The 57,671-nt window shown below is 68.3% G+C and carries 48 protein-coding genes and 1 tRNA gene (2 of these 49 only partly in view); 15 read left to right on the top strand and 34 right to left on the bottom strand.

The window, feature by feature from the left end; translation table 11 throughout:
* Positions 1–263: the 5' portion of a response regulator gene (locus ASD77_RS09830; protein WP_055940451.1), read on the bottom strand. 139 nt of this gene lie to the left of the window's left edge; only the first 263 of its 402 coding nucleotides appear in the window; the start codon lies at positions 261–263; the stop codon falls past the left edge of the window.
* 243 nt (positions 264–506) lie between these two features.
* Between ASD77_RS09830 and gshB the strand changes: the two genes are divergently transcribed.
* The gene (gene gshB, locus ASD77_RS09825; protein ID WP_055940448.1) at positions 507–1,454 is read left to right on the top strand and encodes a glutathione synthase; all 948 of its coding nucleotides are present in this window, start codon (positions 507–509) and stop codon (positions 1,452–1,454) included.
* Position 1,455: 1 nt separating this feature from the next.
* A complete protein-coding gene (locus tag ASD77_RS09820) occupies positions 1,456–2,331 on the top strand; it encodes an energy transducer TonB (protein ID WP_055940445.1) in 876 nt (291 codons plus the stop codon).
* A 12-nt stretch (positions 2,332–2,343) separates the two neighbouring features.
* On the opposite strand, the gene tsaB is transcribed toward ASD77_RS09820, so the two are convergent.
* The 4 genes from tsaB to mrcB form a co-directional block, all read right to left on the bottom strand.
* On the bottom strand, positions 2,344–3,087 hold the full coding sequence (tsaB, locus tag ASD77_RS09815) for a tRNA (adenosine(37)-N6)-threonylcarbamoyltransferase complex dimerization subunit type 1 TsaB (RefSeq protein ID WP_055940442.1): 744 nt from the start codon (positions 3,085–3,087) through the stop codon (positions 2,344–2,346).
* A gap of 54 nt (positions 3,088–3,141) precedes the next feature.
* Positions 3,142–5,244 carry an ATP-dependent DNA helicase gene (locus tag ASD77_RS09810; RefSeq protein WP_082563200.1) on the bottom strand — a complete coding sequence of 701 codons (2,103 nt, stop codon included), beginning with the start codon at positions 5,242–5,244 and terminating at the stop codon, positions 3,142–3,144.
* Between the two features lie 64 nt (positions 5,245–5,308).
* On the bottom strand, positions 5,309–5,890 hold the full coding sequence (locus ASD77_RS09805; RefSeq protein WP_055940438.1) for a hypothetical protein: 582 nt from the start codon (positions 5,888–5,890) through the stop codon (positions 5,309–5,311).
* Positions 5,891–5,892: 2 nt separating this feature from the next.
* On the bottom strand, positions 5,893–8,304 hold the full coding sequence (mrcB, locus tag ASD77_RS09800) for a penicillin-binding protein 1B (protein WP_055940435.1): 2,412 nt from the start codon (positions 8,302–8,304) through the stop codon (positions 5,893–5,895).
* Positions 8,305–8,399: 95 nt separating this feature from the next.
* On the opposite strand from mrcB, the gene ASD77_RS09795 reads away from it, so the two are divergent.
* The gene (locus tag ASD77_RS09795; RefSeq protein WP_055940432.1) at positions 8,400–10,511 is read left to right on the top strand and encodes a glycosyltransferase; all 2,112 of its coding nucleotides are present in this window, start codon (positions 8,400–8,402) and stop codon (positions 10,509–10,511) included.
* 136 nt (positions 10,512–10,647) lie between these two features.
* Here the strand turns inward: ASD77_RS09795 and ASD77_RS09790 are convergent, their stop codons facing one another.
* On the bottom strand, positions 10,648–12,246 hold the full coding sequence (locus ASD77_RS09790; protein ID WP_235578500.1) for a hypothetical protein: 1,599 nt from the start codon (positions 12,244–12,246) through the stop codon (positions 10,648–10,650).
* Positions 12,247–12,263: 17 nt separating this feature from the next.
* The gene (locus tag ASD77_RS09785) at positions 12,264–14,420 is read right to left on the bottom strand and encodes a bifunctional (p)ppGpp synthetase/guanosine-3',5'-bis(diphosphate) 3'-pyrophosphohydrolase (RefSeq protein ID WP_055940429.1); all 2,157 of its coding nucleotides are present in this window, start codon (positions 14,418–14,420) and stop codon (positions 12,264–12,266) included.
* A 71-nt stretch (positions 14,421–14,491) separates the two neighbouring features.
* Between ASD77_RS09785 and ASD77_RS09780 the strand changes: the two genes are divergently transcribed.
* Entirely contained in the window at positions 14,492–14,998 is a 507-nt protein-coding gene (locus ASD77_RS09780) for a hypothetical protein (protein ID WP_055940426.1), read from the top strand.
* Between the two features lie 20 nt (positions 14,999–15,018).
* Positions 15,019–15,504, top strand: coding sequence for a hypothetical protein (locus ASD77_RS09775; protein WP_156383543.1), 486 nt, complete (start codon positions 15,019–15,021; stop codon positions 15,502–15,504).
* Positions 15,505–15,519: 15 nt separating this feature from the next.
* Here the strand turns inward: ASD77_RS09775 and hrpA are convergent, their stop codons facing one another.
* The gene (gene hrpA, locus ASD77_RS09770) at positions 15,520–19,632 is read right to left on the bottom strand and encodes an ATP-dependent RNA helicase HrpA (protein WP_055940419.1); all 4,113 of its coding nucleotides are present in this window, start codon (positions 19,630–19,632) and stop codon (positions 15,520–15,522) included.
* Between the two features lie 88 nt (positions 19,633–19,720).
* On the opposite strand from hrpA, the gene ASD77_RS09765 reads away from it, so the two are divergent.
* From ASD77_RS09765 to ASD77_RS09755, 3 genes are all read left to right on the top strand, one after another.
* Positions 19,721–20,278, top strand: coding sequence for a Dps family protein (locus tag ASD77_RS09765; protein WP_055940417.1), 558 nt, complete (start codon positions 19,721–19,723; stop codon positions 20,276–20,278).
* Positions 20,279–21,591: 1,313 nt separating this feature from the next.
* Positions 21,592–23,385 (top strand): DNA helicase RecQ, encoded by a 1,794-nt coding sequence (gene recQ, locus ASD77_RS09760; protein ID WP_055940412.1) that lies wholly within the window; start codon positions 21,592–21,594, stop codon positions 23,383–23,385.
* A 103-nt stretch (positions 23,386–23,488) separates the two neighbouring features.
* A complete protein-coding gene (locus ASD77_RS09755; protein ID WP_055940410.1) occupies positions 23,489–23,941 on the top strand; it encodes a hypothetical protein in 453 nt (150 codons plus the stop codon).
* On the opposite strand, the gene ASD77_RS09750 is transcribed toward ASD77_RS09755, so the two are convergent.
* On the bottom strand, positions 23,938–26,124 hold the full coding sequence (locus tag ASD77_RS09750; RefSeq protein WP_055940406.1) for a glycoside hydrolase family 3 N-terminal domain-containing protein: 2,187 nt from the start codon (positions 26,122–26,124) through the stop codon (positions 23,938–23,940). The two genes, ASD77_RS09755 and ASD77_RS09750, sit on opposite strands and share 4 nt — an antisense overlap.
* A gap of 119 nt (positions 26,125–26,243) precedes the next feature.
* The gene (locus ASD77_RS09745; protein WP_055940402.1) at positions 26,244–28,286 is read right to left on the bottom strand and encodes a M3 family metallopeptidase; all 2,043 of its coding nucleotides are present in this window, start codon (positions 28,284–28,286) and stop codon (positions 26,244–26,246) included.
* 199 nt (positions 28,287–28,485) lie between these two features.
* Here ASD77_RS09745 and ASD77_RS09740 point away from each other — a divergent pair, with 199 nt between their 5' ends.
* Positions 28,486–28,851 carry a hypothetical protein gene (locus tag ASD77_RS09740; protein WP_055940398.1) on the top strand — a complete coding sequence of 122 codons (366 nt, stop codon included), beginning with the start codon at positions 28,486–28,488 and terminating at the stop codon, positions 28,849–28,851.
* A 350-nt stretch (positions 28,852–29,201) separates the two neighbouring features.
* On the top strand, positions 29,202–29,624 hold the full coding sequence (locus ASD77_RS09735) for a hypothetical protein (protein ID WP_156383542.1): 423 nt from the start codon (positions 29,202–29,204) through the stop codon (positions 29,622–29,624).
* Positions 29,625–29,809: 185 nt separating this feature from the next.
* On the opposite strand, the gene ASD77_RS09730 is transcribed toward ASD77_RS09735, so the two are convergent.
* The 17 genes from ASD77_RS09730 to ASD77_RS09650 form a co-directional block, all read right to left on the bottom strand.
* Positions 29,810–29,885: transfer RNA gene (locus tag ASD77_RS09730), tRNA-Lys, on the bottom strand.
* A gap of 74 nt (positions 29,886–29,959) precedes the next feature.
* Positions 29,960–30,625, bottom strand: coding sequence for a 7-cyano-7-deazaguanine synthase QueC (gene queC / locus ASD77_RS09725; protein ID WP_055940392.1), 666 nt, complete (start codon positions 30,623–30,625; stop codon positions 29,960–29,962).
* Positions 30,626–30,796: 171 nt separating this feature from the next.
* A complete protein-coding gene (queE, locus tag ASD77_RS09720) occupies positions 30,797–31,480 on the bottom strand; it encodes a 7-carboxy-7-deazaguanine synthase QueE (protein ID WP_055940389.1) in 684 nt (227 codons plus the stop codon).
* 64 nt (positions 31,481–31,544) lie between these two features.
* Entirely contained in the window at positions 31,545–32,357 is an 813-nt protein-coding gene (ybgF, locus tag ASD77_RS09715; RefSeq protein WP_055941242.1) for a tol-pal system protein YbgF, read from the bottom strand.
* Positions 32,358–32,393: 36 nt separating this feature from the next.
* The gene (gene pal, locus ASD77_RS09710) at positions 32,394–32,909 is read right to left on the bottom strand and encodes a peptidoglycan-associated lipoprotein Pal (protein WP_055941241.1); all 516 of its coding nucleotides are present in this window, start codon (positions 32,907–32,909) and stop codon (positions 32,394–32,396) included.
* 66 nt (positions 32,910–32,975) lie between these two features.
* Complete coding sequence (gene tolB, locus ASD77_RS09705) at positions 32,976–34,295, bottom strand: Tol-Pal system beta propeller repeat protein TolB (protein WP_055940386.1); 1,320 nt, start codon at positions 34,293–34,295, stop codon at positions 32,976–32,978.
* A 101-nt stretch (positions 34,296–34,396) separates the two neighbouring features.
* On the bottom strand, positions 34,397–35,437 hold the full coding sequence (tolA, locus tag ASD77_RS09700) for a cell envelope integrity protein TolA (protein ID WP_055940384.1): 1,041 nt from the start codon (positions 35,435–35,437) through the stop codon (positions 34,397–34,399).
* A complete protein-coding gene (locus ASD77_RS09695) occupies positions 35,427–35,870 on the bottom strand; it encodes an ExbD/TolR family protein (protein ID WP_055940381.1) in 444 nt (147 codons plus the stop codon). The genes tolA and ASD77_RS09695 overlap by 11 nt, the downstream gene beginning before the upstream one ends.
* Before the next feature lie 12 nt (positions 35,871–35,882).
* Positions 35,883–36,656, bottom strand: a complete 774-nt coding sequence (gene tolQ / locus ASD77_RS09690) for a protein TolQ (RefSeq protein ID WP_055940379.1) — start codon at positions 36,654–36,656, stop codon at positions 35,883–35,885.
* Between the two features lie 39 nt (positions 36,657–36,695).
* Positions 36,696–37,148, bottom strand: coding sequence for a tol-pal system-associated acyl-CoA thioesterase (gene ybgC, locus ASD77_RS09685; protein ID WP_055940376.1), 453 nt, complete (start codon positions 37,146–37,148; stop codon positions 36,696–36,698).
* 51 nt (positions 37,149–37,199) lie between these two features.
* A complete protein-coding gene (gene ruvB / locus ASD77_RS09680; protein ID WP_055940374.1) occupies positions 37,200–38,240 on the bottom strand; it encodes a Holliday junction branch migration DNA helicase RuvB in 1,041 nt (346 codons plus the stop codon).
* Positions 38,241–38,327: 87 nt separating this feature from the next.
* Positions 38,328–40,187, bottom strand: a complete 1,860-nt coding sequence (locus ASD77_RS09675; RefSeq protein ID WP_235578523.1) for a potassium transporter Kup — start codon at positions 40,185–40,187, stop codon at positions 38,328–38,330.
* A gap of 121 nt (positions 40,188–40,308) precedes the next feature.
* Positions 40,309–40,896 (bottom strand): Holliday junction branch migration protein RuvA, encoded by a 588-nt coding sequence (ruvA, locus tag ASD77_RS09670; RefSeq protein ID WP_055940369.1) that lies wholly within the window; start codon positions 40,894–40,896, stop codon positions 40,309–40,311.
* A 196-nt stretch (positions 40,897–41,092) separates the two neighbouring features.
* Positions 41,093–41,614 (bottom strand): crossover junction endodeoxyribonuclease RuvC, encoded by a 522-nt coding sequence (gene ruvC / locus ASD77_RS09665; protein ID WP_055940368.1) that lies wholly within the window; start codon positions 41,612–41,614, stop codon positions 41,093–41,095.
* A 120-nt stretch (positions 41,615–41,734) separates the two neighbouring features.
* Positions 41,735–42,481: a YebC/PmpR family DNA-binding transcriptional regulator gene (locus tag ASD77_RS09660; RefSeq protein WP_055940366.1), complete on the bottom strand. Its 747-nt coding sequence runs from the start codon at positions 42,479–42,481 to the stop codon at positions 41,735–41,737.
* 57 nt (positions 42,482–42,538) lie between these two features.
* The gene (locus ASD77_RS09655; RefSeq protein WP_055940364.1) at positions 42,539–43,177 is read right to left on the bottom strand and encodes an alpha/beta fold hydrolase; all 639 of its coding nucleotides are present in this window, start codon (positions 43,175–43,177) and stop codon (positions 42,539–42,541) included.
* A 43-nt stretch (positions 43,178–43,220) separates the two neighbouring features.
* Positions 43,221–44,048, bottom strand: a complete 828-nt coding sequence (locus ASD77_RS09650; RefSeq protein ID WP_055940362.1) for an AraC family transcriptional regulator — start codon at positions 44,046–44,048, stop codon at positions 43,221–43,223.
* A 123-nt stretch (positions 44,049–44,171) separates the two neighbouring features.
* Here ASD77_RS09650 and ASD77_RS09645 point away from each other — a divergent pair, with 123 nt between their 5' ends.
* Together ASD77_RS09645 and ASD77_RS09640 are read left to right on the top strand one after the other, a co-directional pair.
* The gene (locus tag ASD77_RS09645) at positions 44,172–44,600 is read left to right on the top strand and encodes an organic hydroperoxide resistance protein (protein WP_055940360.1); all 429 of its coding nucleotides are present in this window, start codon (positions 44,172–44,174) and stop codon (positions 44,598–44,600) included.
* Positions 44,601–44,641: 41 nt separating this feature from the next.
* Entirely contained in the window at positions 44,642–45,583 is a 942-nt protein-coding gene (locus ASD77_RS09640; protein WP_055940359.1) for an alpha/beta hydrolase, read from the top strand.
* 505 nt (positions 45,584–46,088) lie between these two features.
* Here ASD77_RS09640 and ASD77_RS09635 read toward each other — a convergent pair.
* Genes ASD77_RS09635 through aspS form a run of 3 tightly spaced genes read right to left on the bottom strand, consistent with a single transcriptional unit; the run spans position 46,089 to position 48,678 of the window.
* A complete protein-coding gene (locus tag ASD77_RS09635) occupies positions 46,089–46,616 on the bottom strand; it encodes a GNAT family N-acetyltransferase (protein ID WP_055940358.1) in 528 nt (175 codons plus the stop codon).
* Positions 46,613–46,912 carry a hypothetical protein gene (locus ASD77_RS09630; protein WP_055940357.1) on the bottom strand — a complete coding sequence of 100 codons (300 nt, stop codon included), beginning with the start codon at positions 46,910–46,912 and terminating at the stop codon, positions 46,613–46,615. Before ASD77_RS09630 ends, ASD77_RS09635 begins: the two co-directional genes overlap by 4 nt.
* 14 nt (positions 46,913–46,926) lie before the next feature.
* Entirely contained in the window at positions 46,927–48,678 is a 1,752-nt protein-coding gene (gene aspS, locus ASD77_RS09625) for an aspartate--tRNA ligase (RefSeq protein ID WP_055940356.1), read from the bottom strand.
* Positions 48,679–48,828: 150 nt separating this feature from the next.
* On the opposite strand from aspS, the gene ASD77_RS09620 reads away from it, so the two are divergent.
* The gene (locus tag ASD77_RS09620; protein ID WP_055941239.1) at positions 48,829–49,761 is read left to right on the top strand and encodes a DUF3011 domain-containing protein; all 933 of its coding nucleotides are present in this window, start codon (positions 48,829–48,831) and stop codon (positions 49,759–49,761) included.
* Positions 49,762–50,028: 267 nt separating this feature from the next.
* On the opposite strand, the gene ASD77_RS09615 is transcribed toward ASD77_RS09620, so the two are convergent.
* Genes ASD77_RS09615 through ASD77_RS09605 form a run of 3 tightly spaced genes read right to left on the bottom strand, consistent with a single transcriptional unit; the run spans position 50,029 to position 52,934 of the window.
* Complete coding sequence (locus ASD77_RS09615; RefSeq protein ID WP_055940353.1) at positions 50,029–50,646, bottom strand: hypothetical protein; 618 nt, start codon at positions 50,644–50,646, stop codon at positions 50,029–50,031.
* A gap of 45 nt (positions 50,647–50,691) precedes the next feature.
* Positions 50,692–51,027, bottom strand: a complete 336-nt coding sequence (locus ASD77_RS09610; protein WP_055940351.1) for a zinc ribbon domain-containing protein — start codon at positions 51,025–51,027, stop codon at positions 50,692–50,694.
* A gap of 56 nt (positions 51,028–51,083) precedes the next feature.
* Positions 51,084–52,934: an ABC-F family ATP-binding cassette domain-containing protein gene (locus ASD77_RS09605; RefSeq protein WP_055940349.1), complete on the bottom strand. Its 1,851-nt coding sequence runs from the start codon at positions 52,932–52,934 to the stop codon at positions 51,084–51,086.
* A gap of 203 nt (positions 52,935–53,137) precedes the next feature.
* Here ASD77_RS09605 and ASD77_RS09600 point away from each other — a divergent pair, with 203 nt between their 5' ends.
* Both ASD77_RS09600 and ybaL read left to right on the top strand, forming a co-directional pair.
* Entirely contained in the window at positions 53,138–55,537 is a 2,400-nt protein-coding gene (locus ASD77_RS09600) for a TonB-dependent receptor (RefSeq protein WP_055940347.1), read from the top strand.
* Positions 55,538–55,707: 170 nt separating this feature from the next.
* On the top strand, positions 55,708–57,396 hold the full coding sequence (gene ybaL / locus ASD77_RS09595) for a YbaL family putative K(+) efflux transporter (protein WP_055940346.1): 1,689 nt from the start codon (positions 55,708–55,710) through the stop codon (positions 57,394–57,396).
* Positions 57,397–57,405: 9 nt separating this feature from the next.
* Here ybaL and ASD77_RS09590 read toward each other — a convergent pair whose 3' ends face one another.
* Positions 57,406–57,671, bottom strand: partial view of a bifunctional diguanylate cyclase/phosphodiesterase gene (locus tag ASD77_RS09590; RefSeq protein ID WP_156383541.1) — the final stretch only. The gene runs 2,017 nt beyond the window's last position; 266 of the gene's 2,283 nt are visible here — the last part of the coding sequence; its start codon lies beyond the right edge, outside the window — the gene reads right to left on this strand; it ends in the stop codon at positions 57,406–57,408.

Here is a 57,671-nt window from a genome sequence, read left to right as displayed (position 1 = left end):
GTGGACTTGAACACCTGGTTGTTCTTGATCAGCGCACAGGTCTGATACCCGTCCAGGCGCGGCATCATGATGTCCACGAAGATGATCTGCGGCTGCTGGTCGGCGATCTTGGCCAAGGCCTCGAACCCGTCCGTCGCGGTCACGACTTCGCAACCCTCGCGTTTGAGCAGGGTTTCCGCGGTGCGGCGGATGGTTTTCGAGTCATCGATCACCATGACCCGTAGGCCGTGGAGTCCACCGGCCTGGCCTTCGTTCTGCGTCATTACCTGATTTCCCCGTGCGCGCGTGGCTTCATTGACGAACCGGCCACGCTGCGTTGCTGCTTATATCCCCTATCCCGGCGCGCACTGTCAAGCGACAGCGTCGACGGCCGTCCCGATGAACGGGATGATGCGAACTGCGTCGCAGTTTGTCGTGACGGGAGGCAAGATGCGTTCCACAAACGACCGGGGCGGCGATATCGCGCGCCCTGATACCATCGCGGCGTCTCCCGCCGAACCTCCCCCATGCCGCTGGACGTCATCGTCATCATGGACCCCATCGGGTCCATCAAGATCGCCAAGGACACCACCTTCGCCATGCTGCTGGAAGCCCAGCGGCGCGGCCACCGCCTGCACTACGTCACCCCCGGCCGGCTGTCGCTGCGCGACGGCGTGGCCCACGCCCAGGTGGCGCCGCTGACGGTCCGCGACGACAAGCGCGACTGGTTCACCCTCGGCGAGCCGCAGGACCTGGCCTTCGGTCCCGGCCAGGTCGTGCTGATGCGCAAGGACCCGCCGGTCGATGACCAGTATCTTTATGACACCCACGTGCTGGGCATCGCCCAGCAGGCCGGCGCGCTGATCGTCAACGACCCGCAGGGCCTGCGCGACTTCAACGAGAAGCTGGCCGCCCTGCTCTTCCCGCAGTGCTGCCCGCCCACCCTGGTGAGCCGCGACCCGTCCGCGCTGAAGGCCTTCGTCGCCGAGCACGGCGAGGCCGTGCTGAAGCCGCTGGACGGCATGGGCGGCCGCTCGATCTTCCGCGTCAAGGCCGGCGACCCCAACACCAACGTCATTTTGGAAACCCTGATCGGCGACGGCAGCCTGACCCTGGCGCAGCGCTTCATCCCCGGCATCAAGGACGGCGACAAGCGCGTGCTGCTGGTCGATGGCGAGCCGGTGGACTACGCACTGGCGCGCATTCCGCAGGGCGACGAGTTCCGCGGCAACCTGGCCGCCGGCGGCCGCGGCGAAGGCCGCCCGCTCAGCGAGCGCGACCGCTGGATCGCCGCCCAGGTCGGCCCGGAGATGAAGCGGCGCGGCATGCTGTTCGTCGGTCTGGACGTGATCGGCGACTACCTGACCGAGGTCAATGTCACCAGCCCCACCTGCGTGCGCGAGCTGGACGCGCAGTTCGGCCTGAACATCGCGGGGCAGCTGTTCGACGTGATCGAGAAGAAGCTGGCGCGCTGAGATGTCGGCGGTTCCCGTACCACCGCCGAAGATCGGCGCCAACGAACGCCTCGGTGCAACGCTCGCGCTGTCGCTGATCGTGCACGGCCTGCTGGTGCTGGGCGTGGGCTTCGCCCTGGACGACGCCGCGCCGGTGATGCCGACGCTGGACGTGATCCTGAGCCAGACCAGCACCCCGCTGACCCCGAAGGAAGCCGATTTCCTGGCGGCGGCCAACCAGGAAGGCGGCGGCGAGAGCGAGCAGGCCAAGCGCCCGCGCGACAGCCAGGCCGGTTGGATTCCGCAGCCCGACACCGGCCTGGCGCCGCAACCGCTGCGCGCGCAGACCACCGCACCGGTGCCGCCGCCGGAGAGCCGGGTGGTGACCACGCGCGACAGCGAGATGCGCACGCCCACCCCGGAAGCCCGCCCGCAGCCTGACCAGCCCGACCTGCCGCTGGGACAGCAGAAAGTGCAGCGCGACGCGGAAATGGCGCGTTTGGCGGCCGAATACCACCTGCGCTCCGAGCTGTACGCCAAGCGGCCGAAGCGCAAGTTCGTCTCAGCCAGCACCAAGGAGTACGTCTACGCCAACTACCTGCGTGCGTGGGTGGACCGCGCCGAGCGGGTGGGCAACCTCAACTACCCCGACGAGGCGCGTCGCCGACGCCTCGCCGGCACGCTGGTGATCAGCGTGGCGGTGCGCCGCGACGGCAGCGTCGAGCAGACCCGCATCATCCAGTCCAGCGGCATCCCGCTGCTGGATTCCACCGCGCAGCGCATCGTGCAGCTGTCCTCGCCGTTCCCGCCATTGCCGGAAACCGCGGAGAACGTCGACGTCCTGCATGTCACCCGCACCTGGCGCTTCCTGCCGGGCGGCGAAGTGCGCGACGAGTAACCGGCGGCACGCTCAGGCGCGCGAGGCGCGCAGGGCTTTCTGTTCTTCCAGCGTCAGGGCGACGTTGTTGCGCAGGTAGGCCGGCTCGACCTGCTCGGGCGCGACCGCCTCGCCGCGCGCGAAGGCATCCGCCGCCAGCCGCGCGAGATCGGCCGCATGCGGCAGCGCCTGCGCGTCGATGCGGGCGAAGCGGGCCTGCAGGCGCGTGGCGAGCACACCGTCTGCGGCGGCGAGGCCCGTACCCACGCCGATCCAGCCAGCGTCATCGCCGGGCAGGTCGTAGCCGGCCGGCGCCAGCACGGCTTCCGCGGACGTCGCGGTCAGCACGTGGTCGCGCCAGGCGAACGTGCCCGTGTAGACCTCCCCCATGCGCGCGTCGATCGCGGCCAGGATCGGCGGCGCCGAAACGACCGCACAGCCGGCCTCGCCGGCGACCACGCACGGCGGCGGCACGCGTGCGGCCAGCACCGCCAGCGTGGACACCGGCAGCAGCGGCCGGTCCAGCGCCAGCGCAATGCCCTGCGCCAGCGCGATCGCCAGGCGTACACCGGTGAACGCGCCGGGGCCACGACTCAGGGCGATGGCGTCGAGTTGCGCCCGCGCGATCCCCGCTTCGGCGAGCAATTGCTCCGCCCACGGCAAGGCCAGCTCGGCATGCCGCCGCGGCGCGACCTCGAAACGCTCGCGCACCTCGCCATCGACATACACGGCGATGGAACAGGCTTCGGTGGCGGTTTCGAAGGCGAGCAGCTTCATGGGGCGGACGCGCGGAAAGAGGGGACTAGCTTAAACGCTGCGACGGAAGGACGATCAGAAGCGCGCGTCGGCGAACCAGTCGTCGGCATCGGCGGCGCGCACCGGTGCCGCGACCGCCTCCTCCATTTCGGCACCGAAGAAGCGCTGCACGTCCTGCACGCGCTGGGTGCGCCGGAACGGCGGCAGCGAGTCGAGGAACACGCGCCCATACGGCTTGCCGGTCAGGCGCGGGTCGCAAAGCACCAGCACGCCGCGATCGGTCTCGCTGCGGATCAGCCGGCCGACCGCCTGCTTCAGCGCAATCACCGCCTGCGGCAGCTGCTCGTCGCGGAACGGGTTGCCGCCGGCGCGCCGCACCGCTTCCAGCCGGGCCTCGAACACCGGATCGTCAGGCGCGGCGAACGGCAGCTTGTCCACCACCACCACGCTCAGCGCATCGCCGACCACGTCGACGCCCTCGCGGAAGCTCGCCGCGCCGAGCAGCACGCCATTGCCCGATGCGCGGAACCGCTCCAGCAAGGTGCCGCGCGGCGCCTCGCCCTGCACGAACAGCGGCCATGGCCCGCCGCGCAAGGCGTCGGCCGCTTCACGCAAGGCGCGATGCGACGCGAACAGCAGGAAGGCGCGACCCTGCGACGCGTCCAGCACCGGCCGCAGCGTGGCGATCAGCGACGCACCGTAGCCGGGCGCATTCGGATCGGGCAGTCCGGTGGGCAGGTAGCACAGCGCCTGCCGTGGCCAGTCGAACGGACTGGGCTGCAGCAGTGTCGGCGGATCGTCCAGGCCCAGGCGCTGGGCGAGGTGGTCGAAGCGGCCGCCGACGGCGAGCGTGGCCGAGGTGAACACCCACGCCGCACGCGACTGCTCGCGATGCTGGCGCAAGGGACCGGACACATCGAGCGGCGTACGCTGGCAGCGGAAGCCGCGTGGCGTGAGCTCGTACCAGAGGACGTCGCTGGATTCGGGAGTGGGGATTCGGGATTCGGGATTGGAAAAAGCAGGCGCGGACGCCGCCCCACTCCTCGCGTCTTCGAATCCCGAATCCCCACTCCCCAATCCCGGCGCCTCATACCACCGCGACAGCCGGGTGCCGAATTCCTTCGCCCGCGCCGCGCAGGCTTCCAGTCCGAGCGATGCGGGCGCCAGCGGCGCGAGGGCGGCGGACAGGTCGCCGAGCGCGTCGACCAGCACGTCGAAACCCGCCGCCACCTCCGGCTTCGCCAGCAAGCGCTCGCGCGTGCCGCGCGACGGTAGGCCTTCCATCGCCGCGCGGGCCTCGCGCAGCGCCTGCTCCAGCGCACGCACCGGTGGCTGCAGGGCGGACAGCGCGCCGGCGGCGTCCTTCGACTCGGCCAGGCAGTCGCGCGCCAGTTCCTGCAACGGGCGCAGGCCGAAGCCTTCACCGAAGAAGTTGGCGGCGAGTTCGGGCAACTGGTGCGCCTCGTCGATGACGAAGGCCTGCGCACCCGGCAGTATTTCGCCGAAGCCTTCCTGCTTCAGCGCCAGATCGGCCAGCAGCAGGTGGTGGTTGACCACCACGATGTCGGCCGCCTGCGCACGCTGGCGCGCCTGCACCACGAAGCAGTCCTCCCAGAACGGGCATTCGCTGCCCAGGCAGTTGTCGATGGTGGAGGTGACCAGCGGCAGCAGCGGCGAGTCGTCCGGCAGCGCGGCGAGTTCGGCCATGTCGCCGAACTTGGTGCGTCCGCCCCACGCGACGATGCGCTGGAACTGGTCGACCTGCTCGCGGCTGGTGAACGTGGTGCGCAGTGCCTGCGGATCGCCCTTGGCCTGGTTCAGGCGGTAGCGGCACAGGTAGTTGCTGCGGCCCTTCAGCAGCGCCGACTTCAGCCCCGCCACGCCGAGCGCGTCGCGCACGCGCGGCAGGTCGCGGTGGTACAGCTGGTCCTGCAGCGCACGCGTGCCGGTGGAGACGATGGTCTTCAGTCCGGACAGCAGTGCGGGCACCAGATAGGCGAAGGTCTTGCCGGTGCCGGTGCCGGCCTCGGCGAGCAGCACGTCGCGTCCATCGAAGGCATCGGCGATCGCCGCCGTCAGGCGCTGTTGGGCGTCGCGGGGCGCGAAGGCATCGAGTCGTTCCGCCAGCGCACCACCCTCGCTGAGGGCGTCGCGGCTGGCCTGGGCTAGCTGGGACATCGGGGAAACGGAGAGCGGCGTGCAGCGGCAAGGGTACCGCGTCGCGCCGGACGCGGCATGCGCCTCACATCCGCTCGATCACCGGCACGGTGCAGGCATCGCGCCTGCTTTCCGCGTCCGCGATAGCGGCCTGTGCGGTCGCCGCCCGCGCGGTGTGCTGTGCGGCGTCTTCCGGCGAGTGCCGTGCGGGCAGCGGTGGCTGCACGGCGAGTTCGTGTTGGCGCACCTGGCGCACGGTCTCCCAATGCTGGCGGCACAGCGGACCGACCTGCGAGCCCAACTGGAACGCGCGCTGCGCCAGCGTGTCGGCGCGTGCGTAGTCGCCCTGCAGCAGCGCCACTTCGGCACGCTCCTGCAGCACAGCGGGATCTTCCGGCACCAGCAGCAGTGCCTGGGTCAGCGCATCGGCGGCGGCGGCGAAGTTGCGCGCCGCGCGTGCCTGCTGCGCCGTCTCGCGCAGGTCTTCGACCTGCGGATCGCGCAGCGGCTGAACGGCGAGTTCGCGATCATCGGCGCCGGCGGCGGCGTGGATGGCGGCCACGCGCTGGTCGGGCGTCAGCGGATCGCGCGCGACCGGCACCTCGGGTGCCGGCGCGGAGACGCAACCGGCCAGCACAAGCAGGAACAGGGAAAAGGCGGACTTCATCTTCACGGCTGTTGCGGGGGCGTGTCCGGGGGCGACGGTGCGGGTTCTTCCTTGCGGTCCAGGCCGAACCAGCTGCGCCAGCCACCGCCTTCCTGCTCTTCGCCTTCGACCGGCGGTTGCTCGACCACGCAGGCGGCATAGGCAGGTGCAAAGCCGGACACGAACGGCAACTGGCGCGCTTCGGGACAGCCGGCATCGGTGGTGTTGGAGCCGACCACCCACTGCCAGTCGAGGCCCTTGCCCGACACCTTCAGCGGCGCGCTTGGCAGGCGGGCGAACAGACCCGACCACACGCGCATCGCACCGGTGCCACCGTACAGGCCGGTCTGTTCGTTCTGGTCGTTGCCCATCCAGACCACCGCCAGGTGATCGCCGGTGTAGCCGGCGTACCAGCTGTCGCGGCCGTCGTTGCTGGTGCCGGTCTTGCCGGCCGACTGCAGGCGGCCCAGGCCATCACCGATCAACTGGCGACCGGTGCCGTTGGACACCACCTGTTGCAGCGCCACGGTGATGAGATTGGCGGCGATCGAGTCGCCTTCCTGCGCCGGCGCCGGCGTCTTGTCGTAGCGCTTGAGCAGCTTGCCGTCGGGGTCGAGCACGCCACGCACCGCGTGCAGCGGCTGGATCTCCCCGCCTGAGGCAAGGAACTGGTAAAGCTGCGCCATCGCGTACGGGCTCTGGTCGGTCGCGCCCAGGATCAACGCCGGATTCGGTTCGGCCTGGATCCCGGCCAGCACGCGGAGCAGCTGCGCCAGCCGGTCCGGTTCGACCTTCATGCCCACCCGGACGGTGGCCTGGTTGTAGGAGCGTGCCAGTGCGTCGACCAGGCGCACGGTGCCATGGCTGCGGCGGTCGGAATTGGCCGGCGTCCATCGCCGCCCCTTGCCGAGCTGCACGGTCACCGGCGAATCGTCGACCCACGACGCCAGCGAATACTGGTCCGGCTGGGCCAGCGCCAGCAGATAGACAAACGGCTTGAGCAGCGAACCGACCGGCCGCTGCGCTTCCACGGCGCGATTGAAGCCGACTTCGGACACGTTGCGGCTGCCGACCACGGCCAGCACATCGCCGTCGTGCACGTCGGTCACCACCATGCCGGCCTGCAGCGTCGGCCTGCGCTTGTTCTCCAGCGCCTTGATCGTGCGCGTCACCGACGCTTCCGCGTAGGCCTGCGCCGACGGCGACATGCCGGTGAGCACGCTCAGGCCCGCGCCCTGCAGCGCGCTTTCGGGGTAGTCGCGCGCCAGCTGGCGGCGGACCAGGTCCACATAGGCGGGGAAGCGGTTGGCGGCGGCCATGCCCGGCGTCTTGGTCACGCCCAGCGGCGCGGCGAGCGCGCGCTTGTATTCGGCATCGTCGAGCAGGCCGGTCTCGTGCAGTTTCAGCAGCGCGTAATCGCGGCGCTCCTTCGCCCGCTCCGGATTGCGGCGCGGGTCGTAGTACGACGGTCCCTTGACCATGCCGATCAGCAGCGCGATCTGCTCGGTGGTCAGGCTGTCGAGATCGCGCCCGAACCAGAACTCCGACCCGGCGGCGACACCGTGGATGGCCTGGCTGCCGCGCTGGCCCAGGTACACCTGGTTGAAGTACGCCTCCAGGATGGTGCGCTTGTCGTAGCGCGCCTCTAGGATCAGCGCGTAGAGGATCTCGTTGAACTTGCGCGTCGGCGTCTGTTCCTTGCCGATGCCGAGCAGGCCGCTGCGCGCGAGCTGCTGGGTCAGCGTGCTGGCGCCCTGGCGCGTATCGCCGCCGGAACGCACCAGCAGCCACGCCGCGCGGACCATGCCCGACAGATCGACACCGTGGTGGTCCTTGAAATCGCGGTCCTCGACCGCCTGCAGGCCGGTCACCAGCAGTTCCGGCACTTCCTCCAGCCGCACCAGCCGGCGCTCTTCCTGCTTCTGTCCGTACAGCGTGGCAATGCGCGCCGGATCCAGCCGCGCCGCCTTCAGGTTCTGCTTGCGCGCCACGTCGCGCACGGCGGCGATCCGGCCACCGGACAGGCTGACCTGCAACCGGCGCGGCGCCACCCGGCCATCCACGTCGATGAAGCCCCGACTGGATATGGTGAAGCGACCGCCGTCGCGCATGTACGTGCCCGGCCGCTCGCCCGCGCCATCGTCGCGGTACGACGCGGCATCGAGTTCGGTCTTCAGGGTCTGCGCATCCATCGCCAGTCCCGGCGCGACCTGCAGCGGCCGCGCGTACACGCGCGTGGGGATCTGCCAGCGCAGTTCGCCGAAGCGCTCGGTGACCTGGTGGTTCAGATACAGCGTGTACGGGATCAGGAATCCCAGGCCCAGGCCCACCGCCGCCAGGCCCCAGGTGAGCAGGCGCTGCCGCCAGCCGGGCCCATCGCCGTCATCGATGTCGTCTTCGTCCAGCGCTTCGTCGTCGTAGTCGTTGCGGGCCACAGGGGATGCGACAATGGGAATTCGGGCGAGTCTAGCGCAGCCGCCACGGGTGCGCCCGGCCCATTTCCCCTTCGCTCAGCTGGAGTTGCAACGGAATGTCGATGTCGTGGGCCGACGTGCGCTTCATGCTGGAACGCGCGCGCGGCCTGATCCGTCGGGGCCTGGCCAGCCTGCGAACGCGCGGCCTCGGGCCCACCTGGGCGCGGGTCCGACGGCAGTTCGCGCGCCGCGCGCCGCCGATCGCCGAGCCGCTCTGGTTTCCCGCCGCCGGACCCTTCGCTCCATTCACCGTGCCCGCCACTGAGGCGCCGCGCGCCAGCATCGTGATCCCGGTCTACAACCAGGCGACGCATACGCTCACCTGCTTGCGTTCACTGGCGGCGCATCGGGCTGCCGCGACGTGCGAAATCATCGTGGTCGATGATGGCTCCACAGACGAAACCGGCGCGTGGATGCCGCAGATCGACGGATTGCGCTATCACCGACGCCCTACCAACGGCGGCTTCATCGCGGCATGCAACGATGGTGCGGCGCTGGCCCAGGGTGACTACCTGGTCTTCCTCAACAACGACACCGTGCCGCAACCGGGCTGGCTCGATGCCCTGCTCGCGACCTTCGATGCGCATGCGGGCGTGGGCCTGGTCGGTGCGCAGCTGGTGTATCCCGACGGCCGCCTGCAGGAAGCGGGCGGCGTGGTGTTCGACGACGGCTCGGCCTGGAACTATGGCCGCTTCGATTCGCCCGACGATCCCCGCTACGCCAGCCTGCGCGACGCGGATTACTGCTCCGGTGCGGCGATCGCCGTCCCCGCGGAGGTGTTCCGGGAAGCAGGCGGTTTCGATGCGCGGTACGCGCCGGCGTACTACGAAGATACCGACCTCGCCTTCAGCCTCCGCGCACGCGGCCTTCGCGTGCTCTACCAGCCTGCATCGCGCGTCGTGCACCTGGAAGGGATCACCTCCGGCACCGACACCGGCAGCGGAGCCAAGGCCTATCAGGTACGCAACCGCGACGTGTTCGCGGGGAAGTGGAAGGACGCGCTCGCCCGCCAACCGCAGGCGGGCAGCCTGCCGACGGCCGGCTCGGTCGTGCGTCCCCGGCGGCAGATCCTGGTCGTCGATGCGGAGACACCGCGCCCGGACCACGATTCCGCGTCCCTGCGCCTGGTCAACCTGATGCGGCTGCTGATCGACGACGACGCGCATGTGGTCTTCCTGCCCGCAGACCTGCGCTACGCCGAAGGCGATACCGACCGCCTGCGCCGTCTCGGCATCGAATCGTGGCATGCGCCCTTCGCGACGCGCCCCGCCGCCTGGCTCCGCGAACATGGTCCCCGCTTCGACGTGGTGATGCTCTCCCGCCACTATGTTGCCGCGGAGTTCCTGCCGCTGGTCCGTCGCTTCGCGCCCCAGGCGCGGGTGGTGTTCGACACGGTCGACCTGCACTTCCTGCGGGAGCTGCGCGGCGCCGAACTGGCCAACAACGCCAGCCTCCGCCGCACGGCCGAGCGCACGCGCGATCGCGAGTTCGCGCTGATGCAGCAGGCCGACATCACGTTGGTGGTGAGTCCCGTGGAGCGCGAGATGCTGTCGACGTTGCTGCCGGAGGTTCGCGCGGACGTGGTGGCGAACCTCCACGAGATGGCCACGACCGGCCTTCCGTTCGAGCAGCGGCGCGATCTGGTGTTCGTGGGCGGTTTCCGCCATCCGCCGAACGTGGATGCCGTTCAATGGTTCGGCCGACACATCTTCCCGCTGATCCATGCGCGACAACCCGACATCCGCTTCCACTGCATCGGCATGGGCCCGCCCGCCGACGTGCTGGCCCTGCAGTCGCAACCGGGGATCGTCGTGCACGGGCATGTGGCGGACCTGGGCCCGTACATGGATGGTGCGCGCATCGCGATCGCACCGCTGCGTTTCGGTGCCGGCGTCAAGGGCAAGATCAACCTGAGCATGGCGCACGGTCAGCCGGTGGTGGCCACGTCGTGCGCAGTCGAAGGCATGCACCTGACCGACGGACACGATGTGCTGGTCGCCGATGAGGCGAATGCCTTCGCCGAGGCCGTGTTGCGACTGTATGGCGATGCCGACTTGTGGCAGCGGCTTGCCGGCAATGGCCGCGAGAACATCGCGCGCCATTTCTCCATGGAGGCCGCGCGCGACACGGTGCAACGCGTTTTCCGGCGCCACGGAAGGTCTGAGTAACGGCAGTCGTCCCCGCGGCTTTCAACAACGCGTCTGGTCAGGCGCGGATCCAGCGACTTCAGGCCGTTGAAAGCAAAGACACTGGCTTCCCGCATTCGCGGGAACGACGAAAACCGTTGAGTTGTTCGGAAGATCCCTAGGGCACCGTGGCCGCCTGGGCGACGCGTACGCGGGCCTCGAAGTCGTCCAGACCCGGCACCGTGCCATCCAGCTTTCGCGCTTCCTGCAGCGACTGGACCGCAAACGCCACATCACCCGCGCCCAGCCGCTCCGTGCCCACCGCGATCCATTTTTCCGCCAGCCGCCGCCGCGCATCCGGCAGGGCGGGGTCGCGCGGCTGCAGGGTCTGCCACGCTTGCTGGCAGGCCTGCGCGCGGCGGATGCGATTGGCACGCAGTTCGTCCTCGTAACAGCCGCGGACGGCAGGCAACAGGCGCGTGGCAGCCTGCTTCACGTCGACACTGTCGGGCGACAGCGCCTGCGCGGCGCGCAGCGTGTCGTAGGCGCTTTCGCCGGGAGGCGTAAGCCAGTGGCCCTGCGCTTCGGCCTGCGCCATCCGCGCGAGCAGCGCGGTGACGCGTCGCTCACGCTCGCGCGGCGGGATCGAAGGCGCCGCATCCTGCCGCTGCCGCACCTCTCGCGCCCGGGTGATGGCTTGCGCCGCCTGGTCCGCGCGCGGGGACTGAGGCGCCAGCAGGCGTGCGCGTTCGAGCGACTGTTGCGCCTGTACGAAGTCGAAATCGCCGGCATGGCGCTCCGCCTCGCGGGCGTAGGCGATGCCTACCTGCTCAAGGCCCTGCCGCGCCATGTCATCGGCCGGCATGGCCGCAAGGATCGCTTCGTAGGCGGCGCGCGCCGACGCCAGCCTGCCGCGCGCCAGGTCGCGGGCGGCCGTACGGCGACGCGCATCGACGGCCGTCGCCATGGCGGCCTCGACCCGCGGCAGATCGACATGGCCGGGGTCGAAGCTGCGGGCAGCGGCGACCCTGGCCGCGGCCTCGCCCAGCTCGCCGCGCTGGAGCCGCTGCTCTGCCTCGTGCAGCAGGTCGGACAACGCGTCCTCCCGGCCTTCGAGCGCCTCGATCCGCGTGGGTTGCAGCGCCAGCACGCGGCGGTACAGCGGCAACGCCGTGTCCTCACCGCCCCAAAGCCGTTCATCCGCGTGGGCGCGCGCGGCCGCTGCGAGCAGTCCATCGAGACCGGCGTGCTCGACCTCGCGCGCCCGCAGCCGCGCAGCGAGCGCGTCGGCCTGCGGGCGGGGCACCTGCAGCTCGCGCGCCAGGGCCAGTCGCGCACGTGCCTCCTCGAACCGGTCCTGCCGCAGCGCATCGTCCGCCGACGCGAGGGCTGCCTGCGCCACGCGGCGCAAGCCCTCGCTCGCCTCGGTGCGGTCGGTATCCAGCGCCTGCGCCGCTTCATACAGCTGGCGCGCACCCGCGCCATCGGCAGTATCCAGCCGCCCGGCACGCAAGGCCTGATCCGCCTGGTCGAGCAGCGACTGCACGCGGGTCTGCGGCCACAGCAGGTCGGCCAGCGGCTGGCGCAGGACGATGACGGACAAAAGGAGCAGAACGGCAAGCGCCATTGCCGCGAGCCAGCGTGCACGCCGTCGGTCACGCCGCGCCGGGACCGTCGCGCGGGGGTGGCCGTCGGCCGCCGCCGTGCCGTGCGTCCAGTCGATGCGCGGCTCGATGCGTCGGCCCCGTCCGGCGTCGTGGTGGTCTTCGCGGGTCACGCCCGCAGCATACCCATTCAGCCTGAACGTCGTGCGTCCTCGACCCCCGGCAGTGCGTCGAGCTTGCCGAGCAGCGTCGACAGCTGGCCGAAGTCGGCGACCTTCAGCCGCAGGCGCAGATGTACGCGACCGCTGGCGCGGTTGCTCTGGCTGTTGATATCCAGCACGTTGGCTTCTTCCTGGGCGATCAGGGTGGTGATGTCCTTGAGCAGCCATTTGCGGTCGAACGCCGTGACCTGCACGTCCACCTCGTAGCCTCCGCCGGCCTGGCCCCACTCCACCGGCAACACGCGCTGCGGACTGGTGGCGGCCAGCCTGGCGAAGGCGATGCAGTCGGTGCGATGCACGGTGACGCCACGCACACGGGTCAGGTAGCCGGCGATCGGTTCGCCGGGCACCGGCTGGCAGCAGCGGGCGAGTTGCACCAGCAGGTTGCCCACGCCCTGCACGGTGAATTTCGACTTGCCCGGTGTGGCGACCTTGCGCGGCGGACGCCGTACCGGCAGCGATGACACGTCCGGCTCGGTGACCGCGCGTTGTTCCTCGTGCAGCGCGCGCCCCACCTGGTGCGGCCCCACGTCGCCCAGCGCCACCTGGATGTAGAGCTCGTCCACGCTGTCGGCATGGAACTTCTTCGCCGCCCCGGTCAGGTCGGCGTGATGCAGCCCGAGACGCTTCAGTTCCTTTTCCAGCAGTTCGCGTCCGGCCTGCAGGTTGCGTGCGCGATCCAGCTTGTGGAACCAGGCGCGTACCTTGTCGCGCGAGCGTCCACTGGCGAGGAAGCCGTTGGCCTGCAGCAGCCAGTCGCGGCGCGGCTCCGGTTCCTTGGACGTCAGGATCTCGACGCGGTCGCCGCTGCGCAGTACATGGTTCAGCGGCACGATGCGGCCATTGACCTTCGCGCCGCGCGTGCGATGACCCACCATGGTGTGCACGTGGTAGGCGAAATCGAGCACGGTGCCGCCGCGCGGCAGGTCGACCACCTCGCCCTTCGGGGTCAGTGCGTAGACCCGGTCTTCGACCAGTTCGGCATCCAGTTCGCCCGCCAGCGTGCCTTCGCTGCCCGTACCCTCCGCCGCGCCATCCAGCAGCCGGCGCATCCAGGCGATCTTGCGGTCGAACGCGTCGCCACCGCTCTTGCCTTCCTTGTACTTCCAGTGCGCCGCCACGCCCAGTTCGGCCTGCGCATGCATTTCGTGCGTGCGGATCTGCACTTCCAGCGTGCGGCCCTCGGGGCCGACCACGGCGGTATGCAGCGAACGGTAGTCGTTGGCCTTCGGTCGCGCGATGTAGTCGTCGAACTCGCTCGGGATCGGCACCCACAGCGCGTGCACGATGCCCAGCGCGGCATAGCAGGCGGCCACGTCATCCACCGCGATGCGGACCGCGCGCAGGTCGTAGAGTTCGTCGAAGCCCACCTGCTTGCGCTGCATCTTCCGCCAGATGCTGTAGATGTGCTTCGGCCGGCCACTGACCTCGGCGTGGATACCGTGTTCGGCCAGCGCCGTGCGCAAGGCATCGAGGACGGCGCCGATGTAGCGTTCGCGGCCGACGCGCTTCTCGTCCAGTTGGGTGGCGATCTGCTTGTAGACCTGCGGCTGCAGGTAACGGAACGCCAGGTCCTCCAGTTCCCACTTCAGCTGCCAGATGCCCAGCCGGTTCGCCAGCGGCGCGTGGATGTCGCGCGTGAGCCGGGCCAACGCCTGGCGCGCCTCTTCCGGCAATGCGCCCGCCGCGCGCATGCGGGCGAGTTGGCGGGCCAGCAGGATGGTCACCACGCGCAGGTCGCGCACGATCGCCAGCAGCAGCCGGCGCAGGCCCTCGGTATTGACGCCGCGCGATTGTTCCGCATGCAGCGCCCAGACCTGGGCCGCCGCGACTTGGCCCTCCAGCAGGTCGGCCAGGCCGGGCACCTGCTTGCCGGCGGCAGCGGCCAGCGCCGGCTGCAACGCCGGCAGTCCATGCAGCACGGCGGCAAGGATCACCTCGCCGTCCGCTCCAAGCGTCGCCAGCGTGTCCAGCGTATCGGCGAGGATGTCGATGGCGTCAGGCATCCCGTCCCGCGCGGCTGCCGCCGTCGCCGCATCGGCGAGCGCGTGGCGCAGCGGCGCCGGCAGCGCCTGCAGGGCGGGCCGTTGCAGCAGCGTGGCGATGTCGTGGGCGGGGGGAACCATGGCCGTGCGGAGGGGCAACCAAGCGTCGCCGGAATGACTACACTACCGGCCAGTCGACCGCAGGAACAACCATGAAGATGAGCCGCTTGTTTCTATCCATCGCCTTGTCGGTCGCCTCCACGTGCGCCGTCGCCCAGGACAGTACGCTGGAGCCCCTGCGGAATGCGATGAGCGAAAGCGAGTTCAAGGCCGCCGGCCTTGAGAAGCTGACGCCAGCCGAACTCGCCGCATTGGATGCATGGCTGCAGCAGAGCGTCGGCCAGCAGACCGCGCAGGCGGTGGCGCAGGCCAAGCAGGAAGGTCGCAAGGAAGTGGAGCAGGAAACCCGCGGCTTCTTCGATTTCGGCACGTCCGAGCCCATCGCCAGCACCATCGTCGGTGCGTTCAACGGTTTCGCCAAGGGCCGCCAGTACACACTCGCCAACGGCCAAGTATGGGAACAGGTCGAAGCCGCCTCGCTCGCCGGCGTGCGCCGTACCGACCCGGCGGTGAAGATCACGCCCTCCCGCTTCGGGAACACCTGGTTCATGAAGATCGACGGTTACAACACCGCCGCGCCCGTCCGCCGCATCAAGTGATGCCCTACACGAGAATGACCATGCGCCTGAATCGTCTCCTGCCGTTCGCTCTGCTGTGCGCCCTCGCCCTGCCGCTGCAGGCACGCGAGTACGTCGACATCCAGAAACGCCTCACCCCCGAACAGATGAAGGCGACCGGCCTGGACCAGCTGAGCGGCGAACAGCTGCAGCTGCTCAACAGCCTGCTCGACGAGGACAGGAAGGCCGTCGTGGAAGAAGTCCGCAAGGAACGCAGGGACGACGGCCCGCGCGTCACCGGCACGCTGTTCGGCGGCGCCGGACTGGAGCCGGTCACCAGCACCCTGACCGGCAACCTGCGCGGATGGTCGCGCGGCACCGTGTTCGCCCTGGAGAACGGCCAGCGCTGGCGCGTCATCGACGGCGAGTACTACGCCGGCAAACCGCTGGGCGGCACCAAGGTCACGGTGTCGCCGGGCAAGATCAGCGGCTGGTACCTGCAGGTCGACGGCCACAATCCGCGGCCGAAAGTACAGCGCGCCGACTGAGGCGCGCACGCGGCTTCACCCGCGCAGGGCCTGCAGGCGCTGCGCGAGCTTCTTCGGCGAGATGCCGCTCTTCGCGCCCAGCTCCTGCGCGAACATCGACACCCGCAATTCCTCCAGTTCCCAGCGCAGGACCTGCCATGCCGGCAGGTCCGACGCGCCGTCCTGGCGTGCCTGCGCCAATGCATCGGCGAACGGCTTGAGCTCCAGCATGCGCGCCTGGTCCTTCGCCGGATCGCGCTTGGCGCGCTCGGCGCGCAACGTCATCGCCTTCAGGTAGCGCGGCAGTTGCGCCAGTGCGTCGGCCGGGGTGTCGCGCAGGAACCCCGGGTGCACCAGCGACGCCAGCTGCGCCTTCAGATCGTCGAGGTTGCCGCGCGCCCAGCCCATCAGCGGCGCCTCGAGCTGCGGCTTCAGTTCCGCTACCGCGGACAGGATGGCCTCGGCCAGTTTCAGGCGCTCCATCGCCTCGCCGAACAGGCGTTTGCCCGCGTCATCGCGCCGCTGCTCGAACGCGGCACGGTCGCGCACGGCGTCCAGCCCGGCCGACAGCACCGCGTTCATCGCCGCATCGACGATATCGCCACGCAAACGTTCCTGCGATTCGATGGCCGCATACAGCAGGCCGGTCTTCGGCGATACCGGCAATTGCTTGCGTGCCTGCTTCACCTTGTCGGCCAGCGCGATCTCCAGCAGGCGACGTACGCCGCCCGGATGCGCGGCAGCGGCTTCCGCCGGATCGGCGAACGCCTGCAACGCCACGGTCTCGCCGTCGTCGCGCAGTGCCGGATAGGCGGGCACGCCCGCTTCGCCCGGCACCTCGCGCGGGATCGGCTGAGGGGGGAAATCGCGCAGCCCCGTGGCCGCCATCGCACGGCCTGCACGTGCAGCGAACGCCTGCCCGGCCTTCGCGCCGAAGCGTGCCCTCAGCTCGTCGAGGTCGCGCGATTCGGCCAGCACCTTGCCGTCTCCGCCGCCACGCGGGTCTTCGCGCAGGCGCAGGTTCATGCGCAGGTGCGGCTCGAGCGCGGCCTCGTCGAAGTCGAGCGCACTGACCGCCACGCCGGTCGCACGCGACAGGAAGCGGGCCAGTTCGCCGCGGAGGTCGTCGGCCGTCGGCTTGGCGAACGCCTCGAAGAACGCGCGGCCGAAATCCGGCGCCGGCACGTAGTTGCGCCGCATCGCCTTGGGCAGGCTGCGGATCAGGCCGGCCGCCTTGTCGGCCACGAAGCCGGGCGCCAGCCACGACAGCCGCGCAGGGTCCAGTGCGTTGAGCAGGTGCAGTGGCACCTCCAGCGTCACGCCGTCGTCGGTCGCACCCGGCTCGAACGTGTAGTGCAGCGGCAGGCGCGCATCGCCGAGCGTGAAATACTTGGGATAGCGGTCTTCCTCGCTGCCCTCGCCCGGCAGCAGATCGACCAGCGACCAGTGCAGGGCGCGGCGCTTGTCGGCCGGCAAGGCCTTCCACCACGCATCCAGGCCGGCGGCGGAATGGATCTCCGGCGGCACGCGGTCCAGGTACCAGCGCGCCTGCCAGTCCTCGTCGGCCACCAGACCGGCGCGGCGCAGCTTGGCTTCCTCTTCCCGCGCCTGCTCCAGCGTCTTCAGGTTGTCGGTGACGAATCCCGCGCGCGTAGTGATCTCGCCGGTCACCAGGCCCTGGCGGACGAAGATGTCGTGCGCCTCGGCCGGCGCGATGCGGCCGTAATGCACCGGTTTCTTCGGCGCCAGCACCAGGCCGAACAGGCTGATCTGCTCCGACGCCAGCACCTGTCCCTGCGCGCGCGACCAGTGCGGATCGAAGTGCTTGCGCAGCAGCAGGTGCGGCAGTTCGGCGATCACCCAGTCCGGCTCGATCGCGGCCAGGGTCATGCCCCACACTTTCTGCGTGTCCAGCAGGTTGGCCGCCAGCAGCCACGGCGGCGGGCGCTTGGACAATGTCGAGCCCGGGAACGGCAGGAAGCGGCGTTGCCGCGGCGCCTGGAAATCGCCCTTGTCGGTACGATGGCCGATCTGCGTGGGCAGCCCAGCGACCAGCGCGCGATGCAGGGTCTGGTAGGCGCTGGCGCGCACACGCTCGCCGAAGCCACCGGCGGCGGGCGTCTGCTCCTTGTGCGCGCTGACGGCGACCGGCGCCGGCGCGATCTCGGCCTTGCCCTCGCGCGCCAGACGCGCGGCACGGTGCAGCTGTCCGCGCGTCGCCTTCACCGCCGCCGCATCATCGCGCGCGGCCGACGGCGCGCTGCTGCCGGCCAGCAACGGCACCAGCGATGCTTCGCTGGCTTCTTCCTTCCATCCCAGTTCCTCGCACAGCAGGCGCAGCTGGCGATGCAGTTCGCGCCATTCGCGCATGCGCAGGAAACCGAGGAAATGGCGACCGCACCAGTCGCGCAACTTCGACTGGGTCAGATCTTCGTGCGCCTGCCGATAGGCGTCCCACAAGCGCAGCACGCCGACGAACTCGGAACGGCCATCGGCGAACTGGGCGTGCGCGGTGTCCGCCGCGCCGCGCGCATCGGCCGGACGTTCGCGCGGATCCTGGATGCCCAGGAACGACGCGATCACCAGCATCGGCCGCAGGCAGCCTGCCGCCTGCGCCGCCACCAGCATGCGGGCCAGCTTGACGTCCACCGGCAGCCGCGCCATCTGCCTGCCGATGGCGGTCAGGCGGCGCTCGCCGTCGATCGCGCCAAGCTCGGTCAGCTGCTGCCAGCCATCGGCGACGGCGCGCTCGTCGGGGGGGTCCAGGAACGGGAAATCCTCGATCCGGCCCAGCCCCAGCTGCAGCATGCGCAGGATCACGCCGCCCAGGCTGGAACGGCGGATTTCCGGATCGGTGAACTCGGCGCGCGCCTGGAAATCGGCTTCCGCGTACAGGCGATAGCAGATGCCCTCGGCGATGCGCCCGCAGCGGCCCTTGCGCTGGTTGGCGCTGGCCTGCGAGATGGGCTCGATATGCAGGCGGTCGAGCTTGTTGCGCGGACTGTAGCGCTTGACGCGGGCGAAGCCGGGATCGACCACGTAGCGGATGCGCGGCACCGTCAGCGAGGTTTCGGCCACGTTGGTCGCCAACACGATGCGCCGGTTCGCGCCGGGATTGAACACGCGGTCCTGGTCCTGGTTGGACAGTCGCGCGTACAACGGCAGCACCTCGGTGTTGCGGTACTTGCGCCGCTCCAGCGACTGGTGCGCATCGCGGATCTCGCGCTCGCCGGGCAGGAAGACCAGCACGTCGCCGCGCGCATCCAACCGGGTGATCTCATCCATCGCCGCCACGATGCCGTCGTTGACGGTGCGCTCGCCGTCCTGCTCGCCCTCGCCTTCCAGCGGCCGGTAGCGCACCTCCACCGGATAGGTGCGGCCTTCCACGCTGATCACCGGCGCGTCGTCGAAGTGCTTGGCGAAGCGTCCGGTATCGATGGTGGCCGAGGTGACGATGACCTTCAGGTCACGGCGCTTGCGCAGCAGCTGCTTCAGGTAGCCCAGCAGGAAGTCGATGTTGAGACTGCGTTCGTGGGCCTCGTCGACGATGATCGTGTCGTAGGCCGACAGCCAGCGGTCGCTGGCGATCTCCGCCAGCAGGATGCCGTCGGTCATGAACTTGATGTGGGTGTCTTCGCCGACCTGATCGTTGAAGCGCACCTGGAAGCCGACCCCACGGCCAATCTCGGTCTTCAGTTCCTCGGCCACGCGCCGTGCCACCGCACGCGCGGCGATCCGGCGCGGCTGGGTGCAACCGATCATGCCGGCCACGCCGCGACCGGCGGCCAGGCACAGCTTGGGCAGCTGCGTCGTCTTGCCGGAGCCGGTTTCGCCGGCGATCACCACCACCTGGTGCTGGCGGATCAGCTCGACGATGCGTTCGCCTTCGCGGGCAATGGGCAGCGACTCGTCCAGCGTCACCGCCGGCACCGTCGACAGGCGACGCTCGCGGGTGGCGATCGACACCGCCAATGCCTGCTCGAACGCCTGCCGCACCCCGGCGTCGGCAGGCTTGCCCTGCCAGCGCGACCACAGCCCGTGCAGGCGGCCGCGGTCGCGGCTCAGGGCACGGTCGAGCGACCGCCGCGCCTGTTCGAGGGCGGTGCGGTCGGGGTTGGCCGGGGAGGGGTCGCGGGACGTCGTCATCATTTACGGCAAGCGGTTGAAACTTTTTGCTCACGCCACATGTTCTAGTGTGTCTATTGTGCCGCCTCAACCCACCCTCAGGAGATTCCGCATGGCCAAGACCAAGCCCAAGCCCGCCAAGAAGACCAAGGCCGCCTCCGTGGCGGCGCCGCTGGCGGCAGCCCCGTCGGCACCGAACATCGATATCGGGATCAGCAGCGGCGAACGCAAGAAGATCGCCGACGGCCTGTCGCGCTTCCTCGCCGACAGCTACACGCTGTACCTGAAGACCCACAATTTCCACTGGAACATCACCGGCGCGATGTTCAATTCGCTGCACACGATGTTCGAGACCCAGTACACCGAGCAGTGGACGGCGCTGGACGAGATCGCCGAGCGCATCCGCGCGCTGGGGTTCAATGCGCCGGGTTCGTACCGCGAGTTCGTCAGCCTCACCTCGATCCCGGAAGAGCCCGGCCTGACCGACAGCGCCGACTGGCGCGAGATGGTCCGCCAGTTGGTGGTGGGCAACGAGGCGGTCTGTCGCACGGCCCGCAAGGTGCTGGACATCGCCGACGACGCCGACGATGCCCCGACCGAGGACCTGCTGACGCAGCGTCTGCAGACGCACGAGAAGTACGCGTGGATGCTGCGCTCGCTGCTGCAGTAAGCCATGCCCGAGTAGAGCGCAGAACGCCCGGCTGGTCCGGGCGTTTTGCTTTCGGCCCCTCAAAGCCCCTCTCCCCGCGGCGACCGGAGGAAGTCCCCGTGGGAGAGAGGGGTTGGGGAGAGGGCCAACGAAGTCCGTGCCTCCGATCCGCTCGTATTCACACCACATCCCCGATGACGCTTCGCTGGCCACGCGGGCTCTGAAGCCCCTCTCCCTGCGGCGACCGAAGGAAGTCCCCGTGGGAGAGAGGGGTTGGGGTGAGGGCCAAACGAAGTCCGTGCCTTCGCCCTGCGTTGGCGGCCACCAGATCCGCGACGGGCTCTGTTTTTGATGGCCTGACGGGACGCGCTTTTCTTTCCTTGGAGGTAGTGCCGCTCGCCGCGGGGGCCCTACTTGACCAGCCATTCGGCTGTTGAAAAGCGCTTCTTTGCTTGTGCAAAGAAAGAATCAAAGAAACACACCCCAGGCGGCACGCCCTCCGCGCTGCGCGCTCCGGGTCCGCGAGTGGTCCGGGATTTTCGTAAGGCACATCCCTGTGCCATACGAAAACGCCGCCCATCCGGGGCGGCGCCCTTCGGGTTTTACCCGGCCCACCCGCCGTGCCTCATGGGGACCCAAAAGCAGGAGCAACAGCAGAGCAGATTGCGTGCTCGAACGCGTCTACTTCGGCTCCTGGCCCCCCTGAGGTCCGGCAGTCCCGGCGGGTAAAACCCCGCATGGGCGGCGCACAGGACGTGCGCCGTTTTCGTATGGGCCAGGATGGCCCTTACGAAAATTCCCGCCGGGACTGCGCACCCGCCGCTTGCGGCGGGCGGACCGCCGGGGTGTGCTTTCTTTTGCCTACTTTTCTTTGCACAAGCAAAGAGGCGCTTTTCAACAGCCGAATGGCTGGTCAAGTAGGGTCCCCGCGGCGAGCGGCACCATACGTCCGGGAAGAGAGCCCCATCCCGCAAGGCCAGGGAGCCAAAACCCATAGCGCATGCGGGAAACATCATGGAGAGCGAAGACATGGACTTCGTTGGCCCTCCCCCCAACCCCTCTCCCACAGGGAGAGGGGCTCCAAAACCCGCCGGATTAGCGAAACGCCATCGCCGATGCGGTATCGACCATGGACAGATCGAAGACACGGGCTCCGTTGGCCCTCTCCCCAGCCCCTCTCTCCCACGGGGACTTCCTTCGGTCGCCGCAGGGAGAGGGGCCTAATGCGGCCCGCTCGAATCAGGATGAACTCCTACCCCTCGCCCCTCCTATTTCCGATATCCCCAGGCGCCCGAAAACCGGTCCGACACTCCGCACCACGGTATCCTGTCCCCATGTCGTCCCCCGCCCTCGAAACACTGCAGCGCGTCTTCGGTTACAGCGCTTTCCGTGGCCATCAGCAGGCCATCGTCGAACACCTCGCCGCCGGCCACGATGCCCTCGTGCTGATGCCGACCGGCGCCGGCAAGTCCCTCTGCTATCAGGTGCCCGCGCTGCTGCGCGAGGGCACCGGCATCGTCGTCTCGCCGCTGATCGCGCTGATGCAGGACCAGGTGGATGCACTGCGCCAATTGGGTGTACGCGCGGCGTTCCTCAACTCCTCGCTGGCGGCAGACGAGGCACAGCAGGTCGAACAGGCCCTGCTGCGCGGCGAGCTGGACCTGCTGTACGTGGCGCCGGAACGGCTGTTGACCGGCCGCTTCCTGTCGCTGCTGGACCGCAGCCGCATCGCGCTGTTCGCCATCGACGAAGCGCACTGCGTCTCGGCCTGGGGCCACGACTTTCGCCGCGAATACCTCGAACTGACCCTGTTGCACGAGCGCTGGCCGGACGTGCCGCGCATCGCGCTGACCGCCACCGCCGACCCGCCGACGCAGCGCGAGATCGCCGAGCGCTTGAACCTGGTCGAGGCCGAGAAGTTCGTCAGTTCGTTCGACCGTCCCAACATCCGCTACACCGTGGTGCAGAAGGACAACGCGCGCCACCAGTTGCGCGACATGCTGCGCAAGCACAAGGGCGAGGCGGGCATCGTCTACTGCCTGTCGCGCAAGCGGGTGGAACAGTTCGCCGACTACCTGGCCGAACAGGGTTTCAACGCCCTGCCCTACCACGCCGGCCTGGATGCCAGCGTGCGTGCGCACAACCAGCGCCGCTTCCTGCGCGAGGACGGGATCGTCATGGTGGCGACCATCGCCTTCGGCATGGGCATCGACAAGCCGGACGTGCGCTTCGTCGCGCACATGGACCTGCCCAAGTCGATGGAAGGGTATTACCAGGAGACCGGCCGCGCCGGCCGCGACGGCGAGGCCGCCGAAGCCTGGCTGTGCTACGGCCTGGGCGACGTGGTGCTGCTCAAGCAGATGATCGAGCAATCCGAGGCCGGCGAGGAACGCAAGCGTCTGGAGCGGCGCAAGCTTGACCAGTTGCTCGGCTACTGCGAATCCACCCAGTGCCGGCGGCAGGTGCTGCTGGCCGGCTTCGGCGAAACCTATCCGCACGAGTGCGGCAACTGCGACAACTGCCTGAGCCCGGCCGAGACCTGGGACGCCACCGAGGCCGCGCAGAAGGCGTTGAGCTGCGTCTACCGCAGCGGCCAGCGCTTCGGCGTGAACCACGTGATCGACGTACTGCGCGGCAGCCAGAGCGAGCGCATCCAGCAATGCGGCCACGAGCATCTGACCACCTACGGCATCGGCAAGGACCTGGACGCCGGCACCTGGCGCAGCGTTTTCCGGCAGCTGGTGGCCTGCGGACTGCTGGAGGTGGATGGCGAATTCGGCAGCCTGCGCCTGACCGAGGGCAGCCGCAGCGTGCTGCGCGGCGAGCGTCGCCTGCAGTTGCGCAAGGAACAGCGCGAACGCCGCGAACGCGACCGCGGCGCGCGCAGCGGCGTGCCGGTGCAGCCGGCCGACCTGCCGCGTTTCCAGTTGCTGCGCGACCTGCGCGCACAACTGGCCCGCGAGCAGAACGTGCCCGCCTACGTCATCTTCCACGACAGCACGCTGCGCAACATCGCCGAGCAGCAGCCCGCCACGCTGGACGACCTGGCGCGGGTCGGCGGCATCGGCGGCGCCAAGCTGGAGCGTTATGGCCAGCGCGTGCTGGAAGCGCTGGGTGCGGCGGGATGAAGTTCCCTGCCCGCAGCCATCCGTATCAGCCGACGTTCAATCCACGGCTGTTAGGTTGCCTTTCAGGTCCGCCAGCCGGCGGCCCGCCGCTCCGGGATTCCCCATGAAGACCCTGCCCGCCATTCTGCTGGCCCTGCTGGCCACGGCGCCCGCCCTGGCGCAATCCAGTGCGGAAGCCCTGGACCTCAGCCTTCCCGCATCCGCGACCCATGCGAAGGATCCGCCCGGCACCTGGTACGGCGACCGGCAGCCGGCGCGCGTGAAGGACGCAGCACCGCCCGTCCCTGTCGATCCCTGCGTGTACTACGGCGACGACGATGGCGACGGCGTGTCGGGCAGCGTGACCACCGGCATCGGTTACAGCAAGGGGCATGGCCGCAGCACCTACAACGCGGTCAACCTCAACCTGTGCAAGACCACGTACGACGACGAAGGCAAGCCGCGCACGTTCAACTTCAACATCAACGTCGACCGTTACGACGGCCCCGGCGGCTACTACGGGCCCTACGGTGGCTACCCCGGCGGCCCGATGATGCGCGGCGCGCCGCGCCCCTAGCGCTCAGCCGGCAGCAGCTCGAAGCTGACCGCCTCGCCCGTCGCCGCCGACGGCGACACCCACAGATCGAACAGGCCCGGCTCGGCGACCGGACGGTTGTCGACGCCGTGGAACTCGAGATCGGCGCGCTGCAGCGTGAACACCACGTCCTGCGCTTCGCCCGCGGCCAGCGCGATCTTGCGGAAGCGCTTCAGTTCGCGCACCGGACGCACGCGGCTGGCGGTGCGGTCGCGCAGGTACAGCTGCACCACGTCCTCGCCTGCCCGCGTGCCGCTGTTGGTGATGCGCGTGCGGACGGTCAGCGTGTCGTTCCAGCCCAGCGTCTGCGTATCGAGCTGCGGCACGCCGTAGTCGAAGCGGGTGTACGACAGGCCATGGCCGAACGGATACAGCGCGGCGTGGCTGACCTCGCGCCAGCGCGTCTGGAAGAAGCGCGGCGTACCCGGCACGTTGGGACGGCCAGTGGCGGGATGGTTGTAGAAGTACGGCTGCTGGCCGGCGTCCTGCGGAAAACTCACCGGCAGGCGCGCGGACGGGTTGTAGTCGCCGAACACCACGTCGGCGATCGCCGGCCCGGTCTGCGTGCCCAGGAACCAGCCCACCAGGATCGCCTGCGCCTCGCGCACGGCGCCTTCCAGCGCCAGCGCGCGGCCATTGCGCAGCACGACGACCATCGGCGTGCCAGTGGCGGCGACCGCGTCGGCCAGCGCCTGCTGCGCGGCGGGCAGCACGATCTGCGTGCGCGATTGCGCTTCGCCGGAGAATTCGTGCGGCTCGCCCACGGCCAGCAGCACCACGTCGGCATCGCGCGCGGCGGCGACCGCCGCATCGATGCCGCCATCGACGGCCTCTTCGATATCGCTTCCCGGCACGACCACCAGCGCAGACGGATCGGCCAGCGCGGCGCGCACACCGGTTTCCACATCCACCATGCGCGCGGCATCGCCGAAGATGTTCCAGCAGCCACCGAGGTTGGCGGTGTCCTGCGCGAACGGCCCGATCAGCGCGATGCGCTGGCCGGCCTTCTTCAGCGGCAACAGGTCGCCGTCGTTCTTCAACAGCACGATGGAGCGGCGCGCGCAGTCGCGCGCCAGCGCGTCGTGGGCGGCGATGTGCGACTGGTCGGCTTCGCGCTCGGCGTCGAGGCAGCGGTAGGGATCGTCGAACAGGCCGACCGCGGCCTTGACGTACAGCACGCGGCGCACGGCCTCATCCACCTGCGCCATCGACAGCCGGCCTTGCTCGACCAGCGCGGCGACATGGCCGGCGTAGATGCCGCTCTGCAGGCTCATGTCCAGGCCGGCCGACAACGCCTTCTGCGCCGCATCGGCTTCGTCGCTGGCATAGCCGTGCGCGATCAGTTCCAGGTCGGAGGTGTAGTCGGAGACGACGAAGCCCTCGAACTTCCACTCGCCGCGCAGCAGGTCGGTCAGCAGCTCGCGGTTGGCCGAGGCCGGCACGCCGTTGATGTCGTTGAACGAACTCATCAGCGTCAGCGCGCCGGCATCGATCGCCGCTTTGAACGGCGGCAGGTGCACGTCGCGCAGCGTCTGCGGCGCCATGTCGACGAAGTTGTAATCCAGGCCGGCGGAGATCGCGCCGTAGGCGGCGAAGTGCTTGGGCGTGGTGAGCAGCGAATCGGCGGCGGTCAGGTCATCGCCCTGGAAACCGCGCACGCGGGCGGCGGCGAATTCACAGGACAGGTAGACATCCTCGCCGGAGGTTTCGGCGACGCGGCCCCAGCGCTGGTCGCGCGCGACATCGACCATCGGCGCGAAGGTCCAGTGGATGCCGGCCGCCGTGGCTTCCTTCGCGGTGGCGCGCGCGGTGCGCTCGGCCAGGTCGGGCTCGAAGCTGGCGGCTTCGCCCAGCGGGATCGGGAACACCGTGCGCATGCCGTGGATGACGTCGGCGCCCAGCAGCAGCGGAATGCCGAGCCGGCTCTCTTCCACCGCGATGCGCTGCGCCTCGCGGCCTTCCGCCGCGCCCACGCCGTTGAACAGGGCGCCGACGCGCCCGCTGCGGATCTGCTCGCGCACCTGCTCGGCATCGCGGGCGAAGGTCTCCGGATTGACGTCGAAGGCGAACGGCCGCAGTGCGTCGGCGAAGGCACCGAGCTGGCCGATCTTTTCCTCCAGCGTCATCTCGGCGATCAGGCCTTCGATCCTTCGCTGATGCGGCATGTAGGCGATCCTCCCGGAAACGCGGGTGTTACGGGGGAGCCATTATGAAAACGTTTACAGGTCGGGTCAAACCCCGCGGGACGGGCTTTCGGGCGGCATTCCGTCCCTGAGGCCGAGCATCATCCCGCCATGCCCGAATGGCGCAGCAGGGCATCGATCCGCGGCGCACGCCCGCGGAACGCGCGGAAGTTGTCGGCCGCCGCCCGGCTTCCGCCCCGTGCCAGCACCTCCCGGCGGAAACGCGCACCGGTGTCCGCGACCAGGGCGGGCGCCTCCTCGAAGGCCTCGTAGGCATCGGCGCTGAGCACCTCGGCCCACTTGTAGCTGTAGTACCCCGCGCCGTAACCGCCGGCGAAGATGTGGCTGAACTGGTGCGGGAAGCGGTTGAACGCGGGCGGGATGTTCACCGCCACCTCCGCACGCACCCGGTCCAGCAGCGCGAGCACGGTGTCGTCGGCCGCATCGAAGCCGCTGTGCAGCTGCATGTCGAACAGACCGAACTCCAGCTGGCGGACCGTCGCCATGCCGCTCTGGTAGTTCTTGGCCGCGACCATCTTGTCGAACAGCGCACGCGGCAGCGGCTCGCCGGTGTCCACGTGCGCGGTCATCGCCTGCACGCGCGCCCATTCCCAGCAGAAGTTCTCCATGAACTGGCTGGGCAGCTCCACCGCATCCCATTCCACGCCGTTGATGCCGGCCACGCCCAACTCGCCCACCTGCGTCAGCAACTGGTGCAGGCCGTGACCCATTTCGTGGAACAGCGTGGTCACATCGTGGTGGCTGAAGGTCGCCGGCTTGCCGTCCATGCCCTTGCCGAAGTTGCAGACCAGATAGACGACAGGTGTTTGTACAGCATGCGTCTGCGTGCCGTGCGCGGTGTCACGGCGGTTGCGGCAGTCGTCCATCCACGCACCGCCGCGCTTGCCTTCGCGGGCATACAGATCGAGGTAGAACTGGCCCACCAGCGCGTTATCGCCATCGACTAGGCGATAGAAGCGCACGTCGGGATGCCAGGTGGGGGCTTCGTCCTGCTCGACGCGCAGGCCGTAAAGATCATTGATCACGCCGAACAGGCCGGCGAGGACTGCCGGCTCGGTGAAGTACTGTTTCACTTCCTGCGCCGAGAAGCTGTAGCGCGCCTGCTTGAGCTTCTCGCTGGCGTAGGCGAGGTCCCAGGCTTCGAGCGTTTCCAGGCCGAGTTGTTCGCGCGCGAAGGCTTCCAATTCCTCGCGGTCGCGCTGCGCATGCGGCCTGGCGCGTACGGCCAGGTCGCGCAGGAATGCCAGCACCTCATCCGGGGTGTCGGCCATCTTGGTGGCCAGCGAGTAATCGGCGTAGCTGGCGAAGCCGAGCAGCGCGGCGAGTTCGGCGCGCAGGGCGAGGATGCGGTCGATCAGCGTGGAGTTGTCGAGCGCCTCGTTGTCCGCCAGTTCGGACGCGCGCACCGCATTGGCGTGGTACAGCGTCTCGCGCAGCGCGCGATCGTCGGCGTACGCCTGCACCGGCAGGTAGCACGGCATCTGCAGGGTGAACTTCCAACCCGGCTCGTCGTCGGCCTTGGCCGCCGCGCGCGCGGCCGCCACCACGTCGGCCGGCAGGCCTCCGAGGTGCTGCTTGTCCTTGATCCAGAACTCGTACTCGTCGGTGGCATCCAGCACGTTCTGCGAGAACTTTGCCGACAGGCCGGCCAGTTCTTCCTTCACCTCGGCGAAGCGGGCCTTCTGCTCATCCGGCAGCTCGGCGCCGCCCAGCCGGAAGTCGCGCAGTGCGTTTTCGAGCACCTTGCGGCGCGCCTCGTCGTACTGCGCCGCTTCGGGCGCATCGGCCAGCGCGCGGTACTGGTCGAACAGGGCCAGGTTCTGGCCCAGCGCGCTCCAGAAGCGCGTCACCTTGGGCAACTGGACGTTGTAGGCGCTGCGCAGCGCGGGAGTGTTGGTCACCGCTTCCAGATGGGTCACCTGGTTCCAGGCGCGGGCCAGACGCTCGGTGGCGTCATCCAGCGGCACGACGAAGGCGTCCCAGGTCACCGGGACCACGGCTTCCGCCGCTCTCACGGCGGCCTCGGCCTCGGCCAGCAACTGGTCGATGGCGGGCGCGATGTGCTCGGGTCGGATGGCGTCGAAGCGCGGCAGGCCGGAGAAGTCGAGCAGGGGGTTGGTCATGGGGGGCACCTGGGGAGTTGGTGTGTGCCGCGAAGGCGGCAAGCATCGGGACTGGCGAGCCTGGCCCGCGCAGCGTCGACAGGGATATGGGGGCGCCCGGAGCACCGGCAAAGGCCGCCAGGAAATTTAGTGGGGAGGCTTAGGTCGGGTCCGATAATAGAAGGTCCTGAGGGCCCAATACGCCATTGGTTTTTGAAACGTGGCCGGCTCCTGGTATCAGCCTTCAGGGCAAAAGGGGCGCCATGGAAGTTTCGCTGTCATCGAGCGCCGCCAGCAACCGCTGCAGCTGCGCCTGGAGGCGCGCTTCCTGTTCCTGCCCGAAGACGGCGAGCCGCTCACCAAGGACGGCCCGGACAGCGCTTGGCAGCGACTGATCAAAGCCTCGATCCGCGATGGTGTGATCTCCGACGAGCAGCGCTTCAACCTGCACGACCTGAAGCGCCAGGGCGGCACTGACACCGAGGGCAACGTCGCCGACAAGCAGACCGCGCTCGGCGTAAGTCCCGCCATGATGAAGGTCTACGACCTGAGCGTTCCGCGTGTAAAGCCATCCGACGTCACTTGAACACGCTGCACTTCTTTGGAGTGCGCACAATCAGCTCCATGGCTCGTTTCTACCTCTGTTTACGTATCTATGTGTAGCGAATTGCAAGCACGCAACCGACAGACGGCGACTTTCAGACTGGCACGATGCGAGATAGTGAGTTGCGAAAGCGAGCCACTCGTTCAAGCTTTCGCATCAAATAGATGTATGGACGATTTCATTTTTTACGGAGATTCAAAATGAAGAACGGACTTCTGATTGGAGCTCTTCTGGCTAGCGTAGCAACCGCATCACTCGTGCCTTCCCCGCCCTCTCACGCTGCAGGGATTGGCGCCTCTCCAGTGGCCAAGGTCGAGCACTGCAGCGCGGACGTGAGCACCTACAACTACCGTCGATCCGACAAGGAATTTGTGCGAATTGCAGCGGACCTCAATCGCGAGTTCTCCCGCAATGTAGACATGACCAAATCCATCGGGGTAGCGAAGGAGCAGAGAGCGATCGTCCCCGAAGGCGCGGACACCATCCGCATCCAGGTCGATTCCGTTGCTTGTGGAGCCGGCAGGCGACCTACAAATGGGATCGCGTCCTTGGGCGGGTGCAACTACGCCGGCTGCATTGGGAATCTTGGCCCCGAATACGCGAACATGCCGCCGGGTAGCACCGTGTCGATCAGCGTTTGCTCCCAAAACGTTCAGACCGTGTCCAACTACACCAGGCAGGGCGATGGCACTTGGTTGATGGTGGGATACCGGCAGGAGCTCGTTACCAGCTGCACCCTCCAGCCTCTAGGCTGAGCGACCCAACTGCCTTCTCAATCACGCAGAGGCCGCCTCAATAGCGGCCTCTTTACTTTGCGGCTTTCGATTTCGGAAGGTCTCAACTGGCTTCAGCCCTGAAGGCCGAGCTGCCGAAATAGGACGACTTTTACGGAAGCATATTACGGAGCTGAGACTGCCCTGCCCTAAGTCTCTGATGCAGTTGGTGGGCCGTGAAGGATTCGAACCTTCGACCAAAAGATTAAAAGTCTTCTGCTCTACCGACTGAGCTAACGGCCCGGAAACGCATCCCGGCCTTGCGCCGGGGTGTGCATTCTAGCGCATCGTCCGCGACGGGGCGAAATCCGCCCGGCTCACGCGTAGTGCGTGGGGTCGGGCACGCCGGCATCGGCGAAGCCGGCGGCGCGCAGGCGGCAGGCGTCGCAGTGCCCGCACGCGCGGCCCTGATCGTCGGCCCGGTAGCAGGACACGGTCTGCGCGAAGTCCACGCCCAGGCGCACGCCCTCGCGCACGATGTCGGCCTTGCTCATGCGCAGCAGTGGCGCCTGGATGCGCAGGCCGGCGCCTTCCACGCCGGCCTTGGTCGCCACGTTGGCCAGCCGCTCGAATGCCTCGATGAACTCGGGCCGGCAGTCCGGATAGCCCGAATAGTCCACCGCGTTGACGCCGCAGAAGATGTCGCTGGCGCCCAGCACTTCCGCCCAGCCCAGCGCCACCGACAGCATGATGGTGTTGCGCGCCGGCACATAGGTCACGGGAATGCCCGGGCTACCGGCCTCCGGCACCTCGATGTCGTCGGTCAGCGCCGACCCGCCGATGCTGCGCAGGTCCACGTGCACGGTCTTGTGCGCGACGGCCCCAAGCGTGGCGGCGACGCGCGCGGCGGCGTCAAGTTCGGAAGTGTGGCGCTGGCCATAGCGCACGCTCAGCGCATGCACGGCAAAGCCCTGCTCGCGGGCGATGGCAACGACGACGGCGGAGTCCATGCCACCGGAAAGAAGGACGACGGCGTTTTTCATGGGGTGTCTGGTTCGTGAAGAAGGATTCGGGAGCACAGTAGACGCGTCATCCCAGCGTACGCTGGGATCCATGTTGCCGTTGCGTCCATGCTCTTTCCAAGCGGAGAAGCAAGATGGATCCCAGCGTGCGCTGGGATGACGGCAACAGCAGCCTTAATCGCGCCAGTCTGCTCAACGCCCCGGCTCGTCGTTCCACAGCAGCTTGTGCAGTTGCATCTGGAAGCGCACCGGCAGGCGGTCTTCGACGATCCAGTCGGCCAGCTCGCGCGGCGACAGGTCGGACTTGCTGGGCGAGAACAGCACGTCGCAGCGCTCGGCCAGGCGGTGTTCGGCGACCATGCCGCGCGCCCATTCGTAGTCGGCGCGTCCGCAGAGCACGAACTTCACCTGGTCGCGCGCGGTGAGCAGCGGAATGTTCTCCAACCGGTTGCGCGCCATTTCCTTCGAGTCGGGGGTCTTCAGGTCCACCACGCGCGCGACGCGCGGGTCGACGTCGGCGATGTCGATCGCCCCGGAGGTTTCCAGCGAGACATCGAGCCCGGCATCGCAGAGCTTCCGCAGCAGCAGCAAGCAGCGCTTCTGCGACAGCGGTTCGCCGCCGGTGACACAGACGTGGCGGACCCCCTGCCGGAGGACCTCGGCGACGATATCGTCGATCTCGCGCCACTCGCCGCCATGGAAGGCGTACGCGGTGTCGCAGTACTGGCAGCGCAGCGGGCAGCCGGTCAGGCGGACGAAGACCGTGGGCCAGCCGACCGCATTCGCCTCTCCCTGCAGGGAAAGGAAGATCTCGGTGATCTTGAGGCGTTCCAGCGGGGACTGGACGATCTCGCTGGGGCGGGTGGCGTCGTTCATGGGGTGCGCATGATACGCCCTGCCGGCCTGGCGCCTCCGCTACGGAGCGCCGGGAGTCCTGGACTCAGCGCAGGCGGCCGAGCTGGATGGCGCGCAGGCGGTCGTCGGCGGTGCGGGCGACATCGGTGCCCGGGTACTTGGCGATCACTTCGCCGAGCGTGCGCTCCGCTTCGGGCAGCTTGCCCAGACCGTAATCGCACAGGCCGATCTTCAGCAGCGCACCGGACGCCTTGTCGTGGGTCGGGTACTGCGCCAGCAGCGCGCGGAACTGGTCTGCGGCCAGCGCGTAATTCTGGGTGACGTAATAGCTCTCGCCCAGCCAGTACAGCGCATTGGGCGCGTACACACCGCTGGGGTACAGCTGCAGGAAACTGGTGAACAGCTGGGCGGCATCGGCGTAGTCGCCGGCCTTGAGCTTGTCGAAGGCCACGTTGTAGGCGGTGCGCTCGTCGCCGGCGGCGGACAGGGCGCCCATGTCGCCGTGGACGCTGGGCGCCGGCTCGGCCATCGCGGCATCGACCGGCGCAGGCGTGGCGGCAGGCGCGGACACAGGCACATTGCCGAGGGGCGGAGACGCGGACGGCGGACCGGCCGGGGCCGGGGCGGCGCCCCCTTCCAAGCGGTTGAGGCGTCCATCCAAGTCGAGGTACTGGTCGCGACCCTGCTGCTTGAGCTGCGCGTTCTCGTTCTGCAGCTGCTCCAGCTGCGCGCGCAGCTCGCGCAGTTCCGCTTCCTGCTGGGTGACCTTGTTGAGCAGGTCCAGGTTCTGCTGCGGATTGTTGGCTTTCGCCTCCAGCGCGGCCACGCGATCGGCCAGGCTGACGCGCTGCGCCTGCGCGGGTGCGGCGGCCACGAGGGCCGCCGCGAGAACCAGCATGTACGTCTTCTTCGCGATCATCGTGACGATGTCGGCTTACTTCGCCGTGTAGACGATCTCGACGCGACGGTTCTGCGACCAGCAGGACTCGCTGGAATCGGTGCAGACCGCACGCTCTTCGCCATAGCTGACCACGGTCAGCTGGCTGGCCGAGCCACCGCTGGCCTGCAGGGCCGAGTTGACGGCATTGCCGCGGCGCTCGCCCAGGCCCAGGTTGTACTCGCGGCTGCCGCGCTCGTCGGCGTGGCCTTCCAGCGTGATGCGCGAGGACGGACGGTCGCGCAGGTACTTGGCGTGGCAACCCATGATGGCCTGGAACTCCGGCTTCAGGGCGTCCTGGTCGAGGTCGAAGTAGACCACGCGCTGACGCAGGCAGGCGTCGGTGTCGAGGTCGTTCGGGCCGTAGACGCCCGAAGTGGTCGGCGCGGTCGGGGTGGTCGGCGCGGTGGTGGTGGTATCGGCCGGCGCTTCCGGCTTGACGGCTTTCTTACAGCCGGCCAGCACGGCAACCGACATCAGGGACAGCATCAGAACACGGGTGGTGTTGTTCATGGTCATTCCTTGCGTCATTGGAACAGGGGGACAGGTGGAGCGAGGGGTCGTATTGTAGACACAAACTTAACGAGCGGTTCGGTAGGGCGACCATGCCGGCTCACGCACGTCCGCATTGGCCACGACCAGACGCTGGCGTACGCGCGCGTCGGCGGAGACGGCGTACAGCACGCCGCGCCCGCCTTCGCGGGCGGCGTACAGCACCATGCTGGCGTTGGGGGCGAAGCTCGGCGACTCGTCCAGCGAGCCCGGCGACAGCGACGTCCAGCGGGCGCCGCCCAGGCTGCTGTCCATCAGGGCGATGCGGTAGTTGTTGCCGCTGCCCTGCACCACGGCGATCTTCTTGCCGTCGAAGGACACGCTGGCGGTGGCGTTGTAGTTGCCCTCGAACGTCACCCGGCTGGCGCTGCCGCCGGCGGCCGGTACGCGGTAGATCTGCGGGCGACCGCCACGGTCGGAGGTGAAATAGAGGGTGCTGCCATCCGCGCTCCACACCGGCTCGGTGTCGATCGCGGAGGTGGTGGTCAGCTGGCGCAGCGAGCGGCTGCCCAAGTCCATCACGTAGATCTCCGGGTTGCCGCTGCGCGACAGCGTCAGTGCCAGCTGGCGGCCGTCGGGCGAGAACGCTGGCGCGCCGTTGATGCCGCGGAAGCTGGCGATCTTCTCGCGCGCACCGGTCGAGATGTCCTGGATGTAGATGGCCGAGTTGCCGCTCTCGAAGCTCACGTAGGCCAGCTTGCGGCCGTCCGGGCTCCACGACGGCGACAGCAGCGGCTCGGCCGAGCGCACCACGGTCTGCGGGTTGAAGCCATCCGAGTCGGCGACCATCAGCGCATAACGCGTGGCCTTGCCGGTGCCGGCGGCGGTGATGTAGGCGATGCGGGTCCAGAAGGCGCCGCGCACGCCGAGGATCTTCTCGTAGATGGCATCGGCCATCTGGTGGGCGACATCACGCAGGGCATTGGAGCGGGCGGTCATCGCCAGGCCGAGCATGCGCTCCTGCTTGGCGACGTCGAACAGCTCGTACTCCACGCGGTAGCCGCCATCGCCGGCATCGACCACGCGACCGACCACGATGTAGTCCTGCCGCAGCGCCTGCCAGCTGGGGTACCGGATCTCAGCGCCCCGCGTCGGCCGCTCGGTGATGCGGGCTTCCGGCAGCGTGCGGAAGGCGCCGGAGCGCTCCAGGTCGGCACGCACCACGGCCGACACGTCGGTCGGCGGCGCCGCAGCGGTGCCCTGGTAGGGCATCGGTACTACGGTGATGGGCAGGGCCGAGGCGTTGCCGCCGATGATGTCGATCTCCAGGCCTTGCTGCTGGGCGGACGCCAGCATCGGGGCCAGGGTGAACAGGATCAGAGCAAACCAGCGCAGCGGCTTCTTCATGGGCAACGACTCGGCGGTTGGGCGGGGCGGCAAAGGGATACCAGCCGACGCGTGAACATTTTAACAATTGTGAACGGAGGGCAGCGAAACGCCGCGTGAAATCAACGGTCCCGCGCCTCGAAATTGAGGGTCAGGGTGCGCGCGAACACCGGCTCGAATCCCCGGTACGGCAGCGGCCGCGCCTTGAGGACCGCGCGTTCGATCGAATCCTGGCCGGCCGCATCCATCGCGCAGCCCGGCTGCACCTCGGCGCTGACCACATCGCCGCCCGGCAACTGGCGGATCACCACCCGGCAACGCGTGCCCACGGGTACGGACTCCGGCCGGGTCCACTGGCGCAGCACCGCTTCCTGGATCGCGGCGGCGTAGCGGCCCCGCAGGTCCTCGTCGGTGCCGCCGGTCCCCGCAGGTCCGGAGGGGGCGCCGTACTGGGCCTGATTGGCGGACGCCGCTGCCTGGCGCGCACGCGCATCGGCGAGCTGCCGCAGTTTCTGTTCGGCCAGCTGGGCTTCGCGCGCCGCCTGGGCACGCTGCCGGCGGATCTCTTCCAGACGTTTCTTGTCGGCCTCGGCCTTCTGCGCGGCCTCGGCGGCGATGCGCTTCTGCCGGTCTTCGTCCTGTTGCGCGGCCAGCCGGCGCTGCTGCTCGGCCTGTTCCTGCCGCTTGCGCTCGGTCAGGTCGATCTGTTCCTGCCGGCGCTTGGCCTCCTGTTCCTGCAACGCCTTCTCCTGCGAGATGGCATCGCGGCGGGCTTCGTCCTGGTCGACGGTATCCGGCACCGAGATGCGCTCCTGCGCCTGCGCCTGCCGCTCCACCGGCGCGTCCTGCGGTGCGGGCTCGGGAATGGGCTGCGGCGGCGGAATGGTGTCCTCGGGCGCGGGCTCCTGCACGGGCGCGGGCATCGGCGCGGGCTGGAAGTCGAGGGCCTGCTCGACCGCGCGCTGATCGGCGGCGGAAACGTCGAGCGTGGCTTCCATGGATTGCGAACCCGCGGCGTTCAGGCGCTCGCGGTCCCACGTGAAATAGGGCGACAGCAGCAGCAGCGCAAGCAACAGCAGATGCAGGCCGACGGCCCAAGCGACCGCACGGCCCAGCCCCTCGTCCTGCGGGGACGGCGGTCGCTGGAGTACTTCAGCGTGCATTGCCGCCCGCGTTGGTCATCAGGCTGACATTGCCGACCTTTGCCCGGCGCAGGACATCCATCGCATCCAGCACCTTCTGGTACGGCGCGGCACCTTCGGCCGCCACCATGATGCGCAGTTCGTCGCCCTGCTCGGCGCGGATCGCCGCGACGCGGGACTCGAGCGTGGCGGCGTCCAGTACCTCGGGCTGCTTGGCTTCAGGCAGCTTCAGGCCGTAACGCCCGTCCGGATAGGCGATCACGATGACCGGCTCGTTGCGCGTCTCCACCGCCTTGGCATTGGACGACGGCAGCTTCACGTCCACGCTCAGCGTGAGCAGCGGTGCGGTGACCATAAAGATGATCAACAGCACCAGCATCACGTCGATGTAGGGCACGACGTTGATCTCGGATTTCAGCTTGCGCCGCTTGCGATGGAAGATGCTTCCGGCCATGGTGGGCTCCGCTTACTCGGCCGCGTTCTGGCGCTGCAGGATGGAGCTGAATTCCTCGGCGAAGCTCTCGTAGCGCACCGACAGCCGCTCGACGCGGGTGGTGAAGCGGTTATAGGCCCACACCGCCGGAATCGCCACGAACAGGCCGATGGCGGTGGCGAACAGCGCTTCCGAGATACCCGGGGCGACCGCGGCGATGCCCGCCTGCTCGCCGCTGTTGAGCATGTCGTGCATGGTCACCATGATGCCGAACACCGTGCCGACCAGACCCACGTAAGGCGCGGTGGAGCCGATGTTGGCCAGCAGTTCCAGATTGCGTTCCAGCTGGTCGACTTCGCGCGTGTAGGTCACGCGCATCGCGCGCTGCGCGCCTTCGAGCTGTGCGCGGCCGTCAAGGCCCCGCTTGTCGCGCAGGCGGGTGAATTCGCGGAAGCCCGCCTCGAAGATCGCTTCCAGGCCGGTGACCACGCGATTGCGGTCGGCGGCGCCGGCGTAGAGCTTGTGCAACTCGGCGCCCGACCAGAATCGACCCTCGAACTCGTCGGCATCGCGGTTTGCGGTCTTGAACACGCGCCCCTTGCGGAAAATGATCACCCAGCTGATCACCGACCCGGCCAGCAGCAACAGCACGATCAGCTGCACCGGCAGGCTCGCCTTGAGCATCAGGTCGATGTAGTTGATCCCGCTGTGGGTGGTGGCAGCGGCAGCCTCGGCAGCCGCCGCGGTCGCCTCGGGCGGCAGCGCCTCCGTCACGACTTCCTGGAAGGCCAGCAGCGTTGCGATCATCCGTCGTTCCTCGTCTCTCGGTTCGTGTTGCGTATCGGGTCAAAGCTGGCGCGGATGCTCGAGCCGGCGGAATTCTTCGTACAACGTCTCGGGCAGGCCGATGGGTCTGAACCCGGACGCGCTCAGCGCCGCCACCTTTACCTCGGCGGTCAGCAGCACTTCGCCGTCCCGTTCGATGGACTGGGCGAAAACGACGCTGGCCCGCTTGCACTGGTGGATGCGTGCACTGACCTGCAGCAGATCGTCCAACCGGGCGGGGCGCAGGAAATCCAGACGCATCGCGCGGACGGCGAACACCAGGTCGTGGGTCTGGCGCAGTCGCTCCTGAGCGTAGCCACGGGCCCGCAACCATTCGGTGCGGGTCCGCTCCAGGAAAGCGACGTACTGCGCGTGGTACACCACGCCACCGGCGTCGGTATCTTCCCAATACACGCGTGTCGGAAAGATGAACGGCGCCGCATCCCCGGCGATCGTCTTCGAATCAGTCGTCAAAGCGCGCACTCCCGCACGTTGTGGTGCATACCAACCTGAAACCAGTGGCGCTCAGAAGAGTTCGCCCGGCGCGTCGTTCGCGTCCGGCACCCTGCCCTTCGGCGTCAGGCCGAGATGCAGGTAGGCCTTGCGGGTCGCCATGCGGCCACGCGCGGTGCGGATCAGGAAACCCTGCTGGATCAGGTAGGGCTCGATGACGTCCTCCAGCGTGCCGCGCTCCTCGCTCAGCGCGGCGGCGAGCGATTCCACACCGACCGGGCCGCCGTCGAAGCTGTCGATGATGGTGCGCAGCATGCGGCGGTCGAGTTCGTCGAACCCCTCCGGATCCACTTTCAGCATCTGCATCGCCGCGCGGGCGACATCGACGTCGATGTGGCCATCGGCCTTGACCTGTGCGTAATCGCGTACGCGCCGCAGCAGGCGGTTGGCGATGCGCGGCGTGCCGCGCGCGCGGCGGGCGATCTCGCCGGCGCCTTCCGGCACACAGTCCATGCCCAGGATGCGTGCCGAGCGCTGCACGATGCGGGTCAGTTCCTCGGGCGAGTAGAACTCCAGCCGCTGCACGATGCCGAAGCGGTCGCGCAGCGGCGCCGTCAGCAGGCCGGCGCGCGTGGTGGCGCCGATCAGGGTGAACGGCGGCAGGTCGAGCTTGATCGAGCGCGCGGCCGGGCCCTCGCCGATCATGATGTCGATCTGGAAATCCTCCATCGCCGGGTACAGCACTTCCTCGACCACCGGCGACAGGCGATGGATCTCGTCGACGAACAGCACGTCGTGCGGCTGCAGGTTGGTCAGCAGCGCGGCCAGGTCGCCGGCCTTCTCGATCACCGGGCCGGAGGTGACGCGCAGGTTCACGCCCAGTTCGTTGGCGATCACATGGCTCAACGTGGTCTTGCCCAGGCCCGGCGGCCCGAAGATCAGCACGTGATCGAGCGCTTCGCCGCGTCCTTTCGCCGCCTGGATGTAGATGTCCAGCTGCTCGCGGACCGGTTTCTGGCCCAGGTACTCGTCCAGCCGCTTGGGCCTGATGCTGGCTTCGATGGCGTCGTCTTCGCGGGTGGCGGACGAGGTGATGATGCGGTCGGCGGTCATGCGGCTATGGTAGAGCAGGAGTGAGCGGAGAGGAGCGAGAAGTGAGCAGGAGCGCCCTTCCCGCTTCTCGTCCCTCGTCACTCACCGCTAGATCTCGACCTGCGCGCCGAGTTCGACCAGCCGGTTGCCGGGAATGCGGAAGAAGCCGGTAGCCGGTGCGGCGTTGCGGTGCATGGCGGCGAACAGCTTGTCGCGCCAGATCGGCATGCCGCCCTGGCGACGCGCGACCACCGTCTCGCGACTGGCGAAGTAGGTGGTTTCCATCGGATCGAAGTACACGCCGCCCTGGTCGCACGAGCCCATCAGCGCCTGCGGCACGTCCGGCGTCTCGGCGAAGCCGTAGCTGATCACCACCCGGTAGAAGTCGTCGCCGATCGGGTCGATCTTCAGCCGCTTCTTCTTCGGCGCGTACGGCACGGTGAGCGTCTCGACCGTCAGGAACACGTTGCGCTCGTGCAGCACCTTGTTGTGCTTGAGGTTGTGCAGCAGCGCATGCGGCACCACGCCCTTGTCGGCGGTCAAGAAGATCGCGGTGCCCGGCACGCGCACCGGCGGCGCCAGCATCAGTCCCGGCAGGAAGGTATCCAGCCGGATGCCTTCCTTCTGCACTTCGCCATGCAGCAGCTCGCGACCGCGACGCCAGGTGCGCATCATGGTGAAGGCGGTGATACCGATGAACAGCGGCACCCACGCGCCGATGCCGGTCAGCAGCTTGGCGCCATTGGCGAACAGGAAGGCCAGGTCGATCATCAGGAACACCGCGCACAGCGGCAACACCCACTTGCGCGAATCCGGCCAGCGCGTGTACGCCACGATCGCCAGCAGCAGCGTGTCGATCAGCATGGTGCCGGTCACCGACAGACCGTACGCGGTGGCCAGCGCGCCGGAACTCTGGAAGCTCAGCACCAGCACGATCACCGCCAAGTACAGCATCAGGTTGACCGACGGCACGTAGATCTGGCCGATGGTGTCCTTGGACGTGTACTTGATGTGCAGGCGCGGCAGGTAGCCCAGCTGGATGGCCTGGCGTGTCACCGAGAACGCGCCGGTGATGACGGCCTGCGACGCCACGGCGGCGGCGGTGGTCGCCAGCACCAGCATCGGGATCTGCGCCCAGTCCGGGATGGACAGATAGAACGGATTGGCCACCGCTTCGGGGTGGCGCAGCAGCACGGCGCCCTGGCCGTAGTAATTCAGCACCAGCGCCGGCAGCACGAAACCGAACCAGCCCCAGCGGATCGGACGCTTGCCGAAGTGCCCCATGTCCGCATACAGCGCTTCGCCGCCGGTCACCGTCAGCACCACCGCGCCGAGGATAAGCACCGCATGCCAGTCATGGGTCACGAAGAAGTGCCATGCCCAGTACGGGTTCAGCGCCGCAAGCACCGAAGGATTGTGGGCGATGTTGTAGAGGCCGAAGCTGGCCAGCACGATGAACCACACGATCATCACCGGCCCGAAGGCCTTGCCGACCTTCGCGGTGCCGAAGCGCTGGAAGGCGAACAGGCCGGTCAGGATCACCAGGCTGATCGGCACCACCCACTGCTTGAACACCGGCGACACCACTTCCAGGCCCTCGACCGCGCCCAGCACGGTGATGGGCGGCGTGATCATGCCGTCGCCGAAGAACAGTGCCGCACCGAAGATGCCGAGGATGCCGACCGTGTAGCTCATGCGCGAGCCCTTGGCCAGGCTGCGCTGCGCCAGCGCGGTGAGCGCCATGATGCCGCCCTCGCCCTCGTTGTCGGCGCGCATGATGACGATGACGTACTTCAGCGTCACCACCAGCAGCAGCGACCAGAAGCCCAGCGACAGCAGGCCGCGGACGGTGTCCGGATCCGGCGTCAGGCCGAAGTGCGGGTGGAACATCTCCTTGATGGTGTACAGCGGACTGGTGCCGATGTCGCCGAACACCACGCCAACCGCACCGGCGACCAGCGCGACCATGCCCGTCTGCGAATGACCGTGCTGGCCGGCGTTGCCGGACGGGGCTTGGGAAGAATGTGGGGTGGACATGGCGGCCGGCAGGGTAGCGCTGGGAAAGTGAAGGGATGCTCTAGGGCAACGGTCAGCGCAGCGCGGACTGCAGCGCCTTGCGGATGATCGTGGCCGCATCGTCGCCGGGCGAGGTGGCGTCGCGCGCCATCCGGGTGGCTTCGGCCGGCTTGTAGCCCAACTGCTGCAGCGCGCTGGTGGCCTCGGACTGCGGATCGGCCGGCAACGCGGTGATGCCGCCCACGCCGGTGCCCATCAGGTCCGCCGCGCGGTCGCGCAGTTCCACCACCATGCGCTCGGCGGTCTTCTTGCCGATGCCGGGGATGCGCGTCAGCGCGGTGATGTCGCCGGCCTGCACCATGCGCGCGAACTCGTCCACGCTGGCGCCGGACAGCACCGCCAGCGCGATCTTCGCGCCGATGCCGGTGACCTTCTGCACGTCGCGGAACAGCCGCCGCTCGCCCTCGCGCAGGAAACCGTACAGCGACACGCTGTCTTCCTTCTGCGCGTAGTGGGTGAACAGCAGCACCTCGCGACCGACATCCGGCAGGTCGTAGAACGTGCTCATCGGCGCTTCCAGCTCGTAACCCACGCCGCCGACATCGATCACCAGCCAGGGCGGCGACTTGTACGCCAGGATGCCGCGCAGACGTCCGATCATGGAAAAGCTCCTGCGTTTCCCTTCTCCCACCGGGAGAAGGTGGCGCAACGCGCCGGATGAGGGCCGAACAGAGTTCGCAGCGGCGAACAGCGGAACGCGGCCAACGACACGGATCGGGTGCCATCCAGACTCCGGCTGCCCTCTCCCCAACCCCTCTCCCGCCGGGAGAGGGGCTCGCTCAGCGGCCGCCGCCCCATCACTTCCTGCTCCAGGCCAGTTGCGAACCCACGCCCAGCCGCTGGGCGGTGGCGCGCACGTGCGCGTGAGTGATGGCGACGGCCAGTGCGTCGGCGGCGTCGGCCTGCAGTTTGCCCTGCAGGTTGAGCAGCAGGCCGACCATGTGCTGGATCTGGGATTTCTCGGCGCTGCCACGGCCGACCACGGCCAGCTTCACCTGCGTCGCGGCGTACTCGTGCACCGGCAGGTCGCGCAGCACCACGGCACTGATGGCGGCGCCACGCGCCTGCCCCAGTTTCAGCGCCGAATCGGGATTGCGGGCCATGAACACCTTCTCGATCGCCACTTCGTCCGGCTGCCAGATGGCGATGATCTCGCCCAGGCCATCCAGCAGACGACGCAGGCGCAACGGGAAATCGCCCTCGCCCAGCAGCACCAGCGGCGCATGGTAGACATGCGTGGTCTTGCCGGCGGCGTCGACATCGATGATGCCGATGCCGGTGCGCTGCGAGCCGGGATCGATGCCGAGGATGCGGGTCATGGGAGCCGGGATTGGGGATTCGTGATTCGGGATTCGAAACCTGCGGACACAGGACTCGACATCAGGGCCGGGGGAGAACGCTGTTGCGAATCTCCAATCCCGAATCCCGAATCTCCGCCGTCAGGCATACACATCCGCGCCCAGATCGGCGTTGGAATAGACGTTCTGCACGTCGTCCAGGTCTTCCAGCATGTCGAGCAGCTTCTTCACCTGCAGGGCGGTGTCGCCCTCCACGTGGATGTCGTTGTCGGCGCGGTAGGTGATCTCGGCATGGTCGGGCGCCAGGCCGGCGGCCGTCATCGCGTCCTTCACGGCCTGGAAGGCGTCGGGCGCGGTGACCACGTCGATCGAGCCGTCGTCCGGATAGACCACGATGTCATCGGCGCCGGCGTCGATGGCGGCTTCGGTGATCCGGCTTTCAAAGGATGACGCATCGTCGGCACCCGGCGCGTAGCTCAGTACGCCCAGGCGCTTGAACATGAAGGCCACCGAGCCTTCCGTGCCCATGTTGCCGCCATGCTTGCCGAACGCATGGCGCACTTCGGCCACGGTGCGTACACGGTTGTCGGTCAGGCAGTCGACGATCACCGCGACGCCGCCGGGCGCATAGCCTTCGTAGCGGATCTCCTCGAACACCACGCCTTCCAGCTCACCAGTCGCCTTCTTGATGGCGCGCTCGATGACATCCTTCGACATGTTGGCCGACAGGCCCTTGTCCACCGCCGCCCGCAGGCGCGGGTTGTTGGCCGGCTCGCCGCCGCCGGCGCGGGCCGCCACGCCAATCTCGCGGATGATCTTGGTGAAGATCTTGCCGCGCTTGGCGTCGGTGGCGTTCTTGCGGGCTTCGATCGACGGGCCTCTGCCCATGGTGACTTCCGGAGTGCACTGACAAGGGCGCGGATTATACGCGCCCCCGTGCAGCCGTCAGTCCTGTACCTGGAAACGGCCATCGCGCAAGAAGTGCGCGGCCTGGCGCGCGGCGGCGGGCGAGAACACCAGCCCGGTATGGCTGGCCGGCACGATGCAGTGCGCCGCCAGCCCCGGCAAGCGGGTTTCATCCAGCCCCACCGTGCCGTCCGATTCGCCGTCGAAGCGCGCGAACAGCCGGCCAAGGCCGCGGGGCACGTTGCCGGCCACCATGCCGACCGGCACCTCACCGCTCCAGGGCGGACACCCCGCCTGCAGCAACGCGCCGCTGCGACCCAGCACCGGCGCGGTCCACCGGCGCCGACCCAGGCCGCGGGCGGCATGGCTGCCGCACAGCGGCGAGCCTAGGCAGACCATCCGCCGTACCGGCAGGTCCGGCGCGCGGCGCAGTGCTTCCAAGCCGATCAAACCGCCCAGGCTGTGGCCTACGAGATGCAGCGGAGGCGAACTCCGCAATCGTTCGATCAGCGCCGCGATGGCCGGCTCCGGCCCGCCCAAGATGCTGGGATAACCGAACACCTCTACGTCGAAGCCTTCACGGCGCAGCCGGCGTGCGAGCGGCGTCAGCCACGATTTCGCGTTCCAGATGCCGTGCACGAGCAGGACGCGCGTCGTGGGTTCTTGCGGATCCGTCATGCGCGGCAGTGTGGGCGAAGTCGCAGCGCCATGCCAGCGCTGTTCACTGCGTGGCCTGCTGCCGCTTCCACTCGCGCGGCGACAACCCGCTGTGCGCCTTGAAGGCGCGCGACAGCGCCGCCTCGCTGCCGTAGCCCACGTCCGACGCCACCACCTTCAGCGGCTTGCCGTGCCGCAGCGCCTGCTGCGCCAGGCCCACGCGCCAACCCTGCAGGTATTGCCCAGGCGTGATCCCCAGCGCCTCGCGGAACTGCGTGGCGAACACACTGCGCGACATGCCCGCAACCCGCGCCAGTTCGTCCAGCGTCCACTCCTTCGCCGGCGCTTCGTGCATGGCCACGACCGCGTTGCGCAGGCGCGGGTGCGACAGGCCCGCAAGCATGCCGCCTTTCACGTCGCCGGTTTCCATCAACTGGCGCAACACCTGGATCATCACCACCTCGAACAGCCGGTTGACCAGCGCGGTGCGTCCGCAGCGCTGGGTGAAGGCTTCTTCGAACAGCAGCGCCAACACGTCCTGCGCACCGTGCAGCCTGTCCAGCGGCAGGCACACCACGTCCGGCAAAGCGGCACTTATCGGATTTTGCGCACCGCCCTCGAAGCGCACGTTGGCGCAGGCCATGTCGGCACCGCGCGCGTCGTCGCTGACGAAGCGGTGGGTCAGCGCACGCGGGTAGAGCAGCAGGCTGGGCGCATCGATGCGCAGCGAGGTGGCGCCATGGAACACCTCCAGTGGCCCACGCTGGATCAGGTGCAACTGGCCGACGCCGGGCTCCGCTTCCAGCGTGTTGATGCCGCACAGCGCCCCCGCATGGAACACCTGCGCGGTCACCGAGAAACGCTCCAGCAGGACGGCAAGCCGGTCGACCATATCGGAACTCCTGATCAAGTTTTCAGGATTCTATATCACCCACCGTCTCCCGGCAGCGCGCAAAGTACACCTCACCGGACGGCCACCCGCCGGACCACCCCGAACCCACCCAAGGAAACCGCCATGTCCATCGAAAAGATCCTCTACACCGCCACCGCCACCGCCTCCGGCGGCCGCGAAGGCCAGGCCACCTCGTCCGACGGCGTGCTGGCCGTCAAGCTGTCCACCCCGCGCGAGCTGGGCGGCGCCGGCGGCGACGGCACCAATCCGGAGCAGCTGTTCGCCGCCGGCTACTCGGCCTGCTTCCTCGGCGCGCTGAAGTTCGTCGCCGGCAAGCAGAAGGTCGCGCTGCCCCCCACCACCACCGTCACCGGCAAGGTCGGCATCGGCCAGATCCCCACCGGCTTCGGCATCCAGGCCGAACTGACCATCGCCGCCCCGGGCGTGGATCGCGAACAGCTGCAAGCCCTCGTCGACGCCGCCCACATCGTCTGCCCGTACTCCAACGCCACGCGCGGCAATATCGACGTGACGCTGGTGATCGCCGACTGACTCCCCTTCCTGACCCACGCCTTGCTACAGGAACCGACACCATGAACATCCTCACCCGTACCCTCGCCACCACCGTGCTGGCCGTCGCCACCCAGGCCAGCCTCAGCGCCCATGCCGCACCGGCGACCGCGCCGGTCGCCGTCGAACGCACCGCCAGCACCCTCACCACGGCCGACGGCGTGCAGCTCTACTACAAGGACTGGGGCCCGAAGAACGGCCCGGTCGTCACCTTCAGCCACGGCTGGCCGCTGTCCTCGGACAGCTGGGAATCGCAGATGATCTTCCTGGCCTCCAAGGGCTACCGCGTGATCGCCCACGACCGCCGCGGCCACGGCCGCTCCAGCCAGCCCTGGGACGGCAACGACATGGACCACTACGCCGACGACCTGGCCACCGTGATCAACACGCTGGACCTGAAGGACGTCACTGCGGTCGGCTTCTCCACCGGCGGCGGCGAAGTGGCGCGCTACATCGGCCGTCACGGTACCGACCGGGTGAAGAAAGCCGTGCTGATCAGCGCCGTCCCGCCGCTGATGCTGAAGACCGCCGACAACCCGGGCGGCCTGCCGATCGAAGTCTTCGACGGCATCCGCAACGGCTCGCTGGCGAACCGCTCGCAGCTCTACCTGGACATCGCCTCGGGCCCGTTCTACGGCTTCAACCGCCCCGGCGCGAAGGTCTCGCAGGGCCTGATCGACAGCTGGTGGGCGCAGGGCATGCAGGCCGGCCACAAGAACACCTACGACTCGATCGCAGCGTTCTCGGCCACCGACTTCCGCGGCGACCTGAAGAAGTTCGACATCCCCACCCTGGTGATCCATGGCGACGACGACCAGATCGTCCCCATCGACGCCTCCGGCAAGGCCTCCGCCGCGCTGATCAAGAACGCCCAACTGCTCATCTACCCCGGCGCACCGCACGGCCTGACGGACACCCACAAGGACCGCGTCAACCAGGACCTGCTGACCTTCCTGCAGAAGTAAGTACACCCCGCAAACAGCAACGGCCGCATCTGCGGCCGTTCGCTTTTGATCGTCAGGACCCTCCGAACCACTCGGCTTTCGGCCGCCATTCCCCCGGCTTTCAACAGACGCACGTCTGATCAGGCGTGAGCCCAGTGCCCTTGCTTTCAATTCATTGAAGTCGCTGGGTCCCCGCCTTCGCGGGGATGACGGCAGTTATTCGGCCCTTACTTGGCCACCCCAATGCGCCAGCGAGCCCACCCGACCCGGAGGGCGGCGGACAAGGATGTCCGCCGTTTTCCGCCTCGCCAGGAAGGCGAGTCGGAAAATCCCGATAGCAATCGAATCATGGGATTGCTTCGTCGGGGAAGGCGCTTTCTTTTGGTGACTTTTCTTTGCGCCAACAAAGAAAAGTCACCCGCTGGCCCGAAGGGCTAGCGGAAGCCTCGCCTCTCAAGCGCGAAGCTGGGAGACATCGTGGCTTGCTGCGGGGGCGCGACCCGCAGGGCCAGCGGAAGCCCTTACATCAACCGGCAGCCGACGCATCCCGCCGCAGGATGAACTCATCATCCAGCGTCTTCCCCACCGGAAACGTGTACTCCCCCACCCGCACGAATCCCTGCCGCGCATAGAACCGCTGCGCCCCGGCATTCTCCGACCACACCCCGATCCACAGCGTCCGCGGCCCATCCCGCAACAGCCAGCGTTCGACCTCGCCGAACAGCTTCCCGCCCCAGCCACCGTTCTGGTGCGACGCCAGCACATACAGCCGCTTCAGCTCGCCATCGCCCGCCTGCACGTCCGGATGCGGCAATCCGCAGGGCCCCGCGGCGGCATGACCCACGGCCACGCCGTCGTCTTCCAGCAGCCACACCGCGTAGTCCGGGTGAGAAAGGATGGTCCGCTGCTTGCCCACCTCGTAGGCGTCGGCGAGGAATGCGGACAGGTCTTCGGCCGGATACAGATGACCGAAGGTCTCGGTGAACGTGCGCGACGCCAGCTCGGACAGGAGGCTGGCGTCATCGACGGTGGCACGGCGGATCCGCACGCTCACGCGTCCTCGTCTTCCTCTTCGTCTTCGTCGTCGTCCGCCTCGTCTTCCTCGTCGGCGTCCTCGTCTTCTTCCTCTTCGTACTCTTCTTCGTCTTCTTCGTAATCGTCTTCGCCGAAGTCCTCGCCGTCCCAGCGGCCCTGGCCGTCCGGCACGAAGGTCACCGCCATCGCCGCCGGCGACGTGCCGACACGCACCAGCCAGCCACCGAACACGCGCGCGCGCTCGGTCACCAGCGCCGCATCGGCGCCTTCATTGCCCAGCCGTTCCCACTCCAGCGAAAAAGCGTATTCCGTCATTGCGTGTTTCTCTCTCAGTCTTTCTTCGGTCGAACTTGGATATGCACTTCCGCCAGTTGCTCGTCCGGAATCGGCGACGGCGCGCCGGTCATCAGGCACTGCGCGCTGGTGGTCTTCGGGAACGGGATGACGTCGCGGATCGACTCGGTGCCCGCCATCAGCGCGGCGATGCGGTCGATGCCGAACGCGATGCCACCGTGCGGCGGCGCGCCGAAGCGCAGCGCATCCAGCAGGAAGCCGAACTTCGCTTCCGCCTCTTCCGCGCCGATGCCGAGCAGCTCGAACACCGCGCTCTGCATCTCGGGACGGTGGATACGGATGGAACCGCCACCGATCTCGTTGCCGTTCAACACCATGTCGTAGCCGCGCGACACCGCCGTCTTGGCATTGGCGCGCAGGTCGGCGATGTCGTCCACCGCCGGCGCGGTGAAGGGGTGATGCAGGGCGACGTAGCGCTGCGCCTCATCGTCCCACTCGAACATCGGGAAGTCGGTGACCCACAGCGGCTTCCAGCCTTCCTGCACCAGGCCGAAATCCTTGCCGGCCTTCAGCCGAACCGCGCCCATGAAATCGCTGGTCTTGGTGTAGGCGCCCGCACCGAAGAACACGATGTCGCCGTTGCCGGCGCCGACATGCGCGAGCAGCGCGGCGAAGGCGTCTTCGGCGAAGAACTTCTGGATCGGCGAACTGACCGCGCCGGCCTCGTCGATCTTGATGTAGGCCAGGCCCTTGGCGCCGTACTTGGCGGCGTGCGCGGCGTACTCGTCGATCTGCTTGCGGCTCAGCGACGCACCGCCGGGAATGCGCAGCGCCACCACGCGGCCATCCGGATCGTTGGCGGCGGCGGTGAACACGGCGAACTCGCTGGTCTTCACCAGCTCGGCCACATCGACCAGTTCCAGGCCGATGCGCAGGTCGGGCTTGTCCGACCCGTAGCGACGCATCGCCTCGGCCCAGGTCAGGCGCGGGAACGGGGCGTCGAGTTCGACATCCATCACGTCCTTGAAGATGTCGCGGATCATGCCTTCCACGGCGTCCTGCACGTCGCGCTCGCGCACGAAGGCGAACTCCATGTCGAGCTGGGTGAATTCCAGCTGGCGGTCGGCGCGCAGCGCCTCGTCGCGGAAGCAGCGCGCGATCTGGTAGTAACGGTCGAAGCCGGCCACCATCAGGATCTGCTTGAACAGCTGCGGCGACTGCGGCAGCGCGTAGAACTCGCCCGGATGCATGCGCGCCGGCACCAGGAAATCGCGCGCGCCTTCCGGCGTGGCCTTGGTCAGGATCGGCGTTTCGATGTCCTGGAAGCCGCGCGCGTCCAGCCAGCGGCGCAGCGCCTGCACCAAGCGGATGCGGGTGCGCTGCTTGCGCTGCATGTCGGCGCTGCGCAGGTCCAGGTAGCGATACTTCAGGCGGATGTCCTCGCCCGGGTTCTCGTGGTGGTGGAACGGCAGTGGCTCGGCCTTGTTGAGCACGGTGATGCGGGTGGCGATCACTTCCACCTTGCCGGTGCGGATCTTGTCGTTCACCGCATGGCGGGCGCGCACCACGCCTTCGACCTGCAGCACGTCCTCGTATCCGAGCCCGGCCGCGACCGCGAACACCTCGGCGTTGTCGGGTTCGACGGTGACCTGCACGATGCCCTCGTGGTCGCGCAGGTCGATGAAGCAGACGCCGCCGAGGTTGCGGGCAACGTCGGTCCAGCCGCACAGGGTCACGGTCTGGCCGGTCATGGCCTCGTCGACGAGGCCGCAGAAATGGGTACGCATGGGGGCTCCACAGGGTCGTCCGGCCGGGGCCGGAAGGGTTGTGACGGCACGGGCCGTCCTAGCCCGATAGTTTAACCCGTCCCCTCCCCGCCCTCTGCTCCGGATTAACATCCCCAGCGTATGCTGACGGCTCCCCAGGAGGGCGCCGCCATGAAGAAGCCGTTGTTGCAGTCCGTTTTCGTACTGTTGCTGGCCTTGATGGCCAGTTCCACCGCATTCGGCCAGGCCAGCCAGCGGGCCTACGCGCCCGAGAACCTGCGCACGCTGTCGGTCCAGGACCAGACCCGGGTCATCAGCTTGGAGTATTCGGAACAGTCCCGCGGTCGCCGCATTCCCGACGACCAGCTGCGCTTCTACCTGGACCAGGTCAACCGCTCCAACTGGACCTTCAGCCGCATCAAGCAGGACATCGCGCAGTCGCTGGGCGGCAACAACGGCGGCTGGAACCCCAATCCGCCGCCCACCGGCGGCCAGGTCACCTGCGAGAGCAAGGACAACCGCCGCCGCGAGTGCCAGACCGGCTTCCGCCGCAACGCCGTGCTGGTGCAGAACCTGTCCGGCACCCGCTGCGTGGAAGGCCAGAACTGGGGCAGCGGCAATGGCATCGTGTGGGTCGACCGCGGCTGTCGGGGCCGCTTCGCGGAAGGCACCTCCGGCGGCGGTGGCTGGGGCGGCGGCAACGGCGGTGTGGTGACCTGCGAGAGCGCGAACGGCGCCTATCGCGAGTGCCGCACCAACTTCCGCGGACGCGCGGTGGTGCAGCGCAACCTGTCCTCGACCCGCTGCAGCGAGAATCAGAACTGGGGCCAGCGCCAGGGCATGATCTGGGTACGCGGCGGCTGCCGGGCCGAATTCCGCGACTCGGGCAACGGCTGGGGTGGCGGTGGCAACAGCGGCTACACCATCACCTGCAGCAGCGACGACGACCGCCGCAAGACCTGCGCCTACGACCCGCGCCAGGGCCGGCCGATCCTGCAGCAGCAGCTGTCCAACGCCAGCTGCCGCGAAGGCTACAGCTGGGGCTACACCGGCACCCAGGTGTGGGTGGACCGCGGTTGCCGCGGCCGGTTCGGACCGCGCTGAATCCGGTTCGGGAGCGCTGGGTCTCTGCCCAGACCCGTCATCCTGGCGCAGGCCGGGGCCCAGTGCCTTGCTTCGATGGAATCGCGCGGCACCGCGTCGTGCGCACGGCGCACGCTACGAGCGGTGACGCTGGATCCGACCCCAACCCGTCATCCCGGCGAACGCCGGGACCCAGCGACTTGCTTCGACGGCGTTGCACGATGGGATCGGCATCCAACGTCCCATTGCGGCTCTTGTTCCCAAGCGACCGGCGATGAAGCCTGGCCCTCACCCGCCCTCGCTGCTACCCCACGGCGCCGGCGACAGCGCCACCGGGGTGGTCAGGTCGAACTCCACCCGGAACAGTCGTCCGTTCGGCCGGCTCAGTTCGTAGACGAAGGTCTTTGCCGGCACCAGTTCCATCGCCCAGGTGTTGGTCACCGACGCCGCCAGGCCTTCGCGCTGGAACATGGCCACGGACTCGGCATCCACCGGGAACGCCTGCCGCTGCGCCGTTCCCGCATCCGCCGTGTCGCCGCCGTACATGGTCACCGCATCCGGACTGCCGTCCTCGTGGCGGTGATCGTGTTTCAGCCGCAGGCCCGCTCCGGTCCGCGTCAGTACCCACGTGCGCGAGTGGTCGTCGCCGACATGGAACGGCACCCGGATCTCCTGCGTCGGCGCATCGCAGCCGCGGACATGCATGACCAAGGCCTTGCCCTCGAACGGATCGGGCGTAGTCGAGGCGGGCTGGTTGGCGGTGATGCGGCCGGCGTAGGCCTTGCCGCAATGCTGTGCAAGAGCGGCGAGGAAGGCATCGGGCGCCGCCGGCGATGAAACCCCTGCGGTCGATGTGGCGCAGCCTGCGGCGAGCAGCACGGCAAGCGCGATCGGGGTCTTCTTCATGGCATCCCTTCGTGGCAGGAAGGGATGCACCTTACACCGGAGGCCTCAGGTCGAGGATGTCGAGGACGGTGCCGCGGGCTTGGACTCGGTCTTCGCCGGCGCGCTTTCGGCTTTCGCGGGCGACGACTCGGCGGGCTTGGCCTCGCTGGAAGGCTTGGCGCCCTCGCCACCGTCGGCCAGGTTGCGCTTCTTGTCGCCATCCTTCTTGAAATCGGTCTCGTACCAGCCGCTGCCCGCCAGCCGGAACGACGGCGCGGTCAGCTGCCGCTTCACCGCCTGAGCACCGCAGGCCGGGCAGGTATCGGGATCCGGATCGGAGAGTTTCTGCAGGCGGTCGAAACTGTGGCCGCACTGGGTGCATTCAAAGGCGTAGATGGGCATGGCAGCGTGCAGGGCAGAGTGAACCGGGAGGTGTCTGGGGTCGGCGAATGCCGGAATCAAGCTTCATCGTACAGCGCCGACCAGGCCTCCTCGGCCTTGGCGAGCTGCTGCTGCAAGGCTTCGCGGTCGCGGCCCAGACGGGCGGCGAGATCGGTGTCGGCGTAGCTCTTCGGGTCGGCGAGTTGCGCATCCACGTCGGCCAGCCTGGCTTCCAGTTCGGCGACCTTGGCTTCGGCGGCCGCAAGTTTGACCGGGTTGATCTTGCGCGCCGGGGTCGGCGCAGGCTTCGGCGGCGGCGCGGGCTCGCTTCGCAGCGGCTTGCTGCCCTGCGCGGAGGCGCGCGTACGCAGCCAGGCGGCGTATTCGTCCAGGTCGCCGTCGAACGGTTCGACCACGCCGTCGGCCACGCGCCAGAACGTGTCGCAGACCAGGCCGATCAGGTGGCGGTCGTGGCTGACCATCACGATGGCGCCGTCGAAGTCGCTGAGTGCTTCGGCCAGCGCTTCGCGCATTTCGAGGTCGAGGTGGTTGGTGGGTTCGTCGAGCAGCAGCACGTTCGGCTGCTGCCAGGCGATCAGCGCCAGCGCCAGGCGTGCACGCTCGCCGCCGGAGAAGCCGTCGACCGGTTCGAAGGCGCGGTCGCCGGGGAAATTCCACTTGCCCAGGAAGTCGCGGAACGACTGGTTGCTGGCATCCGGCGACAGGTCGCGGAAGTGGTCCATCGGCGACTGCCCTTCGTGCAGCGACTCGACGGTGTGCTGCGCGAAGTAGCCGATGCGCAGGTCCGGATGCGCCATGCGGTCGCCCGCCATCGGGGGCAGCTCACCCACCAGTGTCTTCACCAGCGTCGTCTTGCCCGCGCCGTTGGGGCCGAGCAGACCGATGCGCTGGCCGGCCTCGAGGCCGAAGCCGACGTTGTGGAGGATCACCGCGTCGCCGCCGTAGCCGGCTTCCACATGGTTCAGGCGGATCAGCGAGAACGGCAGCTTGGCCGGCGGGGCGAACTCGATGCGGAACTCGCGCTCGGCGCGCACCGCCTCGGTGCCGGCCAGCTTGGCCAGGCGCTTCATGCGGCTCTGCGCCTGCGCGGCCTTCGAGGCCTTGGCCTTGAAGCGGTCGATGAAGCTCTGCAGGTGCGCGCGTTCGGCCTGTTCCTTCTCGTGCGCGATCTGCTGCTGGCGCAGCTGTTCGGCGCGCTGGCGCTCGAAGTCGGTGTAGCCGCCGGTGTACAGCTTGGCGCCGCCGCCGTGCAGGTGCAGCGTGTGGGTGGCGACGTTGTCGAGGAACTCGCGGTCGTGCGAGATCAGCAGCAGCGTGCCCGGGTATTTCAGCAACCATTGCTCGAGCCACAGCACCGCGTCCATGTCGAGGTGGTTGGTGGGTTCGTCGAGCAGCAGCAGGTCGCTGGGCATCATCAGTGCGCGCGCCAGGTTCAGGCGCACGCGCCAGCCGCCGGAGAACGACGACACCGGCCGGTGGTGCGTGTCGGCCGGGAAGCCCAGGCCGTGCAGCAGCTTGCCGGCGCGCGCCTCGGCGTCGTAGGCCCCGAGTTCGGCCATCTTCTGGTGCGCGTTGGCCACGGCCTCCCAGTCCTCGCGCGCGCTGGCGTCGGCTTCGGCCTGCAGCACTGCCGCGACCTCGGTATCGCCACCGAGCACGAAGGTCAGCGCCGGATCGGGCAACGAGGGGGTTTCCTGCGCCACGCTGGCGATGCGCACCTTGCCGGGCAGGTCCAGGTCGCCCTTGTCGGCCTCCAGTTCGCCCTGCACGGCGGCGAACAGGCTGGACTTGCCCGCGCCATTGCGGCCGACCACGCCCACGCGGTACCCCGCATGCAGGGTGAGGTCGACGTTGGACAGCAGCAGGCGCTCGCCGCGGCGGAGCGCGAAATTACGAAGGGCGATCAAGAAACAACCTACGGGGATTTGGGGGAAGCGGCCGCGTAGTTTATCGATAGCGCACCCGCCCACACTTGTTAACGAATCATTGACATGCGCTTCCCGCCCCTGTAACCAGAAGATGTATCACCTAAGTCCATGGTTTCAAAGGAAACTTTGCAAGCCCTGATCCACTTCATGTCGTACTTTGCTGTCCTTCCCGGAGTTCCCCCATGCCCCGCAAGCTGTCACCGCTGACCCTCGCCATCAGCTTGGCCTTGGTCGTCCCCGCCGCGCTAGCCCAGGACGCGGCCCCAGCCGACGCCCGCACGCTGGACACCCTTATCGTGACCGGCACCCGCGTCTCCGACCGCACGGTCGCCGAATCGCAGTCGCCGATCGACATCATCACGCCGGAAGCCTTGCAGGCCACCGGCACCACCGAACTGGCCACCGCACTCGCGCGTGCCCTGCCCTCGCTGAACTTCCCGCGCCCGGCGGTCACCGATGGCACCAGCGGCGTGCGCCCGGCGCAGCTGCGCGGGCTGTCGCCGGACCAGGTGCTTATCTTGGTCAACGGCAAACGCCGCCAGATCTCGGCGCTGGTCAACGTCAACGGCAGCATCGGCCGCGGCTCGTCGGCGGTGGACCTCAACGCCATCCCGGTGTCGGCGATCGAGCGTGTGGAAGTGCTGCGCGACGGCGCCTCCGCACAGTACGGTTCGGATGCCATCGCCGGTGTCGTCAACATCGTGCTGAAGGGCGCGAGCGAAGGTGGCCGACTGGCCGTCGACGTGGGCGGCTATTCGGCCGGCGACGGCCGCAGCACGCAGCTGTCGGGCGATACCGGGGTGTCCTTCGGCGGTGGTCGCGGTTTCGTGCATGTCGCAGGCCAGTTGACCCAGCAGGATGAGACCGACCGAGCCGGCCCCTACCAGGGTACGGCGCCCAACACCGGCAACAACCCGGCCATCGGCCGCGTCGCCTTTGTCTACGGCGACCCGAAGGTCGACGCGGGCGCGGTATCGGCCAACGCGGGCTTTGACTTCAGCGACAACGTCAGCGCCTACGCCACCGCGATCGCCAGCAACCGTGACATCGTGTCCTTCGCTTTTTACCGCTCGCCCAACCACAGCAGCCAGACTGCGCTGCTGGCCCAGGTCTATCCGGACGGCTACGTGCCGGAAATCAACCAGCTCTCGCAGGACCGCTCACTGGTCGCCGGCATGAAGGGCGACACCGAGAGCGGCTGGAAGTGGGACCTCAGCTACAACTACGGCTACAACCACCTGAAGTTCTACACCCAGAACAGCATCAACTACAGCCTGGGCGCCACCAGCCCGCGTCGCTTCTACGATGGCGCGCTCGAGTACACGCAGAACGTGCTCAATGCCGACGTCAGCAAGCAATTGGAGATCGGCTTGGCCTACCCGGCGACGCTGTCGTTCGGTGCCGAGTACCGCGAGGAGAAGTGGAACCAGTCGCCAGGCGAACTGAGTTCCTACACCGGTAGCGGCGCGCAGGGCTTCGCCGGTTTCACGCCCACCAATGCCGTGCATTCGGACCGCAACAGCTACGCGGCGTACGTAGGACTAGAAGCCGATCTGACCGATAAGTTCTCCGCCGGCATCGCCGGCCGCTACGAGGACTATTCCGATTTCGGCAGTGAAGTCTCGGGCAAGCTGTCCGCACGCTATGCGTTCACCGACGCGGTGGCGCTGCGCGCCACCGTGGCCAGCGGGTTCCGCGCGCCGGCGCTGGCGCAGCAGTACTATCAAGTGGTGACATCGCAGTACAACGCCACGCTCGACCGCTTCTTCGAATCGGGCACGTTCCCAGCCACCGGTCCGGTCGCGCAGGCGTTGGGTGCGGAAGCGCTGACAGCGGAAACCTCGCTTTCCTACGGCCTGGGCCTGGTGCTGCAGCCGGTAGACCGTCTGTACGTAACCATCGATGCTTACCAGATCGACATTGATGACCGCATCGTGCTGTCCTCCAACCTGCTGCTGGGCAGCAACGCGGCCGCACAGGCGCTGCTGGCCAGCCTGGGGGTCAATGGCGTGACCAGCGCGCGCTACTTCACCAATGCCGCCGACACCCGCACGCGCGGCGTCGACGTGATCGCCCAATACACCGTTCCACTCGCCAACAGCAGCCTCAACCTGACCGCCGGTTACAACTACAACAAGACCGAGATCCAGCGCATCGCGCCGAACCCGCCGGAGCTTACCGCGCTTGGCGCCAATCTCTTTCGCGTGGGTCGCGACGAGCAGGGCCGCATCGAAGAGGGTTATCCACGCGACAAGACCACGCTGACAGCGGCATGGAATCTGGCCCGCTGGGACTTCACCCTTGGCGCGACCCGCTACGGCGAGTTCACCACCCGCGTCAGCGAGACCGGCAACCCTGTCAACGACCAGACCTACGGCGCCACGTGGGTCCTGGATGCCTCCACGAGCTATCGCCCGAGCGAGAACTGGACGCTGACGCTGGGTGCTGACAACCTGCTGGACGAGTACCCGGACCGCACCCTCTTCCCGAACTCGAACAGCGGCCAGTTCCCTTACAGCAGCCAGTCCCCGGGCGGCTTCAACGGCGCTTACGTGTACGGACGCATCGCCTACGCCTGGTAAGGCTTTCACCGCAATCCACCTCCGGAACGCCCCGCCCTGCGCGGGGCGTTTCCGTTGCGCCGCTTGCGGGCAAAGACGGAACGGATGAATCGCGCACTCAGTTTGCGTTTGCGGCCGTGCAGCTGCATCGGCGACACTCCTCACGACATGCAGAGGAAGTCCGTCGCTCGATGCACCATGACGCCGACCTGATCAACATCATCGCGGTGGGCTTGGCCCTGGCCTTCGTGCTGGGTGCGCTGGCGTACAAACTGCGGCTGTCGCCGCTGGTCGGTTACCTGCTCGCCGGCGTCTTCGTCGGCCCGTTCACGCCGGGCTTCGTCGCCGACCAGGAACTCGCCACCCAGCTGTCCGAACTCGGCGTGATGCTGCTGATGTTCGGCGTGGGCCTGCACTTCTCGCTGGAGGACCTGCTCGAGGTCAAGGCGATCGCCATTCCCGGCGCCATCGCGCAGATCGTGGTGGCCACGGCGCTGGGCTGGGCGCTGGCATGGGGCATGGGCTGGACGCCGTTGAACGGCTTCGTGTTTGGCCTGGCGCTGTCGGTGGCGAGTACCGTGGTGCTGCTGCGCGCGATGGAGGACCGGCGCCTGCTGGACACGAAGCGCGGCCGCATCGCGGTGGGCTGGCTGATCGTGGAGGACATCGCGATGGTGCTGGCGCTGGTGATGCTGCCGGTGCTGGCGGAAACCTTCGGTGACACCGAGGGCGGTGAGCCCGCCAGTTTCGGCAGCTTCGCGGTCGCCATCGTGTGGACCCTGATCAAGCTGGGCGCCTTCGTCGCCTTCATGCTGCTGGTCGGCCGCCGGGTGATCCCGTGGACGCTGGAGAAGATCGCCGCCACCGGCTCGCGCGAGCTGTTCACGCTGTCGGTGCTGGCCATCGCGCTGGGCGTGGCGTTCGGCTCGGCAATGATGTTCGGCGTGTCGTTCGCGCTGGGTGCGTTCTTCGCCGGCATGCTGCTCAACGAATCGGAACTCAGCCACAAGGCGGCCAACGATTCGCTGCCGCTGCGCGACGCCTTCGCGGTGCTGTTCTTCGTCTCGGTGGGCATGCTGTTCAACCCGGCGATCCTGGTGGCGCACCCGTGGCAGGTGCTGGCCACGTTCGGCATCATCGTGCTGGGCAAGTCGGTGGCGGCGTACTACATCGTCAAGGCGTTCAAGCATCCGACCGGCACCGCGCTGACGATTTCGGTCAGCCTGGCGCAGATCGGCGAGTTCTCCTTCATCCTGGCCGCACTCGGCGTGGCGTTGAAGATCCTGCCGCCTGAAGGCCGCGACCTGATCCTGGCCGGCTCGCTGCTGTCGATCATCGCCAATCCGTTCCTGTTCTCCTGGCTGGACCGCTGGCAGAAGAAGCAGGACGCCCTGGCGCCGGCACCGGTGGTGCCCGACGTGCCGCCCGGGCCGTCGCTGGACATCACCGGCCACGCCATCATCATCGGTTACGGCCGCGTGGGCAGCGAACTGGCGCGCGTGCTGCGCGACCGTGGCGTGCCGCTGATCGTCATCGACGACAACGGCGACCACGTGGCGCGCGCGCACGATGCCGGCATCCCCGCGATCCGCGGCAGCGCGGCCGCCGACCGCGTGCTGGCCGAAGCGCATCCCGAACGCGCCAAGATCGCCGTGCTGGCGATCCCGCAGCCGCTGGAAGCCGGCGAAGCGCTGGCCAAGCTGCGCGCGATCAATCCCTCGCTGACCCTGCTGGCGCGCGCGCACAGCGACGGCGAAGTGAAGCACCTGCTGGAGCATGGCGCCGACGGTGCCGTGCTGGCCGAGCGCGAACTGGCGTTCTCGCTGGCGGAAATGGTGATGGCGACGCCGCCGTACCGGCCGCAGCGCACGCCCGTCTGAACCGACGGGTCAGGTGATGTCGCGCGTCGCCGCGGCTTCGGCCGCGGCGGTTTCGGCCAGCACGTCCGCCAGCGGCCGCGGCGCGCCATACAGGTAACCCTGCACGCGGTGCACGCCCAGCCGGCGCAGGCAGTACTCGGTGTCTTCGTCTTCCACGAACTCGGCCACGGTGATCGCGCCGAATGCCTTGGCCACCGCCACCGACGCCTGCACCACCGCGTAGTCCTTGCCGAGCTGGGCGACGTTGCGCACGAACGAGCCGTCGATCTTGATCA

Source organism: Pseudoxanthomonas sp. Root65, assembly GCF_001427635.1.
GTDB lineage: Bacteria > Pseudomonadota > Gammaproteobacteria > Xanthomonadales > Xanthomonadaceae > Pseudoxanthomonas_A.
The sequence above is the reverse complement of the archived record's forward strand: the minus strand, read 5'-3'. Positions and strand labels throughout refer to the sequence as shown.

Coding starts and splice junctions, on each gene's coding strand:
- ASD77_RS09655 (WP_055940364.1), bottom strand. CDS start 43,177: ATGACGGATCCGCAAGAACCCACGACGCGCGTCCTGCTCGTGCACGGC.
- ASD77_RS09695 (WP_055940381.1), bottom strand. CDS start 35,870: ATGGCCGGAAGCATCTTCCATCGCAAGCGGCGCAAGCTGAAATCCGAG.
- ASD77_RS09820 (WP_055940445.1), top strand. CDS start 1,456: ATGTCGGCGGTTCCCGTACCACCGCCGAAGATCGGCGCCAACGAACGC.
- ASD77_RS09745 (WP_055940402.1), bottom strand. CDS start 28,286: ATGACCAACCCCCTGCTCGACTTCTCCGGCCTGCCGCGCTTCGACGCC.
- ruvC (WP_055940368.1), bottom strand. CDS start 41,614: ATGACCCGCATCCTCGGCATCGATCCCGGCTCGCAGCGCACCGGCATC.
- ASD77_RS09750 (WP_055940406.1), bottom strand. CDS start 26,124: ATGCCGCATCAGCGAAGGATCGAAGGCCTGATCGCCGAGATGACGCTG.
- ASD77_RS09805 (WP_055940438.1), bottom strand. CDS start 5,890: ATGAAGTCCGCCTTTTCCCTGTTCCTGCTTGTGCTGGCCGGTTGCGTC.
- tsaB (WP_055940442.1), bottom strand. CDS start 3,087: ATGAAGCTGCTCGCCTTCGAAACCGCCACCGAAGCCTGTTCCATCGCC.
- gshB (WP_055940448.1), top strand. CDS start 507: ATGCCGCTGGACGTCATCGTCATCATGGACCCCATCGGGTCCATCAAG.
- ASD77_RS09645 (WP_055940360.1), top strand. CDS start 44,172: ATGTCCATCGAAAAGATCCTCTACACCGCCACCGCCACCGCCTCCGGC.
- ASD77_RS09600 (WP_055940347.1), top strand. CDS start 53,138: ATGCCCCGCAAGCTGTCACCGCTGACCCTCGCCATCAGCTTGGCCTTG.
- ybaL (WP_055940346.1), top strand. CDS start 55,708: ATGCACCATGACGCCGACCTGATCAACATCATCGCGGTGGGCTTGGCC.
- ruvA (WP_055940369.1), bottom strand. CDS start 40,896: ATGATCGGACGTCTGCGCGGCATCCTGGCGTACAAGTCGCCGCCCTGG.
- ASD77_RS09650 (WP_055940362.1), bottom strand. CDS start 44,048: ATGGTCGACCGGCTTGCCGTCCTGCTGGAGCGTTTCTCGGTGACCGCG.
- hrpA (WP_055940419.1), bottom strand. CDS start 19,632: ATGATGACGACGTCCCGCGACCCCTCCCCGGCCAACCCCGACCGCACC.
- tolQ (WP_055940379.1), bottom strand. CDS start 36,656: ATGATCGCAACGCTGCTGGCCTTCCAGGAAGTCGTGACGGAGGCGCTG.
- ybgF (WP_055941242.1), bottom strand. CDS start 32,357: ATGCTGGTTCTCGCGGCGGCCCTCGTGGCCGCCGCACCCGCGCAGGCG.
- ASD77_RS09610 (WP_055940351.1), bottom strand. CDS start 51,027: ATGCCCATCTACGCCTTTGAATGCACCCAGTGCGGCCACAGTTTCGAC.
- ASD77_RS09785 (WP_055940429.1), bottom strand. CDS start 14,420: ATGGTTCCCCCCGCCCACGACATCGCCACGCTGCTGCAACGGCCCGCC.
- ASD77_RS09620 (WP_055941239.1), top strand. CDS start 48,829: ATGAAGAAGCCGTTGTTGCAGTCCGTTTTCGTACTGTTGCTGGCCTTG.
- ASD77_RS09615 (WP_055940353.1), bottom strand. CDS start 50,646: ATGAAGAAGACCCCGATCGCGCTTGCCGTGCTGCTCGCCGCAGGCTGC.
- ASD77_RS09780 (WP_055940426.1), top strand. CDS start 14,492: ATGAAGATGAGCCGCTTGTTTCTATCCATCGCCTTGTCGGTCGCCTCC.
- tolB (WP_055940386.1), bottom strand. CDS start 34,295: ATGAAGAAGCCGCTGCGCTGGTTTGCTCTGATCCTGTTCACCCTGGCC.
- ASD77_RS09795 (WP_055940432.1), top strand. CDS start 8,400: ATGTCGATGTCGTGGGCCGACGTGCGCTTCATGCTGGAACGCGCGCGC.
- ASD77_RS09755 (WP_055940410.1), top strand. CDS start 23,489: ATGAAGACCCTGCCCGCCATTCTGCTGGCCCTGCTGGCCACGGCGCCC.
- queC (WP_055940392.1), bottom strand. CDS start 30,625: ATGAAAAACGCCGTCGTCCTTCTTTCCGGTGGCATGGACTCCGCCGTC.
- ASD77_RS09630 (WP_055940357.1), bottom strand. CDS start 46,912: ATGACGGAATACGCTTTTTCGCTGGAGTGGGAACGGCTGGGCAATGAA.
- tolA (WP_055940384.1), bottom strand. CDS start 35,437: ATGCACGCTGAAGTACTCCAGCGACCGCCGTCCCCGCAGGACGAGGGG.
- pal (WP_055941241.1), bottom strand. CDS start 32,909: ATGAACAACACCACCCGTGTTCTGATGCTGTCCCTGATGTCGGTTGCC.
- aspS (WP_055940356.1), bottom strand. CDS start 48,678: ATGCGTACCCATTTCTGCGGCCTCGTCGACGAGGCCATGACCGGCCAG.
- ASD77_RS09640 (WP_055940359.1), top strand. CDS start 44,642: ATGAACATCCTCACCCGTACCCTCGCCACCACCGTGCTGGCCGTCGCC.
- ASD77_RS09675 (WP_235578523.1), bottom strand. CDS start 40,187: ATGGTCGCGCTGGTCGCCGGTGCGGTTGGCGTGGTGTTCGGCGACATC.
- ASD77_RS09660 (WP_055940366.1), bottom strand. CDS start 42,481: ATGGGCAGAGGCCCGTCGATCGAAGCCCGCAAGAACGCCACCGACGCC.
- ASD77_RS09775 (WP_156383543.1), top strand. CDS start 15,019: ATGCGCCTGAATCGTCTCCTGCCGTTCGCTCTGCTGTGCGCCCTCGCC.
- recQ (WP_055940412.1), top strand. CDS start 21,592: ATGTCGTCCCCCGCCCTCGAAACACTGCAGCGCGTCTTCGGTTACAGC.
- ASD77_RS09765 (WP_055940417.1), top strand. CDS start 19,721: ATGGCCAAGACCAAGCCCAAGCCCGCCAAGAAGACCAAGGCCGCCTCC.
- ruvB (WP_055940374.1), bottom strand. CDS start 38,240: ATGACCGCCGACCGCATCATCACCTCGTCCGCCACCCGCGAAGACGAC.
- ASD77_RS09810 (WP_082563200.1), bottom strand. CDS start 5,244: ATGTCCCAGCTAGCCCAGGCCAGCCGCGACGCCCTCAGCGAGGGTGGT.
- queE (WP_055940389.1), bottom strand. CDS start 31,480: ATGAACGACGCCACCCGCCCCAGCGAGATCGTCCAGTCCCCGCTGGAA.